Consider the following 41,225-nt stretch of genomic DNA (forward strand, 5'->3'; position numbering starts at 1 on the left):
ATCACTTTTAAGCAAATGATCCTTTAGGTCATTTACTGTGTACAATGCAAGCTTTTTACCAAGCTTGCTGAATTCCTCGCGGTAATCGTCGAGGGTTTCATTTAATAATTTAGAGATAAAAAGATCTTTGATCTCTAAGGATTTGGATAGCTTCTTCTCGGAAACGTAATGTTCCGTATCAAGGTAAGCTCGTTCACTTTTGTGGGAAATACAAATTTTTACATTGTAGGTTTCGTCACTTCTTTTGTGGTGCTTAAACACTTTGGGGCTAAGCGTTGCCATAATTCAATAATCTACTCGACAAAGCAGCTACTGTTTTGGTCACAAAATCGCGTTACATTGTGTAACATTTTTTCCATTTTGTAACACTTTTTCGACTGGTTAAACAAAAAAACCTGTGAAACTCGAATATTGAAATGATAGCCTCTAAAAAGTCTGATTGACTAAAAAGCGCGTTTAAACGCTAAAATAGGCTATTTTGATGAAAAAAAAAGCCCCGCAGACGTGCGGGGCTTGTGCTCCCCAGACTGGGCATTTTTCGAACCATTTCATTGAAGAATTACGACGAATTGGAAATTTAGGAGAGAATTTTACAATAATGTAAATTAATCACTCAATTACTTTAGAATCCCCCGGTTCTTTAAAAAAATAATTATAAGCAATGGTACCACCCTTCAATCCGTGTGGTAGAGTTCCTCAGATGTACATAGGATTCTAATTTAAAAGAGATTGTTTTTTTGTAACGTTGATTAATTCAATTTTGTCATTCACCCTAATCTTAACGTTATGATCCAAACAGAATCTGATCTTGTAACTGGTCACTTCAGCGTCATTCCATGTCAACCGTATAGTTATCCTTCGCCTTAAAATGTATTGATCATTATTGTATTTGCAGGGATTGGGTCCGGAAGGCGTCTAATGAGGCATGTGAGCTGGGCAGATCGGTTATGAGCGTATGCACCTCAGAAATATCAGCTACTTTAAAATACTCGATGATGCCGAGTTTTTGACGGTCACTTAGTATTGCGGTTTTTAGTGCCGAACGGTGCATGGCCTGTTTCACTTCTCCATCTTCACGGAGGAGTGCGGTAATACCCATTTGACTGTCAACCCCACAAGTTCCCATAAGGTACAAGTCTGCCACATATTGTGCCGTATTATCACAGGTTTGCTGCCCCGCATTGATTTCTAATTCCCTGTAATAAATGCCGCCAAGAACTACAATCTCAATGTTGGGAAAATGAGACAGTATCGGGAGAAGCGCAAGATTATTGGTAATCACCCGCAAATTAATATCGACAGGGAAATGTGTTGCCACCGCGCAATTGGTTGTACCACCATCCATAAATATGGTTTGACCGGGCTTTATAAACTGCTGGGCTTTCAGCGCGATGATTTTCTTTCCCTCGTTGAACTCCTTTACACGATCCAGGAATGCAAAGGGTAATTTTGACCGCACAGCTGCTCCCCCCCTTATCTTTGAAAGAAGGCCCATTTTATTCAACTGTTCAATATCGCGCCGAACTGTATCTGACGAAACGTCAAGTTTAAGTGCAAGATTATCAAAACCAACTTTACCATCAGTTTCGAGCGCTTTAAGGATCAGCTCATATCGATCTTCCTTTGCCATTGCTTAATTATTACTTCCCATTTTCATCCGGCGGATTCCATATGCAATGGTAACAAAAAATAGTAAAATACCCACAACACCAAGCGCAACAGGCAGGGTAAAATGTTGTGCGATAAAGCCCAAAAATGCCGGACCAGCCAATTGCCCGCCGTAACCTAAGGTGGCAATAACGGATACCGCCATCGCAGTACTCACGCCTTTCAGGCGACCTGCCTCGCTGAAGAAAACAGGCACTACATTGGCAGCACCTAAACCGATCAGGAAAAACCCAAATAAGGTGCCGGCCAGCCAGGGTAGGATGATGGCGATAAACGTGCCCGTTCCTGCAACCAGTGAGCCAAAAATGACGGTGCGGTCACTCTTTAGCCGAGCTACTAAACGGTCCCCAAAAAGGCGTGTTGTCGCCATTGCTACAGAAAATGCCGCATAACCGGCACCTGCCAGCGAAGGGTCAATACCACGATATTCTTTCAGGAAAAGCGCTGACCAATCCAACATGGCCCCTTCCGCCAGAAACACGGCGAAACAAAGCACCCCAAGAAATATTGCCACTGGACTAAACCAGGCATTGGTCATCCGCCCGCTTATACCGTGCACTACTAACGAAAAGCGCTTGATAGCCGCAGATTCTATATCAAGGCTTAAAAGAGAACGATAGCCAATAATTGCAATCAGCAATAAACTCAAAGCAATAATCACAGCGGCGTAGAATGGCTGCGCCCCCAACCGAATCAGGAAGCCCAATCCCAAAGACCCTAACAACCCGCCCACGCTGAAAAGCCCATGCAGCGAAGACATTATTGGCTTGCCGTATAAATTTTGTACCTGTACGCCGTGTGCATTCATTGCCACATCAATCGTTCCAATACCCGCACCGAAGAAGAATAAGGCAATACCAAGTGTCAATGGTGTGTTCAGGATCAATAATAAAGGTAAACAAAGCGCGATCAACAGGGCAGCTATAAAAATGAGCCGTCGGCTGCCAATGCGCCCCATCAGGATACCCGTCAAGGGCATCATGGTTACAGAGCCTGCGCCTAAAAGCAACAGCAGCCCGCCAAGTTCAGCATCGTTGAGGTGCAGGCGGCTTTTCGCGAATGGTACCATGACCGCCCAACTGGATACGCCAAAGCCGCATACCAGGAATATGGCTTGCGTGGCTAATTTCGCCCGGCTTACTAATTTAAGATCAAAAGTATTATCAATTAAATTCATTTTGCAATATTATGCAAATTTGCATAATATTGCAAAATGAATTAATGAAGGCGAACCACCGTTTCAAGACAGGTGTAAAATTTAAACCATAAATTATGTTAAGGAAAGCACTTTTTTTAATTGCACTTTCTATTGCAATCATTTCCTGCGGTGGCAGTATGGCACCACAGAACGTTACTGATAGCACTAAATCAGCCAGCCCGAAATTGGGCTCAGACAATGCCGACAGCGCTGTATCCTACTCACCGGTTGTTACGCTGGCAACATCTTCGGACAAAGGGGCACTTCTTATTATTCAGAACGACTGCCGGAATTGTCATAGAGAACGAGAGAAACTAATTGGCCCTGCTTTCAGTAGTATAGCAGTGAAGTATACTGATAAAGACATTGACCAACTTGCTACCAAAGTAATTAAAGGAGGTTCAGGGATTTGGGGTGATATTTCTATGGCTCCTCATCCCTCACTCACTAAAGAAGACGCAAAGAAGATGATCGCTTTTATCTTCGAAATAAAATGATCGTGAACAGATTTTGATCATGTAAGCAAGGCGTCAAATATTAACCAATTAATTTAAATTAGAAATGAAGACTAAGAACAGAAGAGTAGTAATGTCAGTCACTGTGATGGCATTAATTATTAATTGCTACGCAATGGTTGGCAATAAGGACAATGAACTTACGCCTGCTGAAAAAAACGCTGGCTGGAAGTTGTTATTCGATGGACAATCGACAGCGGGCTGGCATCTCTATAACTCAAAAGGCCCGTTCACCGTTTGGAAGGCTGGTAATGGTGAGCTTTTTTGCGATCCGAAAGATAAGTCTGAACCGGGTGACCTGGTAAGCGATAACGAGTATAAAAATTTTGACCTGAAGTTTGACTGGAAGCTGCCAAAAGGGGGAAATAGTGGTGTTTTCATCAACGTCATGGAAAGAAAGGATATACCAACCGCATGGGCGTCCGGTCCTGAATATCAGCTTCTGGATAAATCGCATCTTGATTACCCGCAGCCAAAATCACGCTCAGGTTGTTTGTTCGGTTTTTTCCCGCAAAAAAACCCAATCAAGAATAAACCCACCGGCGAGTGGAACCACTCTGAGATCAGGCAAAAGAATGGCAAAATCGAGTTTTTCCTTAACGGGGTTCTTACCTGCAGCCAGGATCTAAAATCTGGTGACTGGAAAAAAATTGTTGCAGCCTCCCATTTCAAATCCTTTCCTGAATTTGGGAAGCATTTCAGCGGCAGCATAGCTCTACAGGACTGGTCCACCGGGATTTCATTCAGAAACATAAAGATAAAAGAGCTATAGGCCATTGTAAAATTGACGGGAGAAGTGTGGATTTACCAGTCCGCAATTTTCCTTTAATCCCAAAGCCTTTCCATCGAAATGTTATTAGTGATTTTAAACAGGTCGATCCGCTCGATATCTGGTATCAGCGCCAACTTAAGAAACTTATTTTTCAACTTGTAACACTCTAAATTATGATAAATAGAAAAACTTTTCTGCAACAAGCCGGCATGATGTCTGCAGGAATGATGCTAATGCCTGGTTTGTTGTCTGCAAAAACAAATCGACCTTTTGGTTTGCAATTATTTGCTTTCAGGGAACAATTGCCGAAAGATGTTAAAACGATCATACCCAAAATAGCCCAGGCTGGCTACAAACAGGTAGAGCCCTTTGGTTATTCTAAAACCAATGGCTTTTGGGGGCTCTCTGCCGTTGAATTTAGAAAACTCCTTGACGACAATGGGCTAACTGCACCAAGTGCGCATTATTCTCTTGATACATTCCTTTCATCAGGCGATACAACACAGGTTGAGCAGGCAATAGAGGCGGCAAAGATACTCGGACAAAAATACATAGTATTACCTTACCTGGGAGAGCAATTTCGAAACAGTGCAAAGACCATGGAGGACACTATCAATAAAATCAACTTGGCGGCGAGCACGGTTCATGAGGCGGGATTGAAAATGGCTTACCATAACCATGATTTCGAGTTTAAAACCGTAGAAGGACAAAGGTTATTCGACATGCTGTTAAACAACACCGATACCGAGCAGCTAAATTTTGAATTGGATATTTACTGGGTGATTAGAGCGGGAGAAGATCCTTTGAAATTGCTTAAGACATATCCAGGTCGTTTTAAGCTTATTCATATTAAAGATATGGACAAAACGAACCCGGTATTGAATACTGAAATTGGAACCGGAAGTATAGATTACAAAACAATACTTAGTAAAGCCCATTCTGCCGGGGTGAAATATTATATTGTCGAACAGGAAAATTTTAAAATAGACCAATATTTAAGCATCCAGAAAAGCATAAGTTATCTTAAAGAAATAGGCTAATTTTTATTGCCCCAAGCCTGCCACAGCCTTAAGGCTCTTAATAAGAACCACCTTAGGTTACACTATTTTAGTGGAGAGGTAGCAAACACAATTTCGCTGCCCTATTTTATCATATCCTATCAAAAAAGGAAGGATCAGCGATCCAATCTATTACAACCTATCACATTGGCTATATGGATTAATTGCCGGAGATTTTAATGCGTGGAAATCACTATGTAAGGATTTAAAAAAGCCTTGAAAGGCATAAATGCCGGTTCGATGTTCCAGTAGCTGTGCTATTACTACGCTCGGACCAAAATGTGCCACTATTGGCTTTAAACACATATTTAAAATTGGCTGAAAATTAAAAACGGCCTTAGCGGGTATGCTAAGGCCATTTCCTCCTTAGGCTGGGCTCAAACCAGCGACCCTCTGCTTTACCTGCAGCTGAGAAAGATCGATCCAGTGCCTCCGTAAAGGAAATTCCAGGTTTTCCCGGACAGTCATCGAGTCATAGAGGGCGTTAGCCTGAAACAGGAAACCTATTTTACTCCTTACCTTGTCCAGGTCATCAGGGCTCAGATCAGGTACATTATCCCCGAAAACCAGTATTTTGCCGCTGTCCGGTTTTAATAAGCCAATGACACACTTGATCAGCACTGATTTCCCGGCACCGGATTTCCCTAACACCACGACATTTTCTTCCCCATGCACTGTCAGATTAAAATCCTTCAGCACTACATTCTTATCAAAACGCTTAAATAAATGTTCTATAATGATTACGGGAGCTCCTTTTGCTATACTATCTTCCGGGCTGAGTTCAGTTTTTATTGCTGAGGTCATGCTGATTAATTTAAACCTAATAAATTGGTGAACTGAACGGCCAGCAGATCAATAATGAATATCAACACCGATGATAATACGACAGCTAAATTTGCCGATACACCGACGCCCTGTGTTCCTTTACTGGAATTGAAGCCCTTATAACAACCGATTATGCCTACCGCGAGACCGAAGAAAAAAGTTTTGGTAATGGCCGGTAAAATATCGCTGAAACTGAGGCTTTGAAATACCTGTGTAAAGGAGAAATGCAGGCTGGTTACCGAACTCAGGTTAACACCTATATAGGCACCGAATAGGGAAATCGCATCGCCTAATATGGTCAGCACCGGCAGCATCAGGGTGGTTGCCAGTACCCGGGTAGCTACCAGATATTTATACGGATTTGTGCCATGGCATCTATCTGCTCGGTCACTTTCATAGAGCCCAGTTCAGCGCCAATACTGCTGCCGATTTTCCCGGCAAAAATCAAAGCGGTGATCACCGGGCCTATTTCCCTGACGATAGCTATGCCGACCATCACGGGCAGTTCCGACTGTACGCCATAACTTACCAGTGAAGGACGTAACTGCATGGTCAACACTAAACCCATAATAAAGCCGGTAAGGCCTATCAGCGGGAATGATTTGTAGCCGATAGTATAACATTGGGCAAGAAATTCCTTTATTTCAAACCTGGGCCGCAACCCATGTGAAAAGAAGTGGCTTGTAAATTTCGCAATGCTGCCCGTTTCATCGAGAAATGCTTCGGTATCTTTTATTAAAGCCATATTTTGTGATTTGTATTTTATAAAAGACTTACATCACCGGCCATTCGACCAAAGATTCTGCCGTACGGCCAGATGCCACAATTCCATGCAGGTCGTCATAGATCTGAATACGGAAAGCCTCTCTTGCCTCAATCCATGTTTGCTCCAGCTGACGAAGTGTTTCCTTTTCATCTTCATCGGGTTCGATTTTTTGAACGGTAGTATGCAAGCAGTATAAAGCGGTATTGAGATCGTGAAAATTACCTAACAGCTTGGTGAAGGAATCTATTTCTTCAAAGCCGGACAAAAGCTTGTACGGCGACAATTCACTCATTTCCAAATTGATATACGGTGATATGTATAACAAATTCTTCAGATGCTTCCTTGCTTCGTGAAAGGATTTATCAGCAGGAAAAACTGGCGATAGCAGTTTTTCAATCATGTCGCTTTCCGTGCGGACGAATTCCAGTATTGCCTCATGGCTAAGCTGATCAGGCAAAAGCTTCAACAACCTTTCTTGCTCTTTTTTGAAGGGCTGTGTACCATTTATATGTTTACTTACATTCTCCATATGCCCAAGGATCTGGTCGCTTATGAATTTTAAGTAGCTATCGGGCAAGCGGAACTGTTTTTCCTTTATCGTATGCTGAACATGATCCTGCTGCATTTGGAGGGCACGGATCGCTCCGAACAGCTGGCTAAGCTTTGCCATTTTTTGAGGAAGCTTAACGGAATGGCGGTGCGCTTTCGCGTTATTCATCAATTGGAGGCAAGCGCTCAATTTTTTCACCTTTACCCGAAATATCCGGATATCGTCTTCATGGAAATGCAGCCGGGCCTTATCAAAAGCTTCATTTATTTTTTCAAATCTCTTTTCAATAACCCCTTCTATTTTCGGATGCTTCATGATTTTATCTTTTGGTTTTGTGTATAATTAAAGACTTACCGTTACAGTAGTCTTTTTAAATAGTGGATCAATCCGTCACCTTCCCAATCACCGTCATACTTTTCGCCGTTGATATAAAAGTTGGGGGTGCCTGTCACGCCGCTTTGCTCACCACCATCGAGGTCCGCCTGGATTTTTGATGCGAGTACCTCACTCTGCGTATCTCGCCTGAATTTGTTAATATCCAAACCGATTTCGCTGGCATAGCCTAAAAGGTCATTGCTGCCCAGGTAAAGCTGGTTGGAGTAAAGCAGATCATACATTTCCCAGAATTTATGTTGAAGTGCTGCTGCTTCAGCCGCCATCGCCGCGCTAAAAGCGTCGGGATGTTCGGTTAAAGGAAAATTTCTGAATATATATTTTACCTGTTTACCTAGTTGTTGCTGAACCCTCTTCAAAACGAGATAGGACTCGCCGCAAGAAGGGCATTGATAATCGCCGTATTCCACCAATTCCAAAGGCGCTGTTTCAGGTCCCCGGATATGATCTTCAGCAGTTAGCGGATTTTGAAGTTCTACACGCATGTCTTGTTAATTTTATTAATCTTTTTGATTTTGCTTGTGAGCAGGATAATCTACCTGTTTTCAAAACGGCCTGTTTTTTTGCTGACGATGATCTTATACATGATCAGCTCTACTTTGGTTCCTACATCACTTTCCTCATCTACGAAACCATGTTCACGGGTAACGGAATCATCCATAATGTAGGGGGTAATGCGGTCAACCAGCTTTTGGAGCACCTTTTGTTTCTCATCCAGGTCCTGGATTTCCTCAAACTTTCCCCAGGCAATCACACTTTGCCAGTTGGTAATATCCTTGATCTTATCCACCTCAAAACAGACCTCGGGGTTTTCCCGCATCATATCTATTTTCATCCCTTTGGCGGAATGGCAATAGATATTCGCGCCGTCGTACACGTAATTTACCGGTACGACGTACATGGTTTTCTCAGAATGACAGCCGATGCGACCAATTACCTGGTCTTTTAACAGCTCTTCAATTTGGGTATCGTTTAGTTCTCTTAACATTTCGTTTTTTTTAAATATTGTACAGGATAATAGCCAATAATTTCATGCTAACTGGCCTGAAATTCCAGTTCCCGGAAAATAGTATCAACGGCCGTAAAAAGCTCTTTTTTTACCTTCTGGTATTCATGGGTAAGATTGATCATTAAATGGCCCACTTTAGCATTGGTCAGTGCCAATTTTTTTGAGTTCTCTTCCTCCTTATTTTCCGCTACCTGCGCTAACTGGTGCAGTTGTGCATCAACATGTGCCTCCGCCCAGAGGATATCGTCTTGTAGCTTTAACAGCTTCTGCCCTGCCTCTTGCAGTTCTTCGGTATGTCGGTAAGCTGATAAGCGGGTAAAATAATAATCCTGTTTAAGACGGCTCAGGAAGGAAGATTCGATTTTAAAAAATTCAAGGTCGGATTTCCAGCGCCCGGCAATCGCATGATATTCGGCGGATCTATCCGACATTTCAGTTACATTTTCCATCATTACAATTTTAAATATCCGCAAACATCAGCTGGATATTCGATTGATGTAAATGTCTGTAGAGTTACAGGCTTATGCCATGACGGGCGTCATATCAAAATATGACCCGCATCACTATCTGCGATGCGGGTAGAATTAATTAAAATAAAAAAGGAGCTGGATTATTTGAGCGCGATGGAATTCCTTAAGCTGATACAGCGCCTTTATCCTTAGGTGCTTCGGTTTTTAAATAAATAACGAATTTGCTGCCCTTGCCCAGCTCGCTTTCTACAGTAATATTACCGCTCGCAGCATGAATTATTTTTTTCGCCAGGTAAAGGCCGATTCCTTGCCCGTCAACCTCCTTGTGCAGCCTGCCATACATATCAAATATGATATCCATTTCGTTTTTTGCAATACCTTTCCCGTTATCCTGTACGGATAGAATAATATGCTCTTTGTTCTTAGCGATATCAATATGGATCAACGGTGTTTTACTATCATTAAATTTAATGCCATTAGACACCAGGTTAAAGAGGATGCTCCGAAGGTTTTTTTTAGAAAAAAGAATTTGCTTCACTTCAAGATTTTGGGTGATAACGGCACCGGACGATTTTATTCTATTTTCCAGGTTCCATTCAATATTCCTGATTACATCTTCCATGTCGATCATCTCCATGTTGAGCATATCTCCCTCCAGGCGGGCAATGACAGAAATATCTCTAATAAGCGTACGGAATTTCTTAACGGAAGAATTGATGATGGCTAAAAACTTCAGCATACCGGGGTCAGCAACTTTGATCAGGTTCATTACCCCAATACTGGTTTCGATATTGGCCAGCGGCCCTAAAAGTTCATGAGAAGCGGTATAAACGAAATTATCCAGGTCACTGTTGATCCTCGTCAAACTTGCATTTTTCTTGTCCAGTTCGAGCTGCGTGGATTTTAATTCTGTAATGTCATTAAAGGTCACGATGGCTCCGTTTCGTTTTTGGTCGGTCTGCTGTACATAGGGCATCGTCATGATCTGATACCATTTGCCATTATTGGTCTCGATCTCCTTGGTAATTACGATACCTTCAGACAAGACCTGCTTGATATCCTCTATGATGGTTTCAAACTTAATGTTGGTTGAGATATTACTCAGCGGCCGGCCGATATCCGTTTCGAGGAGGTTGATCTGTTTGACCGTACCCGGGGAGAACTTCATCAGCAGTAATTCATTATTGATAAACAACTGCCCGTTGATGTTACTCCTGAAATAATTGTTCAGGTCGTCATTAATCTCCAGCAGTTCTTTATTTTTTAATTGGTAGTCCGCGTTAATCGTATGCAACTCTTCATTAACCGACTGCATTTCCTCATTGGTACTTTGCATTTCCTCATTGGCGGAGATCAGTTCCTCATTGAAGGACTGCATATTCTCATTGGATGCATCCAGCCTTTCATAAGCAGTATGGAGTTTTACTTTGAGCTCCTTCAGCTCTTCCTCCAGGTTCAGGGTGTACTGGTCATGATATATTTTTTCATTAAAAACAATATCGTCACTGACCGGTGAAGTATCCGGGTTAAAAGTAACCATCATCAGCTTTTGCTCGTCTTTATTAACCTTAAGCGGACTTATGGATAATTTGACCTTAACGATAGTTTGCTCATGTTTTATTTTTATCCCGCTGACAGACACTAATTCTTTGGTTTGGCCAATCCGTTTGATCAGTGTATTGAATGCCACAGCAAGGGGCTTGGATAAAAGCTCTACCAGATTTGAGGTAAAGTTCTGCTGTACCAGGTATTTTTTTGTATCACCATAGGTTTTTACAACGCGGTTATGCTCGTCGATGCAAATCGCGAGGTAGTCCTGTTCACCCGCTAGGGAAACCTGCATCGCTTCGGAAACGGTATTCCCATAACTCTGGGAGATAATCTCATGGGCAATAACCGGTGTACGTTTAATGTCCAGCAGCTCCGGCAGAGAAAACACGTCAAAACTCACATCCCGCTTAGCTTTCAGATTTTTATAGATCTTCCATTTTTTATTGACCACCTCCAGGTTCTTCATTATCGGTATCGGGTTTTCGCTGGAGCCCAGGAACAAATAACCGTCCCTTTTTAACCCGAAGAGCATCATGGAAAATATTTTCTTTTGAAGGATGGGTGTCATATAGATCAGCAGGTTCCGGCAGCTGATAAAGTGAATGTTACAGTAGGGCGGGTTTTTAACCAGATCATGCTGCGCAAAAATGATCATGCTGCGAACCTCTGGTTTTACCCGGAAATACTCGCCTTCTGAAATGAAATATTTTTCCAGTCGTTCGGCAGATACACTTTTTTTTATTTCCTGATTATATACTCCTCTGCCGGCGTGCTCCAATGCGGCGCTGTCGATATCTGTCGCAAATATTTTCACTACGGTATCCTTGTGTTTGCCCGTTAACTGTTCCGCTATTAATATGCCCAGTGAATACGCTTCTTCACCGGTTGCGCAGCCCGCTACCCACATTTTCAATTCTTGATCTGCGGCCAGGCCTGCCAGCACAAGGGGCAGGATATGTTTCTGGATATAAGTGAATGCCTCTTTGTCCCTGAAAAAAGAAGTAACACTGATCAGGAAATCCTTGATGAGCGCTTCTACTTCAGCAGGAGTTGCTTTTAAAAAGTCAAGATAGCCGGAAAGCGAATTAAAATTGCCGCAAGCGGCCCTTCTTTTGGTTCTTCTCATTAAAGTCGGCAGTTTATAATCTGAAAAATCAAGCGGTGATCTGTCTTTGATTAAATTAATGATCGACTTGATATGGAGCTCATCATCTTTATCATCCGCGATCAGTTCGCCTCCCTGTTTTACATAATCTTCTATCGCGTCCGGCATTGATGCAGGTTCCAGTACAAAGTCAACCAAACCGGTTGCTATAGCATTCGACGGCATGCTGCCAAATTCGGTTGTTTCAGGATTGCGGGCGATCACCATACCTCCTGCTTTCTTGATCGCCTTTATTCCGTCCGAGCCGTCCGAGCCCAGTCCTGAAAGGACGACCCCAATCACTTTTTTGCCGTAATCATCCGCAAGCGATTTAAAAAAAGTATTAATGGTGAGGTGCGGCCCTTTAACGGATTCCTTGTCAGACATGTACAATTTACCGTCCCTGATCGTCATGAATTTATCATTCGGGATCAGGTAAACCTGGTTGCTCATGACTTTCATTTTGTCTTTTGCTTCATTCACCACCAGTTTGCTGTGCTTGGCCAGCAGCTCTACCATACGGCTTTTAAAATCCGAAGACAGGTGCTGAATGATGATATAGGAAACGCCGTCCAGGGGCGTATGATCAAAAAACGAATTTATTTCTTCCATGCCACCGGCGGAGGCGCCAATTGCGATAATATATAGGGGATCAGCTTTCAGCATGTCAGTAATTTAAAGAGCGGGTATTAAGTAGTAGGAATTCTTTTAGAGAGGTAAAAAAGACTATTGAATATATAACTATAATATTGCAAATAAGTTTCTTATAAAGCTATATAATAGGGACAACCATGATTTTAACAGGTAAAATCAATAATTAAGTCACACGAAGCTTAGTTATAGCCTAGCGAAGGACGGTTTACAATAGCACTCTCTTCTTTTTCAGGACTTCAAAATCTTCCTGGTGTGTGAAAGCTCTTCCATCATAATTCCAGTCGAGGGTAATTCTCCACTTGCCGGAACGGCAGTCATGAATCGGGATCTCCACGAGATTACTGAGCTGGCTGTCCACAAGTATGTTTTTGATAACAGGGTTTACGGCAAACAACTGCATGATGCTGGCTTTACCCTTAAATGGATGGTCAAAGTTAAATCGGAGGAATCTCATCGTTAATTAATAAAGGGAATAATTGGTCTTTATGCAGCCAAAAGTCGGGTTTATATGGCTTAAAAAAATGACCTGCAGCATAAAACACATTGATATTAATCACAAAACCAATAAAATCGGTTTTTGAAAAGAAAACCATTTCAGGGGTAGTATCATCTAAATTAATGACCGGCATCATTATTTGATTCGATAAGATTGACCAGTTTTACCATATTAAAACATCAATCGAGAAAATGAAAAAATTACTCTTTTTAACCGATTTTTCGTCAGCTGCTAAACATGCTGCCGAATATGGCTATCAATTTGCAAAGCAAATTAAGGCAGATATCGTATTAGGAAATGCCATCATCGTTCCCGCCGAAGTACCTCAGGCCGGCCTGGTCGCCTGGCCGCTGGAAGATAGCGAAACCCTGCTGGAAGACAGTGAAAAAGAGCTCAAACGATTAAAGGCACATATAGAACAAAATGACCATTCGGAAACTTTTCGACCGGCAATAACATTTGCCAGCGAAGCAGGAACCGTAACCAATGCCGTAGATTATTTTGTAAAAAGTCAGTATATAGATCTCATACTGATGGGGACACACCATCACGGGGGACTTAGTTCTTTCCTTTTCGGAGACCATTGCAAAAATGTCATAGACAGCACGAACAAGCCGCTGCTCCTCATCCCGCCGAAAGCAAAGTTTGCGCCGATTAAAAAGATCGCTTTTGCTACCGATTTTAAAAACCCGGATGATGACCTTAAGTTTATCTACTCTCTGATTTCCCTTGCCAAACAGCTTAACGCAGAGATCCTGCTGACCCATGTTTATGACGGCAAATACCAGTGGGCTGAGTTTGAGCACTGGATCAAAAATTTCATGGTGGAATTAGTAGATACGGCCAATTATCCCAATATCTATTATCGGATGATTAAAAGCGCAGGTACCGAAACTGGTCTGGACTGGTTAAGTGAACACGGGCAGGTGGATCTGCTGACTATGGTTCACCGGCAGCATGATTTTTTCAATGATTTGCTGCACGGCAGCGATACAAAAAAAATGGCCGGGCACGTTAGTATTCCCTTGCTTGTCTTTCAGGATTAAAGCAGTTTTAACCGAGCACCTGGTTATCGCAGTGAATGTTTAACATCAGTTTTTAAAATGACTGCTATCATTATTAAACCAACTGATATTCAGGAAGTTTGCATTGTCAATCAGAACAACTATGCAAAAGCCCATTAAAATAATACCCGTTTTAAAATTAGGATTAAAGGTCAGTGTCATCATTGGCGTTATCTTCTTTTTCCTGCAAATGTCCGGTGAAGTAAAAGCCGCGGTATCTCATTTAAAAACCAAATCTGTGCTTTCTGTTGAGCCGGATAGTTCCGTATCCTCAGCAATCAAAATTGCCAAAAATGCAGGATCGCTGCTTTTCCCACTGTCGGTTGAACGGTTTTATGCAAAAAACGGGAACAAGCTGGTATGGATCGCACCGGAAAAGATAAAAACTCATAACTGGGATGCTATGCTTTTGTTGGATTGCGTAATACAATACGGGCTGGTTCCCGCGGACTATCATCCAACGGAACTGACCTATAACCAATTGCACCTGCTGGTCGAACATCCTGAAAAAGTAACCAACAGTCAGCAGGCGGCTTATGATATCCTGTTAACAGATGCCATGATCACCTTAATCAATAATCTACATTTCGGAAAGCTTAATGTGAATTATCCTCCTGAAAAGCTGGACGCCGGGAATTTTGAAGGCTGCCATGCAGATATTGAACTGGCAAATGCCTTAAATCAGCAGGATTTTATAAGAACTGTTGAAAGTTTACAGCCAAAGACAAAAGCTTATACCAACCTCCAGTACCACATGCACCTGCTTACCGGGGTATATACAGGTGATAACTATGAGTTGTCTGAAACGGATGTTAAAAAAATGGCCATTAACATGGAACGCCTCAGATGGGCTGTAAATGATCAGGAGATCTACATCGCCGTTAACATTCCCTCCTTTACCCTTGAATTCCACCGGCCGGATATGGTTTATCAATTCAGGATACTGGCAGGAAAGCCTGTTACCCCAACGCCGTCATTTGCAAGCGCTATTGGTTCCATTCAGGTATCAAAAGGATGGAATACCTCATCCAGACGGATATACTTTACTTTTTATAACCGTGAAGGAATTTATCTTGGAAACACACCTGACCAGTTGTCTTTTAGAAAGGAAGACAGGGCGGTGAGTAACGGAACATTGAATGTGGAGCAAGCGCAAAAGTTAGCCGGGCTATTGCTGACTAATGACGGCAACCTTAAAAGTGTCCCATTGATCACAAAAGCCTTAAAGAAAAATGAATCGCAGACATTTATCTTAAAGAAGAAAATACCATTTGAAGTAACTTATATTACCTGCGCTGTGGATGAAGGAACCCTGGTAATCTACAATGATATCTATCAACTGGACCAGAATTTGGAAATGAAATTATATAATGTCACCAACTCACTGGCGCTGGATTTAAACACTAAAAACAAGTAAACGAGTGATTGCAAAACATATTAATTATCAGCAACATTTTAAAGACGAAAATGCAAGAAAGCGTACATTACCTGGCATAAGCGTATGTTGAGGCACCTGGGTACTAAAAGAACCTATGGCCACAATGTTAAACTGGCGACACTTCTTGGCGTGACAGCAGGCTTTGTCAATGCGGCGGGCTTTCTGGCATTTGCCGTGTTAACAACCAATGTAACGGGTCATGCTGCGCTTTTCGCGGAGCGGATCGCCATGGAAGACTGGAAGACTGCACGGGTAGTTGCGCTCTGGATGTTTCTATTTCTAGCGGGGGCTTTTATTTCCAGCTTCATTGTTTCCCGGCTCGGGCGTAACCAGCGCTATTCCTATGTTTTCCCGATATTGATTGAAGCCGGAATACTCTTAGCGGTGTCCCTGACGGGTTCGCGCTATGATTATAGTTTAGTTTCAAAAGAATTTTTCGCAGGAAGCTTACTATTTGCCATGGGTATGCAGAACTCGCTGGTCTCTATCGTTTCGGGCTCCGTGGTCCGCACCACACATCTTACCGGCACGTTTACTGACCTGGGAATTGAACTGGCCCAGGTTTTACAGAAAAAAACCGAAAACAGGACGGCCTTAAAAACAAGGATTAAACTCAGATTGGTCATCATCTTCTTTTTCCTCTTCGGTGCCTTAGCAGGTGCTTACCTGTTCCGCTATTTTCATTTTCATGCCTTTCTCATTCCGGTGGCTGTCCTTTTATTCACACTTCTTGCTGATATTTTCAGGATCAGAGCCACCCACTTTTACAGGAAATTGCAGTATGCGGTTAAAAATCCAAGGGGATGATTTATGAAGCCCCGTATTCGGTTTTAATGGGAGAAATTGTGTTCTCAATCACATAAAAGCGGGGCCGTTATCATAGTTTAAACCGGCTATTCAGGGCATCTTTACAGTATAAAAATATCAATTATGGAAACTGCAATCAATGTTAAATCCCCGTGGAATACAGCTGTGAATCCACCGAAATATAAAAAATCAAGCATTTATGAAAGGTGGCTTGCGCTGGAAGACAGCCAGGCTGAAAATAAAACCATGTGGTACCTGATTTCTATGGTGGCGCAAGGCGTATTCTTCCTGCCGATACCCGCCTATCTAATTTACTATTATAACGCTTCTTCCCTTGTACTGATCATCACGATGGTATTTTTCTTTGCAAACATCATAGCCGGGATGGGCGGTTATGGCATACGTGTTTTAATGTCCATTTTCGCCTTTAGTGTTTTCGCACATGTTTTGATGCTTGCGTTTTACCTGCTATAGGTGCACAAAATGCAATAATAACAACGACAAAAGGGACCTGTTTATCAGATCCCTTTTGCTGTGTTTGATTTATCGTATTTAACGTTTACTGATCAGGCTTCATCCGGCTTCCAATCGTCACTTAATCCCCCCATTAAAGGATGGTACATTTCGTCACCGGCATGCTGAGTAAATTCCACATTAAGCAGATCCGGTTCCAAGCCAAGTATTTCTTCACAGGCACCGATCAGTGCTTTGGCCAATTCAGCGCGTTTTTCCGGCGAACGGCCACGGCGTATATCACACATCAACACTGGTGCAGGTACAGGTACGCCATCCGTACAGCGCCATATTGACCCTGTTCCTAATTCGCGGATGCCCACTGTGACGCGCTTTACATTGGCCTCCATCAGACGTGAAAATATTTCACCAAGGGTTTTCGCCAGCAACTTCTTTTTTTCGGTTGGATAAGATTCATTAACCTCTAACTGCAAATATGGCATTTGATCGGTTTTAGTGATAAATAAATTGATTTATAATAAAGCCTAGCTGCACCTATCTGTAATAAAATCGATGAGATGTTTTTCAAGCAGTTCTGTATTAAATTCAGAATCCTTCGCATTATCAGACACCGTAATTTCATCGTCGGTAACCGTGATGGTCAATGCGGTACCCTCAATCACTTCCGGGAACAGCACATTGATCACGTCATAAACATGTGCGAAATCAGTACTGAGATTGGAATCTAATTTATAATTGATATAGTCGGTAAAATCCTTTTTTAAATGGATATAAAGTGTTTCGGCACTAATGGCCAATACGTTTTTAATGATGGTCATATATGTTCTTTTTAAGTTATAATTCTGCTATTAATGGAGTCGGACTTTCACTACAGAGATCTAGGTTTTTAATGGTCTGATCAGCAATTTCCTGAAGAGCTTCCTTAGTCAGATAAGCCTGGTGAGGGGTTATGAGGACATTTTTGCTGTTCATTAATTTTTGAAGCAAGGGGTCTTTATAGGTATCGTTTTCATGATCTTCATAATAGAGGTCCTTTTCAAATTCATAGACATCCAGCCCTAAATAACCCAGCTTGCCTTTTTCCAAAGCGGTGATCGCATCAATCGTTTTGATAATGGCTCCCCTGGAAGTATTGATCAGCATTACGCCGTCTTTCATTTGGTAAAGTGTGGTTTTGTTGATCAGGTGCCTGCTTGACGCTGATAAAGGAAGATGTAAGGATATAACATCGGCTTCGGCAAACAGCTGTTCCAATGTCACCGATCCGATCTCCGGAGCATTTTCCGGAAAGACCGGATCAAAAGCAATCACCTTGCAGCCCATACCGTTATAAATCCTGGCAACCGCCAGGCCCGTATGGCCCAAACCGACCAAACCCACCGTTTTACCAGAGAAATTGAAACCGATCAGGTTGTCATTCCTGAAATCAAACTGATGGCTGTCGCGGTCGGCTTCAACCAGGTGACGGCTTAAAGCGAGGGCCAGGGCCACCGCATGTTCAGCTATCGCCTGGGGAGAATAGGATGGCACATTAGACCACTTGATTCCATGCTGTGCAGCCGCTGCTTTATCGATCTGGTCCGTACCGGTAGAACGCGTAATAATATATTTAATGCCGAATAAGGCTAATTTGTCTATAACTTTAGCCGAAACATCGTCATTCGTAACGACGATCACGGCTTCTTTACCTGCCGCGTAAAAGGCGGTATCCAGGCTAAGGGCATTCGATATTAAAGTAATATCGTGCCTTTTCTGATTGGCAATTGCCAGGTACTCTTTTTCAAAGGGTTTGATACTATAAGCTACCACTTTCATTGGTGATGTAATTATTAAGACCAAAATTACTGCTAATGCATCGGGTAAAGAATGAGCGGGGTCAGCAATAAAAATGATACTGGTCAGTTTTCCGACCAATCAAAAATGCTATGTCTTTATTTTTAGAAAGCTTGCATTAACGGCAACCACGATGGTGCTCAGGGTCATCAGCGCCGCGCCCGCTGCCGGGCTCAGTAAGATGCCCTGGTTGTAAAGAACACCTGCCGCCAGGGGCAGTGCTACAACATTGTAGCCGGTAGCCCAAACCAGGTTCTGGACCATTTTCTTATATGTTGCCTTACCAAAACTGATCAGGCTAACCACGTCATTCGGATTGCTGTTCACCAGGACGATTCCAGCCGTTTCAGCAGCGATATCACTTCCCGAACCCACTGCAATACCGATGTCGGCCTGTGCAAGCGCGGGCGCATCATTGACACCATCTCCCGTCATCGCTACAAACTCTCCCTTTTGCTGGAGTTCTTTAATTTTTTCCAGTTTCTGACCGGGTAGCACTTCGGCTATAAAACTATCCATATTTAAAGTTTTGCTTACACTTGCCGCCACCTTACTGTTATCTCCCGTCAGCAATATAGCCTTTATATTTTCCTGTTTTAAAGCTTTGATGGCTGCTGCCGATTCCGGTCTTATGCGGTCCGATAATGAGATATATCCGGAAAGCTGATTGTTTATCATCACAAATACGACTGTTTCCGTATCATTGGCATTAAACCCATCGGGAAGCGCTATTTTATTTACTTTCAAATACCCCGGACTGACCACCAGGATCATTTTACCATTTACGGTACCCTGAACACCCTGACCGGTAATGGCTTTAAAGTTGACTATGGAAGGAACAGCCAGCTTTAGTTCCTTTACCTTTTGCAGGATTCCTGTGGCAATTGGATGTTCCGAATTTTGCTCCAGGGCAGCTGTTATGGTCAGAAGATCATTTTCCTTCAATGCCTTGTTAAGCGAAATGATGGCTGATACTTCGAACTTTCCGATGGTCAGCGTTCCTGTTTTATCAAAAACTACGGTGGTTATCTTTCTTGAATTTTCAAATGCCGACCGGTTCTTGATCAGCAGGCCATGTTTAGCGGATAACGCTGTTGATTTGGCGACGACGAGCGGAACAGCCAGACCCAGTGCGTGGGGGCAGCAGATCACAATAACGGTCACCATTCTTTCCATAGCGAAGGCCAGGGACTGCCCGGTCAGATACCAATATAAGAATGTGGAGATCCCGGTGACAAGCGCGATGATGGTTAACCATTTCGCTGCAGTATCCGCCAGCAGCTGAGTCTGCGATTTGGACTGCTGCGCGTCATTAACCAGCTTGATAACCTGCGATAGGTAAGAATCCTTGGCAGCATTGGAAACCCTGACTTTAAAAGAACCATTACCGTTTATGGAACCGGCGATCACCTTATCACCGGCAGCTTTTTTTACCGGCTTTGCTTCACCTGTGAGCATGCTCTCATTCAGATAGCTTTCTCCTTCAGCGACAATTCCGTCGGCTGCGACTTTTTCACCCGGCTTAATTAGTATAATATCACTTTTTTTAAGCGTATCCGTTTTTACGTCCCTTATGTTGTTTCCGACTACCAGATGGGCGTCGTCGGGCATTAGGGCCACCAGTAACTCCAGCTCCCTTGATGCACCGGCTACGGATTTCATTTCAATCCAGTGCCCTAAAAGCATAATCAGGATCAGGGTATCCAGTTCCCAGAAAAAATCCATCCCTTTCAGGCCAAATACAATAGCTACGCTGTAACTATAGGCAACGGTGATGGCAAAACCGATCAGGAACATCATGCCTGGAGTTCTTGCTTTTACTTCATCAAGCAACCCTGTTAAAAAGGGCCATCCCCCATAAACAAAAACGACAGAGGAAAGCGCAAATAAAATATAGGCCGAGCCCGTAAATTGCCAGTGCAGACCTAAAAACTGCTGTATCATTCCCGACAGCAGCATGATAGGAACGGTCAGAAAAAGCACCACATAAAACCGCTTCTTAAAGTCCGCGATCATCATTGCGTGGTGATCTGTGCCAGGATGGTTCATTAACATGATTTAGTTTTTCATTTTGACCAGGCTTTCCAGGTTCACAACTGTAATAGCGCTGCCTTTTTTCTCAATCAAACCTTCATCCTTAAAATCAGATAAAGTACGACTGACGGTTTCCGTGGCCATGCCGGTCATAGCAGCGAGGTCCTCACGTGTGATTTTAAAGCTTCCCCCGGCGTCACTCTGCTGGCTTTGCAACCGGACCATGGCATCTGCCATTTTTTTCCGTACAGAATTATAGGCCATTTGTAAGAGATGTTCTTCCTTTTCTTTGATGTCTTTAGCCAGTAACTTTATAAATTCCCTTGCCACATCAGGATACTGGTTCATGAGCTGCTCCAATGACTCCTTTGGAATCTGGCAAACACTGCTGTCTTCAAGAGCCGTGGCAGTGTCGGAATGAGGTTCATTTAGTAACATGGAATTAATGCCCATATAATCATCTGCCGCGTAAATACCGGTCATGAGTTCACGCCCGTCTGCTGCGAGTTTGATGCTTTTTGCTTTTCCACTGATCAGTAAATACAGGCCGGCCCCTTTATCGCCTTCATAATAGATGACCTGACCCTTTTTGAATTGCCTCGTCCGGCGTTCCTGTATGATTTTTTTTAATTCTGCAAGGCCATCCCTATTTGAAATAAGGGTGCCCAAACGGTCCAAAGATTTACTGTAAAATTCCTGCTGGGCTTCCTTTTTTTTAAGCCTGGTTTCAATGGCGTTTAGAAGCTCCATGTCATCAAAGGGCTTGGTCAGATAGTCATCTGCGCCCATCTCCATTCCCTTTCGGTGATCGAGTCTTTCCGCCCTTGCCGTCAGGAAAATAAATGGAATATTTGTGGTATCCGGGTTTTTATTCAGCATATACAATACCCCATAGCCATCTAATTCCGGCATCATGATATCACAGAGTATAATATCGGGTTTATGCTTCATGGCGAGCTCAACACCGGTCTTGCCGTTTTGAGCCTCATACACGGTATAGTTTGCCAACTGCAGTATTTCAAAAATATTCTCGCGGATATCATTATTGTCTTCAATGATCAGCACTGTTTTGCTCATGATAATGGAAATGAAATAGTAAATAATGTTCCCTGGTTGATAACGCTCTTGAAATCGACTATGCCGTTCATCAGTCCGGCATAGCGCGTTACAATATTTAATCCAAGGCCCGTGCCCGGAATAGTTCCGGTGTTATGCGCCCTGAAAAATGCTTCAAACAAGTGTTTCTGATCAGCTTCCGGGATACCAATACCGTTGTCTTTAACGGTGATGATACAATGGTGCTGGTTGATTTCCGTTGTGAAATCAATAAACGTATTCTCACCGGAATATTTGATCGCGTTGGTGATGAGATTATTGATGCAATTTTTCAGCAGTTTCTCATCCAGATTGACGGTGCTTTTAGTGCCGGTATGCTGGTAGATGATATTTTGGTTTTGCTTGGCCATCACCTGCATTTCTTCCGCGATTTCCTCTGAAAACTTAACCAGGTCAAAATCGTTGTAGCTGACTTCTTCTTTGCCGGCTTCTAATTTCTCCAAAGAGAGAAAGTCATTCAGGATGACGGTCAGGCTGCTCACCGCCTGCTTTATTTTATTTACATGCTTACTAACATTAGGGCTTGCCAGGGGTTGAGCATACTTTTCAATCAGGGAGGCCGAAAGTTTTACCGAAGTGAGTGGTGTTCGGAACTCGTGGGAAGCCATGGAAACAAAACGGCTTTTCAACTGCCCCAGTTCCTTTTCCTTTTCCAGAGACAGGCTGAGGTCCTCCTTGGCATTTTCTAAAGCTTTAACGGTTTCCTTCAAAGACATGGTTCGTTCTTCCACCAGCTCTTCCAGGTGTGATGCATATTCCTTTAACCGTCTCTCGGCTTCTTTTTCCTTACTAAGGTCATGAATAAACCCGGTGTAGATTTTTCGGCCTGCAAACTGCACCTCGCTTAACGCTAACCGAAACGGAAATATACTGCCGTCTTTTCGCAGGCCAACCACCTCACGGCCAATCCCTATGATACTCGCTTTGCCCGTTTGCCGATGGCGAAAAATATAATCATCATGCGCATCTTTGTCAGGCTGCGGCATCAGCATAGAAATGTTATTGCCGATCACTTCATCCGACTGGTAATCAAAAAGCGTACAGGCGGCAGGATTTATCAGTTCAATTATACCATTCTCATCGATTGTGATGATGCCATCAATGGCATTTTGGATAATGGCGATTAACAGCGCAGTGTTTTCCATAAGTGATCATGACCTGATGTGATCACATTTAACAAATATCATCATAAACTATTGTACATTATATGATTAAGTTCAGCTTAAAAAGTGATCTGCGTCATTTTTTTAATGAATGGCAGTCAGGGAAGATGACTTACACCTTGTTTTTATAATTAGTGACCATTATCATTTTTTACTATGCCGGCAGTCATTTTATAGCACTCGCTTCCTCCGTAGGTTTGTTTAAACTCTTTTAACATATGCAGACAGCAGCCGAAGGTCACCGATCAAAGAAGTATATCCTAAGTATTAACTGCGGATCTTCCAGCCTGAAATTCAGCCTGTATCATGCGCTTTCCACGAATCTGGAATGGGCCGGGTCAATTACCCGTATCGGTGAGGCTAAAGCGCACCTGGAGATTAGGGATTATTCCCATTACCTGCTGGAGCATCATGACAAGCACTATAAAAATTTCAACTCGGCAGTTACAGAAGTAATCGCATGGCTTAAAGATAAACAGGAGAAATATCCCCTGATGGCTATCGGCCATCGCATTGTACAGGGCGGCCCCAAACACTTTGAGCCGGTAATCATAACCGATGAGCTGGTGAAGACACTCGATGAAATGGTTTACCTGGCTCCGAATCATTTACCGGAAGAAATAGCAACCATCAAAACTTTTCAGGCTGCGTGGCCGGATGTCAGACAGGTAGCCTGCTTCGACACCTGTTTTCACCATGGTATGCCGTCCTATGTTAAAGATTACCCCCTGCCCGTAACCTATAAGAAAATGGGGCTGATGAAATATGGTTTTCACGGCTTATCCTATGAATTTATTATGCAGGAACTGGCTAAGCAGTTTTCGCCTGTTGCCGAGCAAAAAATAATTATTGCCCATTTAGGAAATGGCGCCAGCATGGCGGCTGTTAAAAATGGTTTCGGCGTGGAGACCACTATGGGGCTTAGCCCGCTTGGAGGCCTGGTCATGGGTACCCGGTCAGGTGATCTTGATCCCGGTGTGATCCTATTCCTGCTGAAACAGGCGAAGCTGACACCTGATGAGCTGGATGGACTGCTGAGCACGAAGTCCGGGTTAAAGGCAATTGCCGGTATAAGCGACATCCGGGAGCTATTACAGGCAGAACCCGAACATCCTTTGGCCAAAGAAGCACTAACGATGTTCTGTTATACGGCCACTAAATACATCGGGGCGCTTGCCGCAGCGATGGGCGGACTGGACATGCTGGTATTTACAGGTGGCATCGGCGAAAATTCCGCTATTATCCGTGAGCGGATCTGTCATGAACTGGGTTTTATGGGGATTGAGCTCGATAAGTCGAAAAATAAAAAAAACGAATTAATTATATCAAAATCTACAGGCAAGGTGTCCGTTAGGGTGATTAAGACCAATGAGGAATTAATGATCGCACGGCTGGTTTGCAGTGTCTTTAACTACGCTATTAAACAATAAACCATGGAAACAGAATTGATCAATGAGGTGAAAACTTTATCACACGAATTGCTGCAGAAAATAAATGCTTACTGGCGTGCTGCCAACTATATTTCAGTCGGCCAGCTTTATCTGCGTAACAACCCATTGCTGAAAGAGCCGCTGAAACTGGAGGATGTAAAACATATGCTCCTTGGTCATTGGGGCACCACCCCCGGTCAGAATTTTATATACACGCACTTAAACAGGGTTATCAAGGTGTATGATCTGAACATGCTCTATGTTTCCGGCCCCGGTCATGGTGGTCCGGCAGTTGTGGGCAGCACTTATCTGGAAGGCACTTATACCGAGGTTTATCCGAATATTACCCAGGACGAAGAGGGGCTGAAAAGATTGTTTACTCAATTCTCTTACCCCGGCGGTATTTCCAGTCACGCCTCACCCCAAACACCAGGTTCTATTCATGAAGGCGGGGAACTGGGTTATTCACTGAGCCACTCATTTGGCGCGGTTATGGATAATCCCGATCTGATTGTTGCCTGCGTGGTGGGTGATGGCGAAGCGGAAACCGGCCCTTTGGCCACCGCCTGGCATTCTAATAAATTTCTTAACCCGATCACTGATGGTGCAGTGCTGCCTATCCTGCATTTAAACGGTTATAAAATTTCCAACCCGACTGTTTTGGCGAGAATAACCCATGAAGAACTGGAACAGTTGTTTCACGGCTATGGCTGGATACCGTATTTTGTAGAAGGCGACGAGCCCGAAGCGATGCATCAGGCCATGGCCGCTGCGCTGGATAAAGTTATCGCACAAATCCACCAGATCAAAAGCGATGCCCTTGCTAAAGAAGATACCGCCCGCCCGCGCTGGCCGATGATCGTTTTAAAATCACCCAAAGGCTGGACAGGCCCAAAAGAAGTGGACGGCTATAAAATAGAAGGAAATTTTCGCGCGCACCAGATACCGCTTGCAGTTTCCGCAGCCACACCACCGGAGCATTTGCAAATGCTGGAAGACTGGATGAAAAGTTACAAACCGGAAGAACTTTTTGATCAAACAGGAAGACTCAAAGCGGAACTTCAGGAACTGGCACCCAAAGGAGATCGCCGCATGGGTGCTAACCCGCATACCAACGGCGGACAATTATTAAAAGACCTGCGCTTACCGGATTTTCGCAATTATGCAGTAACGGTAACGGCGCCCGGAACTGATGGTGAAGGCGACACCTATACCTGTGGAAGATTTCTAAAAGATGTCATCAAAGAAAACCAGGAAAAGCGAAATTTCAGGCTTTTCGGACCGGATGAAACGGTATCCAACCGGCTGGACCTGGTATTTGAAGCGACGAACAGGCAATGGATCGCACCGGTTGTTAAATCAGATGATTTTTTAGCTCCGGAAGGCAGCGTGATGGAAATGCTCAGTGAGCACCAGTGTGAAGGCTGGCTGGAAGGTTATTTGCTGACAGGCAGGCATGGCCTGTTTAACTGCTATGAAGCATTTATACATATCATCGATTCGATGTTTAATCAGCATGCCAAATGGCTGAAGGCAAGTTTGGAACTGCCATGGCGACGTAAGATTGCATCCCTTAATATTTTACTGACCTCGACGGTATGGCGGCAGGACCACAACGGGTTTACCCACCAGGACCCGGGCTTCATCGATCATGTGGTCAACAAGAAAGCGACGATTGTAAGGGTCTACTTACCGCCTGATGCGAATTGTTTATTGTCGGTGATGGATCATTGCCTGCGCAGCTATCATTATGTGAATGTTATTGTTGCGGGAAAACACCCGGCACCGCAGTGGCTGAACATGGATGAAGCGATAGAACATTGTACCAAAGGGATAGGCATATTTAATTTCGCCAGCAACGACCAGGAAGCCGAACCCGATGTGGTAATGGCCTGCTGCGGCGATGTTCCAACGCTGGAGATTTTGGCAGCCGTTAATATTTTACATGAACATTTACCGGAGTTAAAAATCAGGGTGGTTAACGTAGTAGATCTTTTTAAATTGGAAAAGAATACCGAGCACACCCATGGATTGAGTGACCCGGATTATAATGCTTTATTTACCACCGACAAGCCGGTCATTTTTGCTTTTCATGGTTATCCGTGGCTGGTGCACCGTTTAACTTATAACCGCGCCAATAATGTCAATATGCATGTCCGTGGTTATAAGGAAGAAGGAACCATTACTACGTCATTTGATATGACTGTATTAAATGAGATGGACAGGTTTCACCTCGTCATGGACGTGATTGACCGTTTGCCGCAGACCGGCACCAAAGGTGTATATCTGAAACAGCTGCTGCAGGATAAACTCATTGAACATAAGCATTATATCGGTGCGCACGGTAAGGATATGCCCGAGATACTGAACTGGAAATGGGATGCGATTAAAGGTGATAATGTTGTTAAATAAACAGTGCAGCCATGTAATTAATTTCACTCTGTATGAATATTCAAACTGATCCTCACCCAAATTTCTGGACCTACACTAAAGCTGATGCTTTATCAAAGTTGGCAACTGCTGAAGTCGGTCTCAGCCATCAGGAAGCGGCTAAAAGATTAAAGGCTTACGGCACCAATACCATTAACCCGGCTACAGGAAATAAGGGTATCCTTTTATTTCTATCCCAGTTTAAAAGCCCTATAACTATTATGCTGGCCCTGGCACAGTGCGGTGGAATTTAAACGGTACCTGCACCGGTTCATCCATGAATTTGTACGCATCAATACGCTGGCAGGCGTTGACCGTACGCCCTATAACCAGTTTGATTCTCTGGCCAACCATTGATCAAATGGCTTACCGAAAATGGCGTCAACTTTAAACTGGGATACAGAGTAACGGATCTGAATTTTAAAGATTCCGGAGATACTATGTTCGTTGACCGGATACAGTATGTTAAAGATGAAATCCATCAGCAGATACAACTCAAGGAAGATGACTTGGTACTCGTCACCATCGGATCGATGACCGCAGATTCCAGCCTCGGATCGATGCATTCCGCGCCAAAACTGATCACCGATAAAAAAGACGGAAGCTGGAAATTATGGGAAAACATTGCGAAAGTGAGCCCTGAATTCGGAAGGCCTTTTGTGTTTGACAGCCGGGTCGGCGAATCCAAGTGGGAGTCCTTTACGGTTACCTTCCAGGGAGATACATTTTTCAGCCTGATGGAACAGTTTTCCGGCAATGCTGCGGGAACGGGTGGACTGGTTACCTTCAAAGATTCCAACTGGTTAATGTCTGTTGTATTAGCTTATCAGCCCAATTTTATAGATCAACCTGAAAATATAACCGTTTTTTGGGCTATGGATTGTTTCCGGATAACAAGGGGAACTTCGTCCATAAAAAATGGCTGATTGTACCGGCGAAGAGATCATGACGGAATTGCTGTCCCATTTGAAATTCGATTCAGCAAGGGAGCAAATCTTAAAAGAATGCATTTGTATTCCGTGCATGCTGCCCTATATCACCAGTCAGTTTTTGACGCGTGAGCCCGGTGACCGCCCGCAGATTGTACCCGAAATCACCTCCAATCTTGCTTTTATCGGACAGTTTGCCGAGGTTCCCGATGACGTGATATTTACGGTTGAATATTCCGTAAGGACGGCACAGACCGCAGTTTATAAACTGCTGAACATTGACAAGGAGCCAACCCCTATGTATCATGGTGACCATCATCCGGGTGTTTTATTCGATGCAATGAAGACCATGCTCCGGTAGTGGCGCGGCGCCACTTTCAGACACGCATGAATGTTAAATAATTATATCATGAGAGAAACAGATGCAATTGTAGCGGAGGTCAGGGAAGCCCTGACTGCAAAACAGGAAGAAATAAATAAGGCAGGGGATGCCGCGATAGCCTATGTAAAAGAGGCCTTTAAGAAGCGTCAAAAAGAGTTCGTTCATTTTGAGCGGAATGCTGCTGGGTTAACTTGTACTGCTTCACAAAAGCCCTCTGTTATTGATAGCTATAAAAAAGATGCCGAAGTTTTACTGGGCGAGATCAGCAGAATTCTGGTTTAATACAATTTACACGCCCCCTAGTCATAAACTCACTCATTGGTGACGGCCATCATTTCCTGAAATGATGGCCGTCATTTTCTTTGCGGCCCTTTGCGTGCACCTTTGTTAGGAAATTAATCACCTCTTTATAATGAAAAACAATCAGGAATTAGCAAAGGACGTAGCAGCAGCCATAAAATGGGAACCTATCATGAGCGGCACAGACATCCATGTTACTGCCATAGACGGTGTAGTAACCCTTACCGGTTTTGTCGATGGTAACCTTAAAAAATATAAGGCAGAAGATGTCGCTAAGTCCATCGTTGGCGTAAAAGCCGTTGTAGAACATATACAGCTCAAGTTTGCAAATGACGATGAAAAAAGTGATGATGCGATAGCGCTTGAAATTATCAAAGCGTTGAAGGCGGACGTTCAGGTACCGCATGACCGGATCAAAATCAGGGTGGAGAACGGCTGGGTAACACTGGAAGGTGAGCTGCCCTGGAATTTTGAGAAACAGGCCGCCGCCGCCGCGATCAGACCCATAGAAGGCATTAAAGTGTTCACGAACAGCATCCGGATACAGCCCGATAGCCCGGATGAAATTGAACAGGAGGCTATTCTGCGCGCACTCAGGCGCAGTTCGGCCATGGACGATCAGGATATCCATGTCTACGTGACCGAAAATAACGTAACACTGAACGGCGTGGTCAATTCCTACTTCCAAAAGGATGAGGCGGAAAGAATTACCTGGAACGCCCCCGGTGTAAGAACTGTAAAAAACGAATTATCAATTGATTTAAAGAACTGACCGTCATGACCATATTCATGCAAATCCTCTGGCTCTTTTTGCTGGCTATCCCTATAGCGTGTATTGCTTGGACGGTTACCCATGAGGAAGTATTCCGGGAACCGAGGGAATACTGCATCAGACGCAGCAAGGAAGGTAAAACACTATTAGAGCGAAAGTTTTTTTACCTGTTTACCTGTGAATACTGCTTCAGTCATTACGTAACGATTATCTTTTTGTGCTTAACCCGCTATAAGCTATTGATGAATAACTGGATAGGTTACCTGATTGCCGGCTTTGCGCTGGTTTATGTGGCAAATGCCTACATGAGTTTGTTCGGGCTGATCCGTCAAGATATTGTCAGGGAGAAAACTGAAATAAAAGCAATGGAGATCACTTCAGAGAAAGCAAAAACCCAGGCTCCATGAAAAAATCAAAGAATGATGAACCTGATATCGCCCTATTTACCATGCGTGCTATGGTTATGGAAGTTCCCGGCCAGCCTTTAATAGAGAAAACATTGCCATTGCCTGTTCCATCGGATAAACAGGTGCTGGTGAAGATCATCGCCTGCGGGGTTTGCCGCACGGATCTGCACATTATGGACAGTGAACTGGATCAGCCTAAACTGCCGCTTATCCCCGGTCATGAAATCGTTGGAACGGTAGTTAAACTGGGTAATGAGGTTACGAAACTAAAAACAGGGGATCTGGTTGGCATACCGTGGCTCGGTTTTACCTGCGGTCATTGCAGGTACTGCAAAAGGGACCAGGAGAACCTTTGTGAAAATGCGCTGTTCACAGGCTACACGATGGATGGCGGTTACGCAGAATATACGGTAGCTTTCGAGGATTTTTGTTTTTCACTTCCCCCTATATATGGCAATCCTTCCGGTGCACCCCTGCTTTGCGCGGGACTGATCGGGTATCGTTCTTACTCGATGGCCGGCCCAAATGCGGAAAAGATCGGTCTTTACGGCTTCGGTGCCGCGGCGCATATACTGATACAGGTTGCGCTGCACCAGAGTAAGGAAATATACGCTTTTACAAAAGATGGTGACCTGGATGCGCAGAAATTTGCCAAAGAATTAGGTGCGACCTGGGCGGGAGATTCAACAGCCCCTGCTCCCGGATTGCTTGACGCTTCCATCATTTTTGCACCGGCCGGTTCGCTGGTTCCCAAGGCGCTCAAAGATCTGGACAAAGGCGGAAGTGTGATCTGCGGAGGAATTCATATGAGTGATATCCCGTCGTTCCCTTACCCGCTTTTGTGGGAGGAAAGAGTTCTTCGTTCCGTAGCCAATCTTACACGAAAGGACGGCCGGGATTTTCTTGAACTGGCAGCCCTGGTTCCAGTAAAAACCGAAACGAAATTATTCCCCCTTGACCAGGCTAACGAGGCATTGGCGGCTGTAAGGAATGGGGAGGTACGGGGAGCAGTAGTCTTAGTGATGTAAACATTTTTCATGAAAAAATACTTTCAGTTTTTTCTTCCCTATAAAAAGGCGCTGATCCTGGCCCCCCTGCTGGTGATCATTGATGTTATTTGTGAAATTGTGCAGCCGGATCTGATGTCCAAAATCGTCGATAATGGCGTTGGCCATAAAGACATGGCCTACATTCTTCAGGTAGGTGGCATCATGGTAGCTTTATCGGTTATCGCCATCGGTGCCAATGTGGGTAATATTTATTACTCTTCCCATGCGTCGGTTGGCTTCGCCGCAGAACTCCGCAAAGGCATGTTCGGTAAAATACAGGAATTTTCATTTGCCAACCTGGACAAGTTCAGTTCAGCGTCTCTTACGACACGACTCACTAACGATGTGAATATTGTACAGGAAGTGATCATGATGTCCCTGCGCTTATTGATCCGCGCACCGCTGATGCTGCTTTTTGCCGTTGTGATCGCCATCAGCATCAACGCCGGACTGGCAATCGTGATAGCAGTAGCCATACCGGTGCTGGCCATTTGCATGTATGTTATTTTGCGCAAAGGCTTCCCTTACTTCGAGCGTATGCAGAAGAAGCTGGATAAGGTGAATGCCGTTGTCCAGGAAAACCTGGTGAATATCCGCGTGGTCAAGTCATTTGTGAGAGAGGATTTTGAAAAGAAAAAATTCGGTCATACCAATAATGAACTGCGGGAAATGGCGGTAAAAGCCTCCGGCATGGTTGTTTTGATCTTACCGGTCATGCAGCTGGTCATGAATATATCTATCGTTGCCATCGTTTGGTTTGGCGGCAATGCCATCATTTCAGGGTCGTTCCAGGTCGGGCAGCTGATGTCGTTCATCACCTATATCACCCAGATACTGATGTCCCTGATGATGCTCTCCATGACCATTATGACGTTTTCAAGGGCAGAGGCCTCTTCAGACCGTATCCTGGAAATATTAAACACCAGCGTGGACATCGTTGATTCAGCAGCAGCGAAAGAAAAGAATTTACAGGTTAAACAGGGTAAGGTGGAATTTAAAGATGTTTATTTTAAATACCATCCCAAGGGGGATGAATTTGTGCTGAAAAACATTAACCTCGTCGTTAACGCGGGTGAAACGGTTGCCATCATCGGCGCAACCGGCTCTTCCAAAAGTACGCTGGTTCAGCTGATCCCAAGGCTTTACGATGTAACGAGCGGCCATGTACTGATAGACGGGATCGATGTCAGGGATTATACGCTCCCCAACCTGCGGAAAAACCTTAAGCTGGTATTGCAGCAAAATGAATTGTTTTCCGGCACCATAAAACAAAACCTGAAATGGGGTAACCAGCAGGCGTCAGATGAGGAGATCATCAGCGCTGCAAAAGATGCACAGGCGCACGATTTCATCATGTCTTTTCCTGAACAGTACGAAACGCTTTTAGGACAAAGCGGTGTCAATGTATCCGGCGGACAAAAACAGCGGCTGTGCATTGCGCGGGCCATTTTAAGAAAACCGGCCATCTTAATTTTGGACGACAGTACCAGTGCGGTAGATACCGCGACGGAAGCCAGGATTAGGGCATCTTTCAGCCAGCATTTGAAAGGCACCACCACTTTTATCATTGCCCAGCGGATCAGTTCCATACAGGGGGCAGATAGGATCATTTTATTGGATGACGGTGCTATTATCAGTTTCGGCTCACATAATGAGCTGATCAAAACCAGCCCGGTTTACCAGGAGATCTATAATTCTCAACAAATCAAAACTGATGACAATGAATGAACAGACTCCAATCAATAACACCCGAACCGCACCTGCCGGACTTCCCAGTAGACGGGGACATATTTCTGTGGAAAAACCGAAGAATGCAAAACGGGTCATTCTTCGGCTCTGGAAATACCTGAGCAGGCAGAAAATGCTGCTGCTTTTAATCCTTGCCCTACTGCTGATTAACATCGCAACTACGCTGCTTGGGTCATACTTTTTGCGGCCGATTATTAATCAATACATCATACCCCGTAATGTACCCGGCCTGATCCGGATGATCTTCGTGCTGCTCGGTATCTATATTGTCGGCGCAGCCGCCGGTATCTGGTTAAACCGCTTAATGATCGTTGTAGCGCAAAAGACCATCAACATTTTACGCGCAGATCTTTTCAGTAAACTGCAGTCGCTGCCGCTGAAGTTTTTTGACAGTAATAATCATGGCGATCTGATGAGCCGTTTTACCAATGATGTCGATAACGTCAGTGATTCTTTGAATACCAGTGTGCTGCAGTTATTTACCAGCACCATCACCTTATTGGGGATCATGGCGCTGATGATCTATATCAGCCCGCTGCTTACGCTGGTTACGCTCATCATTGTGCCGCTGATGCTCTGGATAGCCTCCGCCATTATCAAAAAAAGTAAAGGCTACTTTACTACCCAGCAAAATGCACTGGGAGCCGTTGACGGATATGTAGAGGAAATTATCACGGGCCAGAAAGTGGTTAAGGTCTTTTGCTATGAAGACAGCGCTGCAATGGAATTTGAAAAACTCAATTACGACCTAAGGGATAAAGCAACCCAGGCGCAGTTATATTCCGGAGTTATGCAGCCCATCATCCAGAACCTGAACACGATCAATTTCGCGCTTACTGCAACTGTGGGCGGTCTGCTGGCTATTTTTAGGGGACTCGACCTTGGCGGCCTTGCCGCTTTCCTGCAATATTCCCGACAATTTGGTCGCCCGGTCAATGAGATTTCCAGCCAGTATAACAGTTTACAGGCGGCCTTGGCAGGGGCAGAACGTATATTTCAGATCATGGATGAGGTCCCCGAAGTAGCCGACACTGCCGGTGCGGTCCGATTAATCAATATCAAAGGCGATGTTGAATTTAAGGCCGTCACCTTCGGTTATGATGCCGGTAAAGTTGTCCTTAAAAACATCAATATTCAGGCAAAGGTGGGTCAGAAGATCGCTTTAGTCGGATCAACCGGAGCCGGTAAAACGACCATTATGAACCTCCTGCCGCGCTTCTACGATATCCAGTCAGGGGTGATATCTATTGACGGTATAGATATAAAAAATGTACAAAGAAATAGTTTAAGGGAAACGCTCGCCATTGTTTTACAGGACACGCATCTCTTTACAGCAACGGTCATGGAAAATATCCGTTACGGGCGTTTGGCGGCCACCGATCAGGATGTTATAGCAGCAGCGGTACTTGCCGGTGCCGATTCCTTTATTCAGCGACTGCCAAACGGGTATCATACCCTCCTGCATAATGATGGTGGCAACCTGAGTCAGGGGCAGCGGCAGCTGCTCAACATTGCCCGTTCAACCGTTGCCCGGCCTTCCATTTTGATCCTGGATGAAGCCACAAGTTCCATTGACACGCGAACAGAACAGATCATACAAAAAGGGATGGATCAGCTGATGAAGAACAGGACCAGCTTTGTCATTGCTCACCGTTTGTCCACCGTACGCAACGCGGATGAAATCCTCGTGCTTGAAAATGGTGAGATCATTGAACGGGGCAGCCACCAGGTATTAATCGCAAAAAAAGGCAGGTATTTCCAATTGTACACCGGTCAGTTTGATTAGGCGCTGCTATCGCTCTATTGTCTGCTGTTCCGTTACAACTATCATCTTATTTCTCCTGCTATTCCTGTTTGATCTCAATCATTTTCAAATATGATGGGTGTCATTTCCTCCCCCGACTAATAGCCGCAAGTTTGTACCAATCAAAATGGTCTGATTATAAACCATTAAAAGAAAAAGAAACCATGAAAAGGAATGAAGAATTGCAAAAAGATGTACAGGATGCCATCAAATGGGAACCTCTATTAAACGCCGCTGAAATTGGTGTTATTGCTAAAGACGGCGTGATCACGCTTACAGGAACCGTTGACAGCTACGCCAAAAAGTCGGAAGCAGAAAAGGCAGCCAAAAGCGTAAACGGCGTTAAAGCTGTGGTAGAAGAAATTGAGATCAGGTTCGGTAGTTATGGTAAAAAAACAGACGCCGAAATTGCAGAAGATATCTTAAGTGCTTTTGCAGCAAACTGGGAAGTTCCTGATGATAAACTAAAGGTTAAAGTGGAAGACGGCTGGGTTACCATTGAGGGTGAACTGAAGTGGAATTTCCAGAAAGATGCCGCTAAAAAATCAGTTAATAACCTTGTTGGTGTAATTGGCGTGATCAACAATATCACGATTAAACCGGAGAGCCATGATGAAGTGGAAAGAAAAGGGATTGAGCGTGCGCTTGAGCGCAACTGGTCCATAGGTGATCAGGACATCCAGGTTAAAGTTTCCGGCAGTAAAGTGACGCTGAACGGTACCGTTCATTCATTTTACGAAAAGGACGAAGCCGACCGGATTGCCTGGAACGCACCGGGTGTTTGTATCGTAGATAACGAACTGGTTATCGAATACGCAGATTAATATTTCTACAAACAGAAGGAGGATATCCTTCTCCTGTTTGTATTTTTTTAAGTCACCAAAACTCGCAATTGATACCAAATCATTTAATCAAACTATCCTACGATGAATACACAGCAAATAGAGTCTTTCAGCGTTCTGAAAATGAAAAGCCTGGATCAGATTGCTCCCGAAGCAATCAACGGTGCATTAATACAAGCGGAAGCAAGGCTTGAAATCTGGCAAAAGAAAAGCTATTATGAAAGAGTAGCCATGTTAGCCAGGGTAGCGGATCAGATGTCCGATAAAACGGGTCAGTTGTCTCTGTTAATTGCTTTGGAAATAGACAAATTACTGGCCCAAAGCCACGAAGAAATTACCCTGATGTAAGCCTCGGCGCTATAAATAATTATTCACTTCACAAAAAAACAATCATGATGTATTATAATAATTACTGGGGCATGGACCTCATCTGGTGGTGTGCATGGATAGTCATGCTGCTTTGGATATTTGCTGTTCCCTATAATATTCCCGGACAGCGCAACAGGAAAGACTCCCCGCTGGATGTCTTGCTCAAACGATTCGCCGCCGGTGAGATCGGCAAGGAAGAATATGCTGAGCGAAAAAAGATCATTGAGATCGAAATGATCAGAGAAAGTTGAGCCATACATATGATTGTCTTAAAAATTTAACCTTGCCATGCCCGAACCACAATTCCATCCTGAAAAGAAAACTGTCATCAAAAACGATTTCAAGGAATGTAAGGCCAAGCTGCTTTTCGACCAAAAGGCGGGAGCATTGAAGAACCGGATACTATTACTGGAAAAGGAAAATGCTGAATTCATCCGGCTCTTAAAGAATGAAAAGGAACTTAACCTGGAAAAAGCGGAATCTCTTTCCACTATATCCCATGACTGCCGTTCGCCCTTAACCGGCATCCAATTGTCAGTCTCATTAATTGAGCGTTATTATGACCGGTTGGACAGGCAGAAATTATTTGGTCATTTAGGTAAAATAAAACTTGCGGTAGTCGAACTGACCGGCAGGCTAGATGAACTGATCAAAGTTTAAAGGCAGTAACAAGGCTGTCATATTGATTTCAATCACCTTTGAAAGTGACCGGCATCATTTCCCGGGTTAGGTTTATTAGGCAGATTTGTACAGGTAATTCAGGTGTAAAAGACGCTTGTAATCCATTATCAACAACCAATTATGAGTATTCAAACCATTAATCCATTTAACAATAAGGTTGTTAAATCATTTGAAGAAATGACACCGGCTGTCATAAACGCTGCGATAGCACAGGCGGAAAATACATTTGAAACCTGGCGCAAACGCCCGTTTTCCGGTAAGGCTGAGATATTGCACCGTGTAGCGCAGATTATGCGTGAAAGATCAGACCAGCTTTCGGCATTAATTACCTTAGAGATGGGGAAATTGTATGTGCAGAGTGAAGGTGAAATCGCATTAAGCGCAGATATCATCGATTATTATGCAACCAACGGCGAAAAGTTTTTAGCGGACGAAAAATTGAATCCCGAATACGGAGAAGCATACATCAAAAAAAGCCCTATTGGTGTGTTGCTCGGTGTGGAACCCTGGAACTTTCCGTTCTACCAGGTTGCGCGTTTTGCTGCGCCCAATATCATGATCGGTAATGTGGTACTGGTTAAACATGCCTCAAATGTACCGCAGTGTGCCCAGGCCATTGAAGATATATTTTTAGAAGCGGGTGCCCCAAAGGGATTGTACACTAACCTGTTTATTTCAGGAGGCAATGTTTCGGCCTATATATCCGACGAGCGTATCAAAGGTGTTTCTCTTACAGGCAGCGAACTGGCGGGTGTAAGCCTTGCAGCCGCAGCAGGAAAAGCGTTAAAGAAATCTGTATTGGAACTGGGAGGCAGTGATGCTTTCATCGTTTTAGAAGATGCAGACATCGATCAGGCAGTCGCCTGGGCAGTAATAGGTCGTATGAATAATACCGGTCAGTGCTGTGTTGCAGCGAAAAGGTTTATCGTGGTTGATGCGGTGGCGGACGAGTTTCTGACTAAATTCAAGGCAAAATTGACTGGTTTAAAAGTTGGTGACCCGATGGACAGCGATACCCAGCTTGGACCATTGAGCAGCGAGGGTGCAGCGGTACAGCTTGCCGACCAGGTACAGCGTTCTGTTGATGCCGGTGCTAAGCTTATCCTTGGTGGCAAACGCATTGACCGCGCCGGTGCATTTATCGAGGCCACTATATTAACTGATATCAAGCCGGGAATGGCAGCTTATCATGAAGAGTTGTTTGGCCCGGTAGCTTCCTTTTATCGGGTTAAGGATGAAGCGGAAGCCATAAAACTGGCAAACGATTCACCTTTTGGTTTGGGCGGTTCTGTTTTTACCGCTGATAAAAAAAGGGGAGAAGATGTGGCTGCGCTGATAGATACCGGAATGGTGTTTATCAATCATCCTACCTGGACACAGCCGGATCTGCCCTTTGGCGGAACAAAACGTTCAGGTTATGGCCGTGAGCTATCCAGACTCGGCGTTGAAGAGTTTGTCAATAAAAAACTGATCAGGTTCAGCGAATACGCAGACCCTTTTTAGCGCAATCCCGGGAACACCTGCGTAAAATGGGTGTTCCCGGTTTTATAAAAAACATAAAAATCCGCCAGGAGCCATGAACAAACACACAGCTAAGGAAAGCGCCGCACGATATGTGTTACAGAAAGTCCAGCCGGCGCTTCTTGGACTAATGGATGGTTCGGTATCCACGCTGGCACCTTTATTTGCAGCCGTAGGCTTGACCAACCAGACTCATAAAGCATTTTTTGTAGGACTGGCAGCCGCGATAGGAGCCGGTATCAGTATGGGACTTGCCGAAGCCTTATCTGACGATGGTGCTGTGACCAGACGCGGGAACCCGGTTTACCGGGGAATGATCACCGGGTTTGCTACGGCAATCGGCGGTATGCTGCATACCCTGCCGTTCCTGATCAAAGATTTGAACAGGGCACTGCATTTGGCCTACCTGGTAGTTATCATAGAGTTGGTCTGCATTGCCATGATCCGGTACAAGTTTATGAAGTCGCCGCTCTGGTCAACTATTCTGCAGGTGATTGTCGGTGGAGGGATTGTCTTTCTTTTAGGCATATGGCTAGGTAAACTGGGCGTATCGGATTAACACAATTTCATCTGTTCTGATTTACTGGTAACTCATCGGGCATATCCAGTCTTGCTGCTCCGATTCGGTTATCAGTCATTCCGTAATAAATATCAAAACGATCCGGGGTTCCCAGATCATTGCGCTGGTCAATGCCGGTCGGAAAAACCACATCAGCAATAATTCCGACTTTTTCTGCCGCAAGTTCCGGTGACAGCACCGGCTTAGGTGACCTGTAGAGGATTTTGGCAGGGTCGTCTTTGTCCAGAATCATTACGCCTGCCGAATATACCAGCTGATGCGGGTTTAAGGGATTGTCAACAATTTGACCTACGCCATGATACAATAACAGCCAGCCATGCTTGGTTAAAACAGGTGGCGTCCCGGCCCCTATTTTCAATTTTTCCCAGGGTAGTTCAGGAAGTGCAAGCGGACTATTTGAAGCAAATCTGGGCAGCTGATCTTTATTATAACCTGTTTTGTTCAAATGACTGTAGGATATCCAGATACATTCATGGTGATCCCGTATTCTGCGGTCTTTGGGATCAAGTATAATTTCTTCGGGTGCCGTTCCGGGGAAGAGCGGCCTGTGCAGCATGACCATGGAGTTATGCCCATGAGGGCTTAGCAGTTCCCTGGGAAATATACAGGCGTCCTTATTATTGACATGGTTAAATTCAATTTGTTTAAAAGGTGCGAATTTGGCAAGCCCTAACCGTTCCCATTTCAACAGGTCCTTTGATATCGCCAGTGCGATACGCGGGCCTTCGGATGAAAAGGCCGTGTAAGTCATAATATACCGCTTTAGCGGCTCAACAAAGCTGATCCTGGGATCTTCGCATCCACCTCCTGTCGGGTTCTTTTCATAATCAACTTCCGGTTCAAGCGCTATTCCCAAACGCTCGACACCGACAGGATCGCCTGTATCGTTAAAAAGGACTTTTGCGATACCGATGCGTGAATAATTGCCTTTAGCCACAACTCTTGGAAATAAGTATAGTGTTCCGTCCGGACTTCTTGCAGTCGCAGGATTCAGCACACCCTCGGCTTCCATTTCATTACCCGGCTCCGGTTCCATCACCACTCCCAGCCTATGTAATTTTAGTGTAGTCATGTTTTGTTGAAATTCATACTGTTGAAAAAGTCAAACGGCAGTTATTGACTAACACAATTAAGTGCGAATAGTTATAAGGATATCGTAATAGCCATGTTTTTCAACATAATTCCGGTTCGCCGAAAGTCACAGGCTAGATTCAGTGATCGTTTTATCTTTCTTGGCTTTGAGTTTTTTTGCTGAGCGGTAACCTGCAATATTGAACGATTTGGTTCATCAATAAGGTAGATCGTGCTGAAGTTGGCAATGTCTTCGTTGATATTATGAAAGTTTTTACCAGCGAACTTTGTAAAAATGCGACCAAAAGGCATTCCAAATTGGAGGCCTTATCGCTCATATTCAATCTACTCCGCTGGATAGAAGAGCGTAATTGATAATCAATCAATTCTTGAATCCGGCCCAATAAGGAAGGGCATCTCACCTACTGGTATTAAAATATATAAAAAACTCAAATTACCAATAAATTGGATATTCCGTGATGCTTGACCAGATGATTCCGTACGCAATAAAGCACTTAGTTGTGTAACAGATGGAATTAAATTAAGAGTAGAGATCAATAAACTATCATGGTCAAAATGTAGCAGAATTACCTATACCATATTTTAAGAACTGGCTGATCAACAGTCCCAGAATGCCCATCGTGAGTTCTTAATTCAACGAATACTTCTTTGGCTTCACGCCAATATGTGTTTCAAACAGTCTTGAAAAATGACTGAGGTTCGAAAAACCTAAACGATAACCGACTTCCGACACTGACAAACATTCTTCCTTGATCAGATAAGCCGCTTCCTTCATTCTAAAACTTTGATAATAACTGTAAATGCTGTTTCCAAAAATCTGTTTAAATAATCGCTTTAATTTGGATTCACTCATACCTGAAAGCTTTACAAACTCTGCAAATATTGGCGGTGTGTCAATGTTTGAAAGAAATTTATCCTTTACCTCATACAACTTCTTCACATCGGCCGCATTCAGCATTTGCCAGGTAGCTTCCTGCCTTTTCAGCAACGCCGCAAATAATAAATAGATCAGTTATTCAGCTTTTATTTGTAATAAAAATCCTGTAATTCTTCTGCGGGATCTGCCTTGATAATTTCAGCCGCCACTTCCTGTATTTTTGGCGAAATTATTTCTTCAAATAAAAGGGGCTGGTCGCCCGAAGTTATCATTTGCAACACCCTATTTTCCTTTGTCGATTTCAGCGATTCCTTTAAATAGTCAGCATGCACTGTAATCACTATTGAATTAACTTTTGTGTTGGCCGGAAGCTGCTCATAATTAAGTCCGGTAGTGACAACCTGCACCGAAGGGAGTAAATTTCTGCTGACCGATGGTTGCAGTTTCCTATTTTTTAAATCATCTTTTGATTGATAGATGCTGATAAACGCCTTATCCTTCCGCTTTCCCTTCGTCTTAGACCGATTATATTCCATCCGGCCATTCCTCACCACGTACTCCAATTTGAAAAGATCTACGGCGTTGATGCCGCACATATAGAAAGAGAGCATAAACAAGTCCCTGGCCATTTCTGCCCGGCTGCCTTTTCTTACCTTACAATCACGAATCAGCTTAACCTGCTCAATCTCAATGTTGCGCTTCCTGGTCTGTGGCGGCTCAATGATCCTGAATTCTTTAAAGGGGTTATAAGTGATCAAGGTTATGCCCAAAGACGGTTTATTGTAGTAGGACATCGCCGCAGAAAACAACCCTCTAAAGTCCCGGAGATAGTTATGCACGCCAGCATCTGATACTCCTTTAGCTTCGATGGTATAAGTTTTACCGAACTGATTCTTCCTTTCCATTTTTCGATCGCCCTCAAGTACCGCTCATAGGCATAGAGCGTCCTCACCGTAATTTCTTCCACCGGCACTGCCTTTCGCTTAAAAAAAATCCTCCAGACTATTCTTTAC

43 protein-coding genes and 3 pseudogenes are annotated in these 41,225 nt (G+C 44.0%); 24 read left to right on the plus strand and 22 right to left on the minus strand.

What is annotated here, in order from left to right:
* The 3 genes and pseudogenes from BW976_RS28065 to BW976_RS28075 form a co-directional block, all read right to left on the minus strand.
* Positions 1 to 282 (minus strand): annotated as a pseudogene (locus BW976_RS28065) (recombinase); the annotation flags it as partial.
* A 598-nt stretch (positions 283 to 880) separates the two neighbouring features.
* Complete coding sequence (locus BW976_RS28070; protein WP_076378885.1) at positions 881 to 1,630, minus strand: DeoR/GlpR family DNA-binding transcription regulator; 750 nt, start codon at positions 1,628 to 1,630, stop codon at positions 881 to 883.
* A 3-nt stretch (positions 1,631 to 1,633) separates the two neighbouring features.
* Entirely contained in the window at positions 1,634 to 2,845 is a 1,212-nt protein-coding gene (locus BW976_RS28075) for an MFS transporter (protein ID WP_076378887.1), read from the minus strand.
* 95 nt (positions 2,846 to 2,940) lie between these two features.
* On the opposite strand from BW976_RS28075, the gene BW976_RS28080 reads away from it, so the two are divergent.
* From BW976_RS28080 to BW976_RS28090, 3 genes are all read left to right on the plus strand, one after another.
* Positions 2,941 to 3,363 (plus strand): c-type cytochrome, encoded by a 423-nt coding sequence (locus BW976_RS28080; protein ID WP_076378889.1) that lies wholly within the window; start codon positions 2,941 to 2,943, stop codon positions 3,361 to 3,363.
* A 64-nt stretch (positions 3,364 to 3,427) separates the two neighbouring features.
* Positions 3,428 to 4,153, plus strand: a complete 726-nt coding sequence (locus tag BW976_RS28085) for a 3-keto-disaccharide hydrolase (protein WP_076378891.1) — start codon at positions 3,428 to 3,430, stop codon at positions 4,151 to 4,153.
* 173 nt (positions 4,154 to 4,326) lie between these two features.
* The gene (locus BW976_RS28090; protein WP_076378893.1) at positions 4,327 to 5,193 is read left to right on the plus strand and encodes a sugar phosphate isomerase/epimerase family protein; all 867 of its coding nucleotides are present in this window, start codon (positions 4,327 to 4,329) and stop codon (positions 5,191 to 5,193) included.
* 384 nt (positions 5,194 to 5,577) lie between these two features.
* Here BW976_RS28090 and BW976_RS28095 read toward each other — a convergent pair whose 3' ends face one another.
* The 9 genes and pseudogenes from BW976_RS28095 to BW976_RS29635 all read right to left on the minus strand — a co-directional run bounded on the left by BW976_RS28095 (position 5,578) and on the right by BW976_RS29635 (position 13,205).
* Positions 5,578 to 6,015, minus strand: a complete 438-nt coding sequence (locus BW976_RS28095; protein WP_245834798.1) for an ATP-binding cassette domain-containing protein — start codon at positions 6,013 to 6,015, stop codon at positions 5,578 to 5,580.
* A 5-nt stretch (positions 6,016 to 6,020) separates the two neighbouring features.
* Positions 6,021 to 6,781, minus strand: a pseudogene (locus tag BW976_RS30115) (MlaE family ABC transporter permease).
* Between the two features lie 28 nt (positions 6,782 to 6,809).
* Entirely contained in the window at positions 6,810 to 7,667 is an 858-nt protein-coding gene (locus BW976_RS28105; protein ID WP_076378895.1) for a CHAD domain-containing protein, read from the minus strand.
* Between the two features lie 41 nt (positions 7,668 to 7,708).
* Complete coding sequence (locus tag BW976_RS28110) at positions 7,709 to 8,230, minus strand: DsbA family protein (RefSeq protein WP_076378897.1); 522 nt, start codon at positions 8,228 to 8,230, stop codon at positions 7,709 to 7,711.
* A 50-nt stretch (positions 8,231 to 8,280) separates the two neighbouring features.
* Complete coding sequence (locus BW976_RS28115) at positions 8,281 to 8,733, minus strand: pyridoxamine 5'-phosphate oxidase family protein (RefSeq protein ID WP_076378899.1); 453 nt, start codon at positions 8,731 to 8,733, stop codon at positions 8,281 to 8,283.
* 47 nt (positions 8,734 to 8,780) lie between these two features.
* Positions 8,781 to 9,185 (minus strand): hypothetical protein, encoded by a 405-nt coding sequence (locus BW976_RS28120; RefSeq protein ID WP_175614201.1) that lies wholly within the window; start codon positions 9,183 to 9,185, stop codon positions 8,781 to 8,783.
* Positions 9,186 to 9,387: 202 nt separating this feature from the next.
* Positions 9,388 to 12,585 carry a chemotaxis protein CheB gene (locus BW976_RS28125; protein ID WP_076378903.1) on the minus strand — a complete coding sequence of 1,066 codons (3,198 nt, stop codon included), beginning with the start codon at positions 12,583 to 12,585 and terminating at the stop codon, positions 9,388 to 9,390.
* A gap of 193 nt (positions 12,586 to 12,778) precedes the next feature.
* Positions 12,779 to 13,027, minus strand: coding sequence for a hypothetical protein (locus BW976_RS28130; protein WP_076378905.1), 249 nt, complete (start codon positions 13,025 to 13,027; stop codon positions 12,779 to 12,781).
* Positions 13,008 to 13,205 (minus strand): hypothetical protein, encoded by a 198-nt coding sequence (locus BW976_RS29635; protein WP_076378907.1) that lies wholly within the window; start codon positions 13,203 to 13,205, stop codon positions 13,008 to 13,010. Before BW976_RS29635 ends, BW976_RS28130 begins: the two co-directional genes overlap by 20 nt.
* 55 nt (positions 13,206 to 13,260) lie before the next feature.
* Between BW976_RS29635 and BW976_RS28140 the strand changes: the two genes are divergently transcribed.
* From BW976_RS28140 to BW976_RS28155, 4 genes are all read left to right on the plus strand, one after another.
* Positions 13,261 to 14,115 carry a universal stress protein gene (locus BW976_RS28140; protein WP_076378909.1) on the plus strand — a complete coding sequence of 285 codons (855 nt, stop codon included), beginning with the start codon at positions 13,261 to 13,263 and terminating at the stop codon, positions 14,113 to 14,115.
* 121 nt (positions 14,116 to 14,236) lie between these two features.
* Positions 14,237 to 15,550 carry a L,D-transpeptidase scaffold domain-containing protein gene (locus BW976_RS28145; RefSeq protein ID WP_084192385.1) on the plus strand — a complete coding sequence of 438 codons (1,314 nt, stop codon included), beginning with the start codon at positions 14,237 to 14,239 and terminating at the stop codon, positions 15,548 to 15,550.
* Positions 15,551 to 15,634: 84 nt separating this feature from the next.
* Positions 15,635 to 16,378 carry a YoaK family protein gene (locus tag BW976_RS28150; protein ID WP_076378913.1) on the plus strand — a complete coding sequence of 248 codons (744 nt, stop codon included), beginning with the start codon at positions 15,635 to 15,637 and terminating at the stop codon, positions 16,376 to 16,378.
* 123 nt (positions 16,379 to 16,501) lie between these two features.
* Positions 16,502 to 16,852, plus strand: a complete 351-nt coding sequence (locus BW976_RS28155; protein ID WP_076378915.1) for a hypothetical protein — start codon at positions 16,502 to 16,504, stop codon at positions 16,850 to 16,852.
* A gap of 92 nt (positions 16,853 to 16,944) precedes the next feature.
* Here BW976_RS28155 and BW976_RS28160 read toward each other — a convergent pair whose 3' ends face one another.
* From BW976_RS28160 to BW976_RS28185, 6 genes are all read right to left on the minus strand, one after another.
* Positions 16,945 to 17,334: a tautomerase family protein gene (locus BW976_RS28160; protein WP_076378917.1), complete on the minus strand. Its 390-nt coding sequence runs from the start codon at positions 17,332 to 17,334 to the stop codon at positions 16,945 to 16,947.
* A gap of 42 nt (positions 17,335 to 17,376) precedes the next feature.
* Positions 17,377 to 17,670 carry a hypothetical protein gene (locus BW976_RS28165; RefSeq protein ID WP_076378919.1) on the minus strand — a complete coding sequence of 98 codons (294 nt, stop codon included), beginning with the start codon at positions 17,668 to 17,670 and terminating at the stop codon, positions 17,377 to 17,379.
* 16 nt (positions 17,671 to 17,686) lie between these two features.
* Positions 17,687 to 18,667 carry a 2-hydroxyacid dehydrogenase gene (locus BW976_RS28170; protein ID WP_076378921.1) on the minus strand — a complete coding sequence of 327 codons (981 nt, stop codon included), beginning with the start codon at positions 18,665 to 18,667 and terminating at the stop codon, positions 17,687 to 17,689.
* Positions 18,668 to 18,775: 108 nt separating this feature from the next.
* Positions 18,776 to 20,734 carry a copper-translocating P-type ATPase gene (locus BW976_RS28175; protein ID WP_245834800.1) on the minus strand — a complete coding sequence of 653 codons (1,959 nt, stop codon included), beginning with the start codon at positions 20,732 to 20,734 and terminating at the stop codon, positions 18,776 to 18,778.
* 9 nt (positions 20,735 to 20,743) lie between these two features.
* The gene (locus tag BW976_RS28180) at positions 20,744 to 21,796 is read right to left on the minus strand and encodes a response regulator (RefSeq protein ID WP_076378924.1); all 1,053 of its coding nucleotides are present in this window, start codon (positions 21,794 to 21,796) and stop codon (positions 20,744 to 20,746) included.
* Positions 21,793 to 22,980, minus strand: coding sequence for a PAS domain-containing sensor histidine kinase (locus BW976_RS28185; RefSeq protein WP_076378926.1), 1,188 nt, complete (start codon positions 22,978 to 22,980; stop codon positions 21,793 to 21,795). Before BW976_RS28185 ends, BW976_RS28180 begins: the two co-directional genes overlap by 4 nt.
* A gap of 236 nt (positions 22,981 to 23,216) precedes the next feature.
* Here BW976_RS28185 and BW976_RS28190 point away from each other — a divergent pair, with 236 nt between their 5' ends.
* From BW976_RS28190 to BW976_RS28275, 17 genes and pseudogenes are all read left to right on the plus strand, one after another.
* On the plus strand, positions 23,217 to 24,428 hold the full coding sequence (locus tag BW976_RS28190; RefSeq protein WP_076378928.1) for an acetate/propionate family kinase: 1,212 nt from the start codon (positions 23,217 to 23,219) through the stop codon (positions 24,426 to 24,428).
* Positions 24,429 to 24,431: 3 nt separating this feature from the next.
* Positions 24,432 to 26,840, plus strand: coding sequence for a phosphoketolase family protein (locus BW976_RS28195; RefSeq protein ID WP_076378930.1), 2,409 nt, complete (start codon positions 24,432 to 24,434; stop codon positions 26,838 to 26,840).
* A 32-nt stretch (positions 26,841 to 26,872) separates the two neighbouring features.
* Positions 26,873 to 27,112 carry a cation-transporting P-type ATPase gene (locus BW976_RS28200; RefSeq protein WP_076378932.1) on the plus strand — a complete coding sequence of 80 codons (240 nt, stop codon included), beginning with the start codon at positions 26,873 to 26,875 and terminating at the stop codon, positions 27,110 to 27,112.
* A pseudogene (locus BW976_RS29870) lies at positions 27,102 to 27,784 on the plus strand (oleate hydratase). Before BW976_RS28200 ends, BW976_RS29870 begins: the two are co-directional and overlap by 11 nt.
* Positions 27,777 to 28,148: an oleate hydratase gene (locus BW976_RS29930; protein WP_076378936.1), complete on the plus strand. Its 372-nt coding sequence runs from the start codon at positions 27,777 to 27,779 to the stop codon at positions 28,146 to 28,148. Before BW976_RS29870 ends, BW976_RS29930 begins: the two are co-directional and overlap by 8 nt.
* 48 nt (positions 28,149 to 28,196) lie before the next feature.
* Positions 28,197 to 28,451 (plus strand): hypothetical protein, encoded by a 255-nt coding sequence (locus BW976_RS28220; RefSeq protein WP_076378938.1) that lies wholly within the window; start codon positions 28,197 to 28,199, stop codon positions 28,449 to 28,451.
* A 130-nt stretch (positions 28,452 to 28,581) separates the two neighbouring features.
* Positions 28,582 to 29,241, plus strand: coding sequence for a BON domain-containing protein (locus BW976_RS28225; protein ID WP_076378940.1), 660 nt, complete (start codon positions 28,582 to 28,584; stop codon positions 29,239 to 29,241).
* Between the two features lie 5 nt (positions 29,242 to 29,246).
* The gene (locus tag BW976_RS28230) at positions 29,247 to 29,648 is read left to right on the plus strand and encodes a hypothetical protein (protein ID WP_076378942.1); all 402 of its coding nucleotides are present in this window, start codon (positions 29,247 to 29,249) and stop codon (positions 29,646 to 29,648) included.
* Positions 29,645 to 30,676: a zinc-dependent alcohol dehydrogenase family protein gene (locus BW976_RS28235; RefSeq protein WP_217696309.1), complete on the plus strand. Its 1,032-nt coding sequence runs from the start codon at positions 29,645 to 29,647 to the stop codon at positions 30,674 to 30,676. The genes BW976_RS28230 and BW976_RS28235 overlap by 4 nt, the downstream gene beginning before the upstream one ends.
* A 9-nt stretch (positions 30,677 to 30,685) precedes the next feature.
* Entirely contained in the window at positions 30,686 to 32,425 is a 1,740-nt protein-coding gene (locus tag BW976_RS28240; protein WP_076378944.1) for an ABC transporter ATP-binding protein, read from the plus strand.
* Positions 32,418 to 34,232, plus strand: a complete 1,815-nt coding sequence (locus tag BW976_RS28245) for an ABC transporter ATP-binding protein (RefSeq protein ID WP_084192386.1) — start codon at positions 32,418 to 32,420, stop codon at positions 34,230 to 34,232. The genes BW976_RS28240 and BW976_RS28245 overlap by 8 nt, the downstream gene beginning before the upstream one ends.
* A gap of 182 nt (positions 34,233 to 34,414) precedes the next feature.
* Positions 34,415 to 35,074 (plus strand): BON domain-containing protein, encoded by a 660-nt coding sequence (locus BW976_RS28250; RefSeq protein WP_076378946.1) that lies wholly within the window; start codon positions 34,415 to 34,417, stop codon positions 35,072 to 35,074.
* Between the two features lie 102 nt (positions 35,075 to 35,176).
* Positions 35,177 to 35,440: an aldehyde dehydrogenase family protein gene (locus tag BW976_RS28255; protein WP_076378948.1), complete on the plus strand. Its 264-nt coding sequence runs from the start codon at positions 35,177 to 35,179 to the stop codon at positions 35,438 to 35,440.
* 44 nt (positions 35,441 to 35,484) lie between these two features.
* Positions 35,485 to 35,712 (plus strand): SHOCT domain-containing protein, encoded by a 228-nt coding sequence (locus BW976_RS28260; RefSeq protein WP_076378950.1) that lies wholly within the window; start codon positions 35,485 to 35,487, stop codon positions 35,710 to 35,712.
* Between the two features lie 37 nt (positions 35,713 to 35,749).
* A complete protein-coding gene (locus BW976_RS28265) occupies positions 35,750 to 36,121 on the plus strand; it encodes a histidine kinase (RefSeq protein ID WP_076378952.1) in 372 nt (123 codons plus the stop codon).
* A 141-nt stretch (positions 36,122 to 36,262) separates the two neighbouring features.
* The gene (locus BW976_RS28270) at positions 36,263 to 37,645 is read left to right on the plus strand and encodes an NAD-dependent succinate-semialdehyde dehydrogenase (protein ID WP_076378954.1); all 1,383 of its coding nucleotides are present in this window, start codon (positions 36,263 to 36,265) and stop codon (positions 37,643 to 37,645) included.
* A 73-nt stretch (positions 37,646 to 37,718) separates the two neighbouring features.
* Positions 37,719 to 38,222 carry a VIT1/CCC1 transporter family protein gene (locus tag BW976_RS28275; protein WP_076378956.1) on the plus strand — a complete coding sequence of 168 codons (504 nt, stop codon included), beginning with the start codon at positions 37,719 to 37,721 and terminating at the stop codon, positions 38,220 to 38,222.
* Positions 38,223 to 38,229: 7 nt separating this feature from the next.
* Here the strand turns inward: BW976_RS28275 and BW976_RS28280 are convergent, their stop codons facing one another.
* The 4 genes from BW976_RS28280 to BW976_RS29650 all read right to left on the minus strand — a co-directional run bounded on the left by BW976_RS28280 (position 38,230) and on the right by BW976_RS29650 (position 41,117).
* Positions 38,230 to 39,315 carry a glycoside hydrolase family 130 protein gene (locus tag BW976_RS28280; protein WP_076378958.1) on the minus strand — a complete coding sequence of 362 codons (1,086 nt, stop codon included), beginning with the start codon at positions 39,313 to 39,315 and terminating at the stop codon, positions 38,230 to 38,232.
* Between the two features lie 71 nt (positions 39,316 to 39,386).
* Positions 39,387 to 39,626, minus strand: coding sequence for an SMEK domain-containing protein (locus tag BW976_RS30120; protein WP_076378960.1), 240 nt, complete (start codon positions 39,624 to 39,626; stop codon positions 39,387 to 39,389).
* Between the two features lie 337 nt (positions 39,627 to 39,963).
* Entirely contained in the window at positions 39,964 to 40,323 is a 360-nt protein-coding gene (locus tag BW976_RS29645; RefSeq protein ID WP_076378962.1) for a helix-turn-helix domain-containing protein, read from the minus strand.
* Between the two features lie 35 nt (positions 40,324 to 40,358).
* Positions 40,359 to 41,117, minus strand: a complete 759-nt coding sequence (locus BW976_RS29650; protein ID WP_076378964.1) for a hypothetical protein — start codon at positions 41,115 to 41,117, stop codon at positions 40,359 to 40,361.
* Positions 41,118 to 41,225 lie beyond the last annotated feature (108 nt).

This window comes from Mucilaginibacter lappiensis, from assembly GCF_900155965.1.
Taxonomy (GTDB): Bacteria; Bacteroidota; Bacteroidia; order Sphingobacteriales; family Sphingobacteriaceae; genus Mucilaginibacter; species Mucilaginibacter lappiensis.

Coding starts and splice junctions, on each gene's coding strand:
- BW976_RS28070 (WP_076378885.1), bottom strand. CDS start 1,630: ATGGCAAAGGAAGATCGATATGAGCTGATCCTTAAAGCGCTCGAAACT.
- BW976_RS28075 (WP_076378887.1), bottom strand. CDS start 2,845: ATGAATTTAATTGATAATACTTTTGATCTTAAATTAGTAAGCCGGGCG.
- BW976_RS28080 (WP_076378889.1), top strand. CDS start 2,941: ATGTTAAGGAAAGCACTTTTTTTAATTGCACTTTCTATTGCAATCATT.
- BW976_RS28085 (WP_076378891.1), top strand. CDS start 3,428: ATGAAGACTAAGAACAGAAGAGTAGTAATGTCAGTCACTGTGATGGCA.
- BW976_RS28090 (WP_076378893.1), top strand. CDS start 4,327: ATGATAAATAGAAAAACTTTTCTGCAACAAGCCGGCATGATGTCTGCA.
- BW976_RS28095 (WP_245834798.1), bottom strand. CDS start 6,015: ATGACCTCAGCAATAAAAACTGAACTCAGCCCGGAAGATAGTATAGCA.
- BW976_RS28105 (WP_076378895.1), bottom strand. CDS start 7,667: ATGAAGCATCCGAAAATAGAAGGGGTTATTGAAAAGAGATTTGAAAAA.
- BW976_RS28110 (WP_076378897.1), bottom strand. CDS start 8,230: ATGCGTGTAGAACTTCAAAATCCGCTAACTGCTGAAGATCATATCCGG.
- BW976_RS28115 (WP_076378899.1), bottom strand. CDS start 8,733: ATGTTAAGAGAACTAAACGATACCCAAATTGAAGAGCTGTTAAAAGAC.
- BW976_RS28120 (WP_175614201.1), bottom strand. CDS start 9,185: ATGTCGGATAGATCCGCCGAATATCATGCGATTGCCGGGCGCTGGAAA.
- BW976_RS28125 (WP_076378903.1), bottom strand. CDS start 12,585: ATGCTGAAAGCTGATCCCCTATATATTATCGCAATTGGCGCCTCCGCC.
- BW976_RS28130 (WP_076378905.1), bottom strand. CDS start 13,027: ATGAGATTCCTCCGATTTAACTTTGACCATCCATTTAAGGGTAAAGCC.
- BW976_RS29635 (WP_076378907.1), bottom strand. CDS start 13,205: ATGATGCCGGTCATTAATTTAGATGATACTACCCCTGAAATGGTTTTC.
- BW976_RS28140 (WP_076378909.1), top strand. CDS start 13,261: ATGAAAAAATTACTCTTTTTAACCGATTTTTCGTCAGCTGCTAAACAT.
- BW976_RS28145 (WP_084192385.1), top strand. CDS start 14,237: ATGCAAAAGCCCATTAAAATAATACCCGTTTTAAAATTAGGATTAAAG.
- BW976_RS28150 (WP_076378913.1), top strand. CDS start 15,635: ATGTTGAGGCACCTGGGTACTAAAAGAACCTATGGCCACAATGTTAAA.
- BW976_RS28155 (WP_076378915.1), top strand. CDS start 16,502: ATGGAAACTGCAATCAATGTTAAATCCCCGTGGAATACAGCTGTGAAT.
- BW976_RS28160 (WP_076378917.1), bottom strand. CDS start 17,334: ATGCCATATTTGCAGTTAGAGGTTAATGAATCTTATCCAACCGAAAAA.
- BW976_RS28165 (WP_076378919.1), bottom strand. CDS start 17,670: ATGACCATCATTAAAAACGTATTGGCCATTAGTGCCGAAACACTTTAT.
- BW976_RS28170 (WP_076378921.1), bottom strand. CDS start 18,667: ATGAAAGTGGTAGCTTATAGTATCAAACCCTTTGAAAAAGAGTACCTG.
- BW976_RS28175 (WP_245834800.1), bottom strand. CDS start 20,734: ATGAACCATCCTGGCACAGATCACCACGCAATGATGATCGCGGACTTT.
- BW976_RS28180 (WP_076378924.1), bottom strand. CDS start 21,796: ATGAGCAAAACAGTGCTGATCATTGAAGACAATAATGATATCCGCGAG.
- BW976_RS28185 (WP_076378926.1), bottom strand. CDS start 22,980: ATGGAAAACACTGCGCTGTTAATCGCCATTATCCAAAATGCCATTGAT.
- BW976_RS28190 (WP_076378928.1), top strand. CDS start 23,217: ATGCAGACAGCAGCCGAAGGTCACCGATCAAAGAAGTATATCCTAAGT.
- BW976_RS28195 (WP_076378930.1), top strand. CDS start 24,432: ATGGAAACAGAATTGATCAATGAGGTGAAAACTTTATCACACGAATTG.
- BW976_RS28200 (WP_076378932.1), top strand. CDS start 26,873: ATGAATATTCAAACTGATCCTCACCCAAATTTCTGGACCTACACTAAA.
- BW976_RS29930 (WP_076378936.1), top strand. CDS start 27,777: ATGGCTGATTGTACCGGCGAAGAGATCATGACGGAATTGCTGTCCCAT.
- BW976_RS28220 (WP_076378938.1), top strand. CDS start 28,197: ATGAGAGAAACAGATGCAATTGTAGCGGAGGTCAGGGAAGCCCTGACT.
- BW976_RS28225 (WP_076378940.1), top strand. CDS start 28,582: ATGAAAAACAATCAGGAATTAGCAAAGGACGTAGCAGCAGCCATAAAA.
- BW976_RS28230 (WP_076378942.1), top strand. CDS start 29,247: ATGACCATATTCATGCAAATCCTCTGGCTCTTTTTGCTGGCTATCCCT.
- BW976_RS28235 (WP_217696309.1), top strand. CDS start 29,645: ATGAAAAAATCAAAGAATGATGAACCTGATATCGCCCTATTTACCATG.
- BW976_RS28240 (WP_076378944.1), top strand. CDS start 30,686: ATGAAAAAATACTTTCAGTTTTTTCTTCCCTATAAAAAGGCGCTGATC.
- BW976_RS28245 (WP_084192386.1), top strand. CDS start 32,418: ATGAATGAACAGACTCCAATCAATAACACCCGAACCGCACCTGCCGGA.
- BW976_RS28250 (WP_076378946.1), top strand. CDS start 34,415: ATGAAAAGGAATGAAGAATTGCAAAAAGATGTACAGGATGCCATCAAA.
- BW976_RS28255 (WP_076378948.1), top strand. CDS start 35,177: ATGAATACACAGCAAATAGAGTCTTTCAGCGTTCTGAAAATGAAAAGC.
- BW976_RS28260 (WP_076378950.1), top strand. CDS start 35,485: ATGATGTATTATAATAATTACTGGGGCATGGACCTCATCTGGTGGTGT.
- BW976_RS28265 (WP_076378952.1), top strand. CDS start 35,750: ATGCCCGAACCACAATTCCATCCTGAAAAGAAAACTGTCATCAAAAAC.
- BW976_RS28270 (WP_076378954.1), top strand. CDS start 36,263: ATGAGTATTCAAACCATTAATCCATTTAACAATAAGGTTGTTAAATCA.
- BW976_RS28275 (WP_076378956.1), top strand. CDS start 37,719: ATGAACAAACACACAGCTAAGGAAAGCGCCGCACGATATGTGTTACAG.
- BW976_RS28280 (WP_076378958.1), bottom strand. CDS start 39,315: ATGACTACACTAAAATTACATAGGCTGGGAGTGGTGATGGAACCGGAG.
- BW976_RS30120 (WP_076378960.1), bottom strand. CDS start 39,626: ATGCCTTTTGGTCGCATTTTTACAAAGTTCGCTGGTAAAAACTTTCAT.
- BW976_RS29650 (WP_076378964.1), bottom strand. CDS start 41,117: ATGGAAAGGAAGAATCAGTTCGGTAAAACTTATACCATCGAAGCTAAA.